Here is a 50466-nt window from a genome sequence, read left to right as displayed (position 1 = left end):
GGTAGTGTGGGGTTTCCCCATGTGAGAGTAGGTCATCGTCAAGATTAAATTCCGAAACCCCTATCTGCGTATGCAGGTAGGGGTTTTGTTTTGTCTGTAAAAAAGTACTCATCTGTTTGGCGCACAAATTGGCGCAGTTATTTTCGACTCATGCCTCTAGAATAGGCCCAACTTTCTCGGAGCCAGAGCCTCTATGCCAGATTCGGTTGACGCCCCAAGGCTGTCAGAATTACCGCTGGACGATTTGGTCGCATGCCATGAGTGCGACTTGCTGATGCGAAAACCCGAACTCGCCCATGGCGAGAAAGCGCTGTGCCCGCGCTGCGGTTATGAGCTCTATGCCCATCGGCACAACGTCGTGCAGCGCAGTCTCGCTTTGGTCATCGCCGCGTTATTGTTGTTTGTGCCGGCGAACTTTTTACCCATCATGGAGCTCAATCTACTCGGGCAATCGTCGAAGGACACTGTCTGGAGCGGCGTTGTCGCCTTGTTTGATACCGGCATGCAAAGCGTTGCGGTGATTGTGTTCCTGTGCAGCATGGGAATCCCTTTGCTCAAACTGCTCTGCCAATTGTTGGTCTTGTTGAGTATTCGTTTTGATATCGGACGCAGCTACGGTTTGCTGCTCTATCGCATCTATCACCATTTACGGGACTGGGGAATGCTTGAGGTTTACCTCATGGGTGTACTGGTCGCGTTTGTAAAACTGGCAGATATGGCAGCCATTAGCGTAGGTCTTGGTTTGGTGTGCTTTATCAGTTTGCTGTTGGTTCAGATCGGGTTGGAGGTCGTGATGTCGCCTCATCAGATCTGGCAGGCTTTATCAGGAGAGGATGCCCATGCGGGCGATTGATGCAGGCATTCTGGTTTGTGCTGAATGCCATGAGTTGAACAAGCAGGACGCTGACACTGACGAGCAAGTCTGCACCCGTTGTGGTGCGTTGGTTCATGCCCGTCGCCCGAACAGTCTGGTGCGCACCTGGGCACTGTTGATTACCGCTGCGATTCTCTACATCCCGGCCAACATGCTGCCGATCATGACCATAAATTCACTCGGCAAGGGCGCCCCCAGTACCATCATGTCCGGCGTGGTTGACTTGGTTCATTACGGCATGTTTCCCATCGCGGCAGTGGTGTTCATTGCCAGTATTCTAGTGCCGACGTTCAAACTGGTGGGAATCGGGTTGCTGCTGTTTTCGATACAGCGCCGCCAGCCACTCTCGGCTCGCCAACGTATCTGGATGTACCGCTTTATCGAGTTCATCGGCCGCTGGTCGATGCTGGATATATTTGTGATCGCCATCCTGGTGGCGGTCGTGAATTTCGGACGGCTTGCCAGCATCGAAGCCAATCTTGGCGCCATCGCTTTCGCCAGTGTGGTGATTTTGACGATGCTTGCCGCAGTTTCTTTCGATCCCCGACTGATTTGGGATAACACGGAGTCGGACGACGACCATGACTGATTTGCCTACAGCGAAAACCCGACCGGCCTCGAACTGGTCAGCCATCTGGATTCTGCCCTTGGTCGCTTTGATCATTGGCGGCTGGCTCGGCTGGCGTGCTTACAACGAGACCGGCATCGAGGTTCAGATACGTTTCGAAAGCGGCGAAGGCATCCAGGCCAACAAGACCGAAGTGGTCTACAAAGGCATGTCCGTCGGTAAGGTGAAAGCCCTCAAACTCGATGACGAAGGTGCTTCCAAAGGCGTGATCGCGACTGTCGAGATGAATAAGGATGTCGAGCAATACCTCAAGACGAGCACACGCTTCTGGCTGGTCAAACCGAGCGTGACCCTGGCCGGTATCACCGGTCTGGAAACGCTGGTCTCGGGTAATTACGTAGCGATCAGTCCCGGTGAAGGTGAGCCCACTCGAAAATTCAAAGCGCTGGCCGAAGAACCTCCTTTGTCCGACGCCAAACCGGGTTTGCACCTGACCATCAAGGCTGATCGCCTAGGCTCCCTCAACCGTGGCAGCCCAGTGTTCTACAAGCAGATCAAGGTCGGCGAAATCAAAAGCTATGTGCTCTCGCAAGACCAAAGCACCGTCGAACTCAAAGTTTTCATTGAACCTACCTACGCCAATCTGGTGCGCAAACACACGCGTTTCTGGAACGCCAGCGGCGTCAGCATTGATGCGAACCTGTCCGGTGTGAAAATTCGCAGTGAGTCGCTTGCCAGTATCGTCGCCGGTGGTATCGCGTTTGCCACACCGGAGAATCGCAAAGACAGTCCGCCTACCGATCCTAGCTTGCCGTTCCGTCTCTACGAAGACTTTGACGCTGCGGCTGCCGGCATTCGGGTCAAGGTCAAACTCACCGACTTCGAAGGCTTGCAAGCTGGCCGTACGCCGGTGATGTACAAAGGTATTCAGGTCGGCAACCTGAAAGCGCTGAAGATCGATCCGGACCTGTCCGGCGCCACGGCTGAATTGACCCTCGATCCATTGGCCGAAGATTACCTGGTCACCGGTACTCAGTTCTGGGTGGTCAAACCGTCGATTTCCCTCGCGGGCATCACCGGTCTGGAAGCGTTGGTAAAAGGTAACTACATTGCGGTGCGCCCTGGCGATAAAGGCTCAGCGCCGCAACGCGAATTCGTGGCACGGCCCAAGGCGCCGCCGCTGGATTTGCGTTCGCCGGGCCTGCACCTGGTGTTGTTCACCGAGAACCTGGGATCTCTGGAAGTCGGCAGTCCGATTCTCTACAAACAGGTCAAAGTCGGTTCCGTGCAGAGTTATCAGTTTTCCAAGAAAAGGAAGCAACTGGTCATCGGTGTTCACATCGAGAAGGAATATGAAGGACTGGTCAACGCCTCGACGCGATTCTGGAATGCTAGCGGCATCACGCTCACGGGCGGATTGACGGGCGGAATCCAGGTCAAAAGTGAATCCTTGCAAAGCCTGATGGCTGGCGGTATTGCTTTCGAAACACCGGAAGCCAAGGCGCCACTGCAAAGGAAAATTCCGCGTTTCCGTCTGTTCGCCAACCATGACGAAGCCAATCAGAAAGGCACCGTGGTCACCATTAAGGTTGAGCGCGCCGATGGCTTGCGTACCGGTACGCCTGTGCGATTCAAAGGCCTGGATGTCGGCAAGATTGAAGACGTCGACCTCACTGATGATCTGCAATCGGTACTGCTCACTGCGCGGATCACCGAGGTGCCTGAGCACATTGCCCGGGCAGGTACTCAGTTCTGGGTGGTTAAACCTGAACTGGGTCTGATCAAGACCACCAACCTCGAAACGTTGGTGACCGGCCAATACATCGAAGTGCAACCTGCTGCGAAGAACCTCGGCCCGCAGAAGAATTTCGTAGCGTTGGCCACCCCCCCGGAAAGCACCAAGCACGAAGCCGGCTTGAGCCTGGTGTTGAGTGCCGCCCGCCGTGGTTCGTTGAAAACCGGTGTGCCGGTGACCTACCGTGAAATCACCGTCGGCAAGGTCACAGGCTATGAACTCGGACAGACGGCGGATCGTGTGTTGATACACATTCTGATCGAGCCGAAATACGCGTCGCTGGTGCGCAGCGGTACGCGTTTCTGGAATAGCAGCGGTTTTGGTCTCGACTACGGCTTGTTCAAAGGTGCAACGGTGCGTACTGAATCGCTTGAGACACTGATTCAGGGCGGTGTCGCCTTTGCCACCCCGGACGGTGATCGCATGGGCAGCCCGGCACGGGCTGAACAAACCTTCCCGCTGTTCGACAAGTTCGAAGATGAATGGCTGACCTGGGCGCCGAAGATCGCAATCGGCAAATAGTCATCGGGGCCTGAGGTGCCGCCTTCGCGGGGAAGCCCGCTCCCACAGGGATTTGCAGTGAGCATAGAATTTGTGATCAACACTGAACCCTTGTGGGAGCGGGCTTGCCCGCGAAGAGGCCTTCAAATTCGCTGAAAGCCTGAAAGATGTACCTACAAATAAAAAGGCCGCGATCCATTGGAGCGCGGCCTTTTTCATGGCTTGCGATTAACGCCGATCAGACCGCATCCAGCTCCGGCTCATCAGCCTGCACAACAACGCTCGCCTTCACTTCATCATGACGACGGATGTACTTCCAGTCCGCCTCATCGATGTAGATTCCGTTCGGTCCGCTACCGCCTTCCAAATCAATCGCGACGCTGGCACAGACCTGCGGTTTCACACTCGCCAGGATCGGCACGAAGCCCAGTTGCAAACTGGTTTCCAGCAGCGCTGCCTGGTTCTTTTCGTCGATGTCCGCCGCTTCGTCGAGGTAGTACGGCAGGCGCACGCGACCGGCCTGGTCGCGGTCCATCAAGTGCAGCAACAAGTACATGTTGGTCAGCGCCTTAATGGTCATCGTGGTGCCGTTGGAGGCGGCGCCGTCGATGTCGGTGTGAATGACCGGTTGACCGTTGACCTTGGTAATCTCGAAGGCCAGTTCGAATAAGTCCTTGAGGCCGAGCTGGTTGTGGTTTGCCGCCACCAGCCGCGCCAGGTACTCCTTGGCTTCTTCGTTCTTGTTGTCCTGATCGGCACTTTGGCTCAGGTCGAACACGGAGAGGGTTTCGCCTTCTTCGTATTGGCCGGCGCTGTGGATGATCTGGTCGATGTGCTTGAGCGCTTCCTTGTTCGGCGCGAGCACGATGCGGAAGCTTTGCAGGTTGGACACCTGACGCTTGTTAATCTCGCGGTTGAACAGCGCCAGTTGATGCTCAAGGCTGTCGTAGTCACTGCGGATGTTGCGCAGGGTCCGGGCGATGTCGGTGACCGCCGCGCGGCGAGCCTTGCCCAGCGTCAGGGCTTCGTCGGTTCGGTGCGCGTACGCGTTGATCAGCAGTTGCAGGCGACGTTCCATATCGTCTTCGCTGTCGAATTTGGCCACGCCTTTAAGGCGAACCTGGGCGTACAACGCTTCGATTTGACCGTCACTGCGCAGCAAGCCCTGCCAGCTGTCTTGATAGTCGTTAAGCAGCGGCAGCAAGTTGTCCATGGAATCGTCGATCGGGTCCATGAACGGCGTGCCGAACGGCAGGTCTGCCGGCAACAGCTGACGGCGACGCAGGGCGTCGTCGAGGGTGCGTTGCTTGGCTTCCATGTCACCGATCTGCCGACCGACCAGTTGCAGCTTGGCCGACAGTTGCTGGACGCGCTCGGTGAAGGCATCGCTGGAACGCTTCAACTCGTCCTGCGCCGCTTCCATTTGCGCCAGTTGCTCAAGTTTGTCGCCTTCTTCGGCGCTCAGGGTTTGCGCGCGACGGAAATCTTCCAGGGCTTTCTGCGCATCCAGCACTTGCTGGTACAGCGCTTCGGTCTGGGTCTTGCTCGCCGCGCGGTCGGCGGCGACGGCCTGTTGGGTCTTGAGTTGCTTGAGTTCTTTGTCCAGACGCTCTTTCTGATCGCGCAACGCGGCACGGTCAGCCAGGGCTTGCAGCGCTGGCGGTTCGATATGCGAGATATCGATGGACAAACCGGGTACTTCGAAGCGCTCGCCTTTGAAACCGTCGAGGATCAGCTCCATGGATTTGACCCACTGACCGTCCTCGTCCAGCGTAATGCCGTGCTCACCCAGCGGCAGGCTGAACAGTGCGCTGTTGAACAGACGCATCAAACGCTCGACGTCCTGCTGCGAGAATTCTTCACGCAGACGGGCGTAGCTGTTGTTGTCAGCGTGATCGAGTTGCTGCTTGACCGACTTGAGGCGTTTTTCCAGATCGCGCAGACGTTCTTCCAAGTCTTCGGCGCTGAACTGACGTGACTGTGCCAGTGCACCGGCCAGTTCATCGTGCGCATCCTTGGCTGCAAGCAGTTGCTGCTCCAGCGCTTTGACGTCATCGACCAACGCGAAGCGATGCTTGAGCACCGACAACTCGCCGAGCCAGCGCTGGATGCCGGTGATTTCCCGTTCCAGGCGCATCAGCTCTTGCGTGCCGCCGCGCTGATCGTTTTGCAGCGCGTCTTGCTCGTTGCGGTAATGCTCGGCCTGAATCGTCAGTTCTTCCTTGCGTGCATTCGCATAGTCGGACCAGGTACCGAGCAGGGAATCGAGCAGTGGCGAGATACGGTGCAGTTTGCCGCGCAGGATATTGCGCTGGGTCACGCCAGCGGCCAGTGCTTCAACCAGCGGGCCGGCGATTACCAGCGAGTTGTAATCCTGCTCCATGCGTCGTACATCGCGGAATGCTTCTTCGCACGCGGCGATGTAATCGACGCTGCCGGAACGCAGGCTGTGCTCGAACGCATCGAGGAACAGTTGTTTGAGCTTGGCCGCGGTGATCTCGCGCATGTGCAACAGGTTGATGAACAGCGCACGGAACGTCTTCAGGCTCTGTTCGCTGGTTGAGCGCAGCGGGATCAGCGTCAGGTCCAGCGGAATCGAGGTATGACCGCCGACCAGCAAACGCCGCAGCTCATCAGGCTTCAACTCGTAGGCTTTGAGGCCTTCGCGCTCAAGGTTGGTGAACAGTTCTTTCTGGCGCAGGCAGGTGTCGTTTTTCTGGTAGTGCGCCAGATCCAGTTTGCCAGCATAGGCAAAGAACTGGTGACCGAAACCACCGCCCGGACCGCGACCGACCACGCCAATCACGTGCGGACCGTGCGGCAGCGAGACTTCAACGAGGATGTAACTGGTGTCCGAGGCGAAGTAGAAACGCCGGGATTGTTCCAGGCTGTACTTGCCGAAACTCATGTCCGACATGCGCGCCAGAATCGGGAACTGCAAGGCGTTGATCGAGGCGGATTTACCGAGGTTGTTCGCCCCGTACACCGACAGTGGTTCTTCCAGCGGAAACAGGCCGAGGCTGTAACCGGCAGTGTTCAAAAGGGCAAAGCGGCGAATGCCGTAGCGTTCCTTGCTCATGCGTCGGTCTCCAGTTCTTCAGCGATGGCGCGGGCCATGGCGTCTTCTTCGCTCTCTACTTCAAATTCGCTCAAATCCAGCGGGTCATCGGTTTCCAACAGTTTTTCGTCGCTGTCGTCATCGATCAGCACCGGGGCCGGCAATGGCAGCACGCTGTGCAGGCTGGCCGCCAGATCGCGGTCCTGCTGAACCGACAGACAGACATCGAGGAAGCGGTGCATCGGCGGCAGGAAACGGTAGATGCCGTTTTCTTCGCCGGCGAAGCCGAGCTGGGTCATGCGGCGCATGATTTTTTCTTCGAGCTCTTCGACGGTCTGCACTTCGGCCTGGATGAACAGGTCGCGGTACTTTTCCAGCAGGGAAGGCAATTCATCGCGACCGAGGCTGCCACCGTCGAGCACGGCGACCGGGTCACGGCCCTGATCCGCCAGGTGCTCGACGAGGATGAAGGTGAACAGCGCCAGACGTTGCGCGGTCTTGTTCACCGCGGCGGCAGCGAGGTCCGGGACGAAGTAGTAGAAACCACGGGTGTCGCACACCAGTTCAAACCCCAAGGCCTTGAACAGCGTGCGGTACTGGTCCTGAAAGTTCGTCAGTTGCGCGTACAGCTCCGGGTCGCGGCGGCTGACGTGGTAGCCCTTGAACAGCTCGCGAAAGATCGGCGCCAGCTGGGACAGTTCGTTTAGATCAAGATGCATTTGGGGTGCTCGCAGAATCCTCGGCGGCGGTGTCGCCGGCCGAGAGCAGGGCGAAGGAGCGCAGGCTGACCTGGTGCTCATGAGTGTGGTATTCGCGGCGTTCCAGACGCTCGCGCTTGAAGCGTTTCTCCCGCGACAGGCGCGAGAACCAGTACAGCAATTCGTCGGTGGCGCCGTCCGGCTCTTGCTCCAGCAGCCAGGTCATCAGGTCCGGCATCGGCAGGGCGTCTTCGCAGCGTTCGAGCATTTCGCGAACGGTACGTGGTGCGCGGGGTGCTTCGCCTTTCTGAGTCTTGTGGGCTTTGGGGAAACGAGCCGGTTTCGGTTCGAAACGGGCCAGCGCATACACGTAGGCTTCGACCTGACTGGCGCTGCCGAGGAACGTGCTTTGCGGTCGGGTGAACATCGGCATGGCGGCTTGCGGCACCGCATCGATGCCTTTGCGACGAATGGCCGACAAGGCCAGCGCCGCGCCACGGGTCACGGCGTTGTGGCGACGGGCTTCTTCACGCAGCGGCAGCAGCAATTCGCGGGCATGACGCAAGGTCAATTGGGCGCTGGTCTGCATTTCGAGGATGCGCGCGTGGGTACGCAGCAGCATGTCGTCGTCGACCAGATGGCCAAGGCGCTGCTGTTCGGTGAGCATCTTCAGCAGGACGTTTTCGACCTTGCGCACGCCTTGTTCGAAGGCGCCGTCGGCGTTCACCAATTGAATCATTGGCTCGACGTATTCGTCCCAGGTCGCCAGCACTTCGGCGTAGCGCTGACGCAACGGAATCTGCCGGTCACTGGTTTTGGCGCGTTCGGCGACGGCCACCAGCGCCTGTTCGTCGTTGGCGAGTTTCTTCAACACATCGCGTACGCGCATATCGAGCAAGCGCAATTGACGTGCCAGATCGTGGCCATCGCGAATATCGAACGCGTCCTGAATGTAACCGGCCAGGCGTTCGAGATGGCGCAAATAGGCTTCGATTTCCAGGCACAGGCCCAGACGGTGCTCGCGGCGCAGGTAAGCGAGGAAGTCGTGGATCTGCGCATTGAGTTCGAAACGGTTCGGGCTTTTCGCCACGGGCACCAGAATGTCGAGGCGGATCCACACGTCCAGCAGGCTGGTGATGTCCTGCGGCGTACTGTCGAGTTGCTGGGCGGCCAGTTGCGTACGCAGTTCGTTGAGGCTCAAGGTGCCTTGGTCGAAGTGCTCGCACAATGGCTCCAGAAGTGCCCAGTGTTCAGCGAGGGCGCGCAAGACGCGCTTGGGTTCGATCATCGGAATGGCCGGCTGGTTGGCGATTAAAAGCCGCGATTGTACTGCATCAGGGTCGATGCGATTCATTCGCGGGACAGGCTGTCGCTTTTTCTATCGATCAAGCGCGGGCGATCTTGAGCGAAGGGCGGTAGAATCACCGCACTATTAGTTATCCACAAGTGGCCGACCTTTGCTTATCGAGTCCCGTCGCCGCGCTTATTTGACCGCCATGCAGGTGGTCAACTGGCTGCCGCGCACCGAATTGCCCTTTGCCGCTCCCTCGCGCCCCGAGCTGCTGGAGACGCCTGAGCCGTTGGTCGTCGCGCCGATGGCCTCCGCTCCAGTGGCTCAGGCGCCCATGGAGCCTGTGGTCAAACCGGCCGAACGGGTGAAAATCGAGGTACAGCGCCCATCCTTGGCCAGCACGCGGACCAACGCCAAGGTCGAAGAAGAGACCGCGCCGGTCGTCGCCAAGGCTGTGCAAATACCGCCACCGCGCTTCGCCCTGCAATTGCTGCGCGCCGGTCGCTGCTTGCTGCTGGTGGAGTTACCCACAGGCGAAACGTTCCAGACCCGCGATCCCGCCTATCTGCTGCTCAAAGACATGCTGCGCGCGGCCGGTCTGCCGGACAGCCCGCAAATTGTCGGCGAACCGGTACGCTGGCCGCTGCTGGCTCGCGGCACCATGGATCAGGGCCCTGAAGCGGCGCGCGATTTTGTACAGGGTTTTCTCTCCGCTCGCATCGAAGACGCCCCGTGCGTCTGCGTGTGGCTGATCGGCCTGCCGGCGGTGCGTTTTGCCGGTGAGGCCAATGCCGAATCATTTAACCGTGAACTCCAGGTCGAAGGCCTGGGCTCGGTCTGGGCCCTGCCGGGTCTGGAATTATTAATGGAAGAGCCACAGCGTAAGGCTGATGTCTGGCAAGCCATGCGTCGGCTGATGGCGCGCTGGAAAGAATCGAATGAGTGACGCTGTATCGTTCCGCCCAATGATCGAGGCGGACCTGGACGCTGTACTGAAAATCGAATACGCGGCATACAGCCATCCCTGGACCCGCGGGATTTTTCTCGATGGGCTGGGCAAGTACCAGATCTGGCTGATGTTCGAAGGTCAACAGCAGGTCGGCCACGGTGTGGTGCAGATCATTCTGGATGAGGCGCACCTGCTGAACATCACCGTGAAACCGGAAAACCAGGGCCGTGGCCTGGGTTTGACACTGCTGGAGCACTTGATGTCGATCGCCTACAAGGCTGAGGCGCGGGAGTGCTTTCTGGAAGTTCGCGACAGCAACCGCTCGGCGTTTCGGCTGTATGAACGGTACGGGTTTAACGAGATTGGCCGGCGCCGGGATTATTATCCTGCGGTGGGTGGGCGCGAAGATGCAGTGGTCATGGCCTGTACCCTCGTCGACTGACTTTCCTTAAAAGCTTCGCGAGCAAGCCCGCTCCCACACTTGACCGAGTTCCATATCAAGAACGCGATTAAATGTGCGAGCGGGCTTGCTCGCGAAGGCGGCTTAACAGGCGCCACAGATCAACGTTTCCCATCCATCGGATCCCGATTCGCCATTTCCGCTTCATCCAATCCATTCCCCCCGCCAATGTCATCTTCATCGACAATGCTCAAATCCCAATCCGCCTGATCACCGTCACCCGCTTCATGAGCATCCCGCGACCCATCTTCATGGATCAAGGTTTCCGGGCTCATGTCATCATCGGTAGACTCGTGATCATCGGTCGAGGCGCCCGTCATGCCCGCTTCACGCAAGCGCTCATGGGGCATCAGCCGCTCACGTTCGGTTTGCGGCAGCTCGTCACCGATTTTGCCGCTGGGCTCTTCTTCGTCAAAGTCCAGCTCATGCACCGAGCCCATGCGGTCTTCGTTATCATCGATCGGCTCGGGTTGCGTCGCATCGAACGGTCGTCGTGATTCAGTCATGGCAATTCCTCATACTGTGGGTCTTACTACGGTGGACCCACTGGGCTCCCGAGAATTCCACCGGCCATACTTGCATCAAGCGCGTGACCCCGACGGGCGGTTGTCTGTCAAACCAGCGCATCATTCTTGAGGCTTTACAGCATGAACGAATTACAAGATCTGATTGATAACAACGAACGCTGGGCCGAAGCGATCAAACAGGAAGATCCGGACTTCTTCTCCAAGCTGGCCCGTCAACAGACGCCGGAATATTTGTGGATCGGCTGCTCCGACGCCCGCGTGCCGGCCAACGAGATCGTCGGCATGCTGCCCGGCGACCTGTTTGTCCACCGCAACGTGGCCAACGTGGTGCTGCACACCGACCTCAACTGCCTGTCGGTGATTCAGTACGCCGTTGACGTGCTCAAGGTCAAACACATCCTGGTCACCGGTCACTATGGCTGCGGCGGTGTACGCGCCTCGATGCAGGATCGCCAGCTGGGCCTGATCGACGGCTGGCTGCGCTCGATTCGCGATCTTTATTATGAAAAACGCGAAGAGCTGGCCAAGTTGCCGACCGAAGAAGAGCGGGTCGACCGTCTCTGCGAGCTGAATGTGATTCAGCAAGTAGCGAACGTCGGGCATACCAGCATTGTGCAAAACGCCTGGCATCGAGGGCAGAAACTGTCGATCCACGGCTGCATTTACGGCATCAAGGACGGGCGCTGGAAAAGCCTGAATGCGACCATCAGCGGGTTTGAGCAATTGCCTGCGCAATACCGTTTGCGTCCGGTCGAGAAGTTGTAAAGGTTCTCAACTCGGGACTGCGCCGACGTCAGTGAAATAACAGCTGAGCGTCGGCGTTGGGTGTTTCTTCGAAACCAGTGAAGCGTTACAACAATTTCAACGCCAGATGAGTACCAGCACGCAAGTACTCGACCTGTGCAAATACGGCATCCTTGACGATGGCCTCTCCGGTATCAGTCAGTTTGGCTTTTTTTGCATCAATGATGGCGGTTTGCGTTAATTGCATCACTACATCCATCGCTTTTTGAAGGGCGGTCAGATTGTTGTGCAGTCCGAACTCGCGGACGACTGCGTCCATACGGCGGTCGGCGTCATCACGCAGTTTTTTGTATTCAACGACTGAAACCCTACCGTCCTGGTAAATTTCATTAATCATATCTTCCAGCGTTTTCGATATTAAAGACATGTGCTTGTTCATCCTTGGTCAGTGCAGTTTTTTACTTTAATAAGCTTCGACCTGTCGGAGTTTACTCAGCGATTTACTGTTTGGAGATAGGATCTGACCGAGTTTCATGTCAGGCGCAATCGAGCCTATACGTAAGAAAAATCCTGGCATTTACTTGGCGCTCAAGCAGGGTAAATGATTGCACCTGCCCCGCAGGTGCAATCTTTGATGTGTTAAGGCATCACCGGCGGCGTATACGTCAACGTCGTCCCCAGCGCCCACAGTAGAAACAGCACCAGCGGCGTGTGCACCAGCAATTGCACGAACGAGAATCCGATCAAATCCCGTGCCTTCAGCCCGAGCACGCCCAGCAGCGGCAGCATGTAGAAGGGGTTGATCAGGTTCGGCAGGGCTTCGGCCGCGTTGTAGATCTGTACGGCCCAGCCCAGGTGGTAGTTCAGATCGGTGGCCACTTGCATGACGTACGGCGCTTCGATGATCCACTTGCCGCCGCCGGACGGGATGAAGAAGCCGAGAATCGCCGAGTACACGCCCATTAGCACCGCGTAGGTGTCGTGGGACGCGATGCTGACGAAGAACGTCGAGATGTGGTGCGCCAGGGTCTGGGCGTCAGTGCCTTTGACCGTGGTCATCAAGGCGGCGATCGAGCCGTACAACGGGAACTGAATCAGCACGCCGGTGGTGGTTGGCACAGCCCTGGACACGGCGTCGAGGAAGCTGCGCGGACGCCAGTGCAGCAGCGCGCCGAGCATCAAGAACAGGAAGTTATAGGTGTTCAGCCCGGAGATGGCACTGAGCAACGGTTTGGTCGAAAACTCGTGGAACAGCCAGCCAGCCGCCAGCAGCACCAGCAAAAGGGTCAACAGCGGACTGTATTCCAGCCATTCGCCGGGGCGAGTGCGTGGTTGCAGTGGCGGCAGGTTGAAACTCGGGTCGACGCCGCAGGCTTTGGCGTCTCGGGCCGTGTTGGGGCCCGGCGCGGTGGCGTAGGCAACGATCAGCGAGACCACGATCAGCGCCAGCAGCATGACACCGGACTGCCACAAAAAGATCGTTTGGGTGAAGGGAATGACTCCGGTGATCGCCAGGATCGACGGCGGCAGGCTGGCCGGGTTGGCCTGCAGTTGTGCAGCGGACGACGACAGGCCCAAGGCCCACACCGCGCCAAGACCCAGATAGACGGCCGCACCGGCGGCTCGGTAATCCATTTTCAGATCGGTACGGCGGGCGAGGGCACGAACCAGCAAGCCGCCAAACACCAGCGACAAGCCCCAGTTCAGCAGCGAAGCGACCATGGAAATCAACGCCACCCAGGCCACGGCCGAGCGGCCGTTTTTCGGAAGGCGTGCCAGACGGTCGATCAGTTTCACCGCTGGCGGCGAGCTGGCGACCACATAACCGCCAATCACCACGAACGCCATCTGCATGGTGAACGGAATCAGGCTCCAGAACCCGTCACCGAACGCCATGGCGGCATCAGTCGGTTTGGCGCCCATGAACAGGGTGGCCACGGCAACGATAATCACCGCCAGCGCGGCAAACACCCAGGAGTCGGGGAACCAGCGTTCGGCAAAATTTGAACAGCGCAGGGCAAAACGGGCGGAGCGGGTATCTTCGATATCAGCAGCCACGGGCGTACCTCGAATTTTTATGTTTATGGTGGTCTTCGGGCCGTAATGGCCGGTCTAGACAGATGCCAACAGTAAATCAACCGATCCTGCTGTGTGACAAAGTTTTACCAAAACGGGACTATGGTCTAACGGCTTGTCCGTGGACGCGTTTGCGTAGACCATGGGCGCCTTGGTTTTTTACCGGCTGCAGAGTTCTTTTTCATGACTGCCAACACCCCCTCGCGCCCGACGCCTTTTACCCGCTCGGACTACAAGACCCTCGGCCTTGCAGCCCTCGGCGGCGCGCTGGAAATCTATGATTTCATCATTTTCGTGTTTTTCGCCCTGACCCTCAGTCAACTGTTCTTCCCGCCGGAAATGCCTGAGTGGCTGCGCTTGCTGCAAAGTTTCGGAATCTTTGTCACCGGTTATCTGGCGCGTCCATTGGGCGGAATTCTGATGGCGCATTTCGCCGATCGGTTGGGGCGCAAGAAAGTCTTCAGCCTGAGTATCCTGATGATGGCGCTGCCGTGCCTGCTGATCGGCATCATGCCGACCTACGCGCAAATCGGCTATTGGGCACCACTGCTGCTGTTGGTGTTACGTGTCCTGCAAGGCGCGGCGGTGGGCGGGGAAGTGCCGAGTGCCTGGGTATTTGTCGCCGAGCACGCGCCAACCGGGCATCGCGGATATGCCCTCGGTTTCCTGCAAGCCGGATTGACGTTCGGTTACTTGATCGGCGCCCTGACAGCGACCTTTCTCGCACAGGCATTCACCCCGACGGAAATCCTCGATTTCGCCTGGCGTTACCCGTTCCTGCTGGGCGGTGTGTTCGGGGTGATCGGCGTCTGGCTGCGCCGCTGGCTCAGTGGAACCCCGGTGTTCATGGCCATGCAAGCCCAGCGCGATGCCGCTGTCGAACTGCCGCTGCGCACGGTCTTGCGTGAGCATCGTCTGGCGATGTTACCGTCGATGATCCTCACCTGTGTGCTGACCTCGGCCGTGGTGGTGTTCGTTGTCATCACCCCGACCATGATGCAGAAAAGCTTCGGCATGACCGCCAGCCATACCTTCGCTCTGAGCGCGTTGGGCATTGTTTTCCTGAACCTCGGCTGCGTGCTCGCCGGGTTGCTGGTCGATCGCATCGGCGCCTGGCGCACGGTCATGCTCTATAGCCTGCTGCTCCCGCTGGGGGTTGGCGTGCTGTACGGCTGCCTGATCAGTGGCGGCAACTGGACAGGCCTGGCGTATGCGATTGCAGGCCTGAGCTGCGGGGTAGTCGGCGCGGTGCCGTCGGTGATGATCAGCCTGTTCCCGGCACGGGTTCGTGTCTCGGGGATTTCCTTCACCTACAACATTGCCTACGCCGCGTGGGCGAGCATCACACCGCTGCTGCTTATCGGTCTGATGCCATGGAGCCCGTGGATCTGCGTGATCTTCTGTGCCGTGATGGGGGCGGTGGGCGTTGGCAGCGCGGCGTATTTTGGTACGCGCATGCCCAAGGTCAGTCATTGCGCGACGGCTGGCGCGGTGTAATTGCAGGCGTTGACGATGCAACTATTTTTGTAGGACAACCCTGAAGCACTCTTCAGAAAATATCCGTACCGCCGATGGCTAGGCAGCAGGCCGCTTTCCCTCCCAGTCCATCGGTGCTTCCCATGTTCAATAAACGCTTGAAGCAGGAGCTCTCGGCTCTTCGCGAAGAACTCTCCAGCCTTCAGCAAGTGAAGGACAGCCTGGAAAGCGAGATGCTGGTCCTGACACTTGATCCCGATGGGCGGATTCAATCGGCCAATCAGAATTTCATCGCTGAGATGTTCTACAAGAGCAACGATCTGGTCGGTCGTCACATCGACGACATTGTTCCCGCCCATGTGAAATCAGACGAATTTCACCGCCGCTTCAAAAACGCGCTGACCCGTGGCGAGCATTTCGCCGGTGCCGTGCGTTTGCTGCGGGGCAATGGCCAGGAAGCGTGGTTGCGCTCGATTTTGCAGCCGGTGCGCTCGGCCGATGGCCGGATCAAACATTTCTCGATTTATTCCAGCGACCTGACGCGCACCATCGAAGCGTCTCGTGAGCACGAGAACCTGATCGGCGCGCTGGTGCGCTCGACGGCGGTGATCGAGTTTGACCTCAATGGCAACGTGCTGACGGCCAACGATCGCTTCCTCGGCGGCATGGGATACAGCCTCGCGCAGATCAAGGGCAAACATCACCGCACGTTCTGTGAGCCGCAGGAGTACAACAGCGCCGAGTATCAGAACTTCTGGCGACGCTTGAACGCGGGTGAGTTTGTCGCCGGCCGTTTCAAGCGCTTCGACAGCCATGGTCGTATGGTCTGGCTGGAAGCGTCCTACAACCCGGTGGTCGATGCCAACAACAAGCTCTACAAAGTGGTGAAGTTCGCCACGGTGATTACTGATCAGGTCAGTCAGGAAAACGCCGTTGCCGAAGCCGCCAACATTGCCTACAGCACTTCTCAGCAAACCGACCAAAGTGCCCAGCGCGGCACGGCCGTAGTGACTCAGGCAGTGGACGTCATGCGTGACCTGGCCAGGCACATGCAAACCGCTGGCGATGGAATCGAAGCGTTGAATGAGCAATCGCTGGTCATTGGCACTATCGTCAAAACCATCAGCGGCATCGCTGAGCAGACCAATCTGCTGGCGCTCAACGCGGCGATTGAGGCGGCTCGGGCTGGCGAACAGGGCAGAGGGTTTGCCGTGGTCGCGGATGAGGTTCGGCAGCTGGCATCTCGTACCAGCCAGGCCACCGATGAAATTGTCGGTGTCGTGCGTCAGAACCAGGAAATGGCGCGCAATGCCGTGGCCCTGATGACCGACGGTAAGCTTCAGGCGGAACAAGGCCTGGCGCTGGCGGCGGAAGCGGGCACGGTGATCGTCGAGATTCAGGACGGTGCGCAGAAAGTGGTGAACGCGGTCGGGCAGTTTGCCAATCAGCTGGCGACTTGAAACCTGCCGTCGCGGTGGAAATCGCTACAATCGGCTCTTTTCCCAGGAGCAGATAACATGAACGATTCCCACCGTCGGCCGGTTCCTTTGTCCAAGGCGTACCGTCTGCTCAATCACGGCCCGACGGTACTGGTCAGCGCAGCCCATGATGGCCAGCGCAATATCATGGCCGCCGCCTGGGCCATGCCGCTGGATTTCGAACCGCCGAAAATTGCCGTGGTGCTGGACAAGTCCACCTGGACCCGGCAACTGCTGGAAGCCTCGGGAACGTTCGTGCTGAATGTCCCCTGCGCAGCGCAGGCCGATATCACCCAGACGGTTGGCTCGACATCAGGTTTGGAATTGACCCGGGGCCAAGGTCAGGACAAGTTCCAGGCCTATGGTTTGCAAACCTTCAGTGGCGAGCTGATTGATGCCCCAATGCTCGAAGGCTGTGTGGCGTGGCTGGAATGTCGACTGCTGCCAGAGCCCACTAATCATCAGCAATACGACCTGTTCCTGGCCGAGGTCATTGCCGCGCAGGCGGATGAGCGCGTTTTCAGCGAGGGCCGTTGGCACTTCGAAGGGCAGGATGCATTACGCACCTTGCACCATGTGGCGGGCGGGCATTTCCTGAAGATTGGCGACCCGGTGGACGGCAAGACCCTGCCGTAAATCAGCCACCAGGCCTGCGTCCTCACAAGCGAATGTGATTTTTCGGATGGCTGCGGGTCGGGCGCGTCATCAGAAAGTCATGCAGCAACGATACCGATGCCGAGAACACCAGGGTCATGAAGCAGAGCATGAGCGTGGTCAGCCAGTGGTTGAGTGAGATCGGTACGTCCTCAATGAAGGGGGCAATCATCAGGAAACCGACGATCGCCCCAAGGCCGGTACGCAGCAGGGTCAGGAAACTCGTCCCGACTTCCGCCGTGACCTTGTAGATCACCTCGAACCGTTCGCGCATGCGGTCGCTTTTCAGTCGGTGGATTTTCTTGTGAATGCACACCGCAATGTAGATCGTCAGCAGACAAAAGCCGTGGCTGACGATGGGCGCGCTGGCCATTAATGACTGGAGAATGGCTTGCAGTTCGGCCTGGCTCGTCGAGTGGATCAGTAGAGGGATGGCGCCAAGAATGAAGCCCACGATCAGTTCGGTTTTAAAGCGCTTGAGAAACGCACCAGACTCATTGCGCGAATTGCTCTTCCAACGGTTGCTCATCAAATGTAAACGCCTTGGTGGTTGTGAAAAGTAGCGGAGGCGCAGGGTTTGAACGGGGAAACCCGCCGGTCAAATCATGACGCCTGCGATTCGGGACACACTTTAAAACAACCGCTGAAACACTTATGTCTGACGCTTCCGAGGGTGTTGGAGGACGATTCCCACAGAGCTGTGGGGTTTGCGAGAAGTGCGGGATCTGACGCTGGAGAAGCGCACAACGCGACGGGCTTTGAAGATCACACCTAAGCTTCATGCGTCAGCTTGATACTGAAGTCCGGGATTGAAGCGTGGATGTAGGTGAGCGCAAAGTTGCGCAGTTATCCCGAATGACAGGTGGAGTTGTATACAAAATTTATCATTCAAGGAGACAACAGCGTGAAAGTCAGCGCGCGAAACGTATTCAAAGGCACTATCAGCCATCTGCAGCCGGGCGCGGTCAACGCCGAAGTCTCGCGGTCGGCAAGGAAGCGGTCGCTCTGGTAAAGGCGCCGTGGGTCATGCTGATGACCGACTCCAGCGACATTCGCCTCTCGGCGCGTAATTGCCTGGAAGGTAAAGTCACCAGCGTCACCGACGGTGCGGTGAACGCCGAAGTGGTTATCAAGCTTGATGTCGGCAGTGAAGTTTATTCGATTGTTACCCGCGAAGCGGTTGCGGAGCTGGGACTGGCGCCGGGTGTGAGTGCAACGGCGGTGATTAAGGCGTCGCACATTATTTTGGGTGTGCCGGCCTGATTTAGGAATGACGCCTGATCAAGATTGTTTTACTGGCTTGATCAGGCTCTCAGCCGGGATCCCGAACAACTCATGCAGTTTCCAGATCATTGGAAGCGTCAGGGCGCGTTTGCCATTGAGCACTTCATAAACCCGGTTTGTCCGGCCAATGGCGGGCGCAAGGTCCGAAGCGGAAAGGCCAGATTGCTCCATACGAAATTTGATGGCGTCGATCGGATTAGGCAGATCGATCGGAAATTTTTTTGATTCATAAGCTTCGATCAGCGTGATCATGATGTCGAAGTAATCACCCTCAGGGGTGCCTGGCTCTGGTTCGTTGTCAAACAGTGCTGACACGTTTTGCAGAGCCGCACGGTAGTCCTCGTCGGTGTGAATCGGGTGAATATTCATGGTTACTCCATCTCGACGGTGTCGGCGTCGATTGCGTCGTACTGCTTGTGAGTGCAGACAAATTTTATGTATATGGCGCCGAAGCGATAGGCCACAGCGACTACTAACCTGAAGTCGTTACCCTTGATGTTGAATACGACTCTGCGGCTTTTGAGAATACTGGCGGTAGCAAAGTGAGCCTTTATATCCAAAGGCGTTTTCCAGTTTGCATTTCTTGCCTCGTCAACCCAGGCCAGAAAGGATTGTTCCGAGTCTGGGTATTTCTCCCAAAACTTTTTCAACTGACTAATAGCGATGATTCTCATGGCACGAGCCTAGTCCCGTGCTGGGACTGATGCAAGTCTGTGGAGGGAAATTCGAAGGGTGGGGGAGCGAATTTGACTCTCATAGTCAGGTTCTGCGGACAGCTAATTCGATGGGACAAAGGCTGACGCGGAACTCTACCCAAGAAACAGTTTTTTGCGTGTAGGAAATGGCATCACGCGACAGCTGATCAGAATGTGATACCTGTAAAAAAGGGCCTACCTCCCGGTAAGCCCTTTTTCATTCCCATGTACGAATCAATCCCCCAATGCTTCCCCCTCGCGCCGAGGATCGGCCCCACCGGCCAGCGATGCGTTTCCATGCGCATCCCTGGCCCGAACAATCGCCTGGGTGCCACTGGTCATGTCGATCTCACTCACGTTATGCCCTTTGTCCTTCAGTGCCTGAATCAACTCGGCGCTGAACTCACCCCGTTCCAGCTCCGTCGGGCCGTTGCGGCTGCCGAAGTTGGGGAGGTTGATGGCGGCTTGTGGGTCGAGGTTCCAGTCGAGCAGGCCAATGGTGGATTTGGCCACGTACTCGATGATTTGCGAGCCGCCGGGGGAGCCAAGGGTGGCGAGGAATTCACCGCTCTGACGGTCGAAGATCAGTGTCGGCGCCATTGAGGAGCGTGGGCGTTTGCCGGGCTCGACGCGGTTGGCGACTTTTTGCCCGTTTTCTTCGGGGATAAATGAAAAGTCGGTCAGCTCGTTATTGAGCAGGAACCCTTGGACCATCACATGCGAGCCGAATCCGGATTCAATGGTGGTGGTCATCGACACGGCGCCGCCTTGGTCATCCACGGCCACAACCTGTGAGGTGGAGATGCGCAGCGGCGAACGGTCCGGCGCGTAGGCGACCTGAATGCCTGGCGGGGTGCCGGGTTTGGCCACGCCCATGCTGCGATCACCGATCAGGGCGGCGCGGCTGGCCAGATAAGCCGGGTCGACCAGCCCTTTGACAGGCACGGGCACGAAGTCGGCGTCGGCCACGTACAGCGCGCGGTCAGCATAAGCCAGGCGCTCGGCTTCTGCGATCAGGTGCACCGCTTCCGGAGCGGGCTCCGTGCCTGCGGGTTTGTCGGTCTTGATCGGTATAAGCGGTGCCAGGGCGAAACGCGGATCACGGGTTTCCAGGGCCTGCAGGGTGCCGAGGATTTGCGCCACGGCGATCCCGCCCGACGACGGCGGCGGCATGCCACACACCTGCCAGCGTTTGTAGTCGGTGCACAGCGGCGCGCGTTCCTTGGCCTGGTAGCCTTGGAGATCGCTCAGTGACAGGCTGCCGGGGTTGGCGTGGCCCTGAACCTTGGTGACGATCTCCTGCGCGATGGCGCCTTTGTACAGCGCGTCAGGGCCTTCGTTGGCGATGCGTTTCAGCACCGCAGCCAGTTCAGGATTCTTTAACAGTGTGCCGGCGGCTTTCGGGCTGCCATCAGTGTTCAGAAAGTAGGCCGCCATGTCCGGCGAGCTGTGCATGGACGAGTCCGAAGCGATCAACAGATGTAGGCGCGGCGAGATGGGGAAACCTTTCTCCGCGAGTTGGATGGCCGGTTCGAACAGCGTCACCCACGGAAGACGACCGTGTTTGCGATGGGCCAACTCAAGCGCTCGCAACACACCAGGCGTCCCCACCGAGCGACCGCCAATCTGCGCCTGGGTGAAGGCCATCGGTGTGCCGTCGGCCTGTAGGAAAAGTTTCTCGGTGGCGCCGGCGGGGGCGGTTTCGCGACCGTCGAAGGTGCGTACAGCCTGGCCATCCCAGAGCACGATCAATGCGCCGCCGCCAATGCCGGAGGATTGTGGTTCGACCAGCGTCAGCACCGCTTGCATCGCAATGGTGGCATCAATTGCCGAGCCCCCCTGACGCAGCATCTCCCGACCGGCCTGGGCCGCCAGAGGATTGGCCGCTGCCGCCATATGTCTGGACGCGTACCGGGTTTGCAGGTCGGTGCGATAGCCCGAGGCGCTTTCTGGCGCGACCGGCAACGTCGACGTCGGTGGCGCGTTACAGGCGGTGAGTATTAACGCAGTAGCGATCAGCGACACGGCCGAGCGGCGATAGCGGCTCAAGTGGAAGGCTGGGATCACGTTAGGGCACTCCGTCCGTGGGAAAGTTACCGGGACTGTATCGGTCGCCTCGGGATGGCGCAAACCAAGGCCTACAGTAAAGCTGCTTTTATCCTTCATGAGTCGACGGATTTTCTGTAGGGTCGAGTGCAACCGACGGGCCAGAAGATCAACAAGAGGCAGACATGCACACCGAGTTCCCCACCCAGCCGAGTTACCGTACTCAGCGAGAACAGTTCCTCGCGGCAGCCAACGAAGCCGGTGCAACGTTGACCGAGTACCCGCATCCACTCAAAGGGCCTTTCGGGGAGTCGTTGAGCACTGACGTGGCGGTGCTGGGTGATCCAGGCGCCAAGCGCTTACTCATCGCGCTGAGCGGTACACATGGCGTCGAAGGCTTTTATGGTTCAGGTTGCCAGATCAAATGGATGCAGGACTTGGGCAAGCGCACACTGCCGGCCGATGTCGCCGTGGTGTTCGTTCACTTGATCAATCCCTGGGGCACCGCCTGGCTGCGGCGGGTGAACGAAGACAACATTGACCTGAACCGCAATCACCTGAACTTCGAGCGCCCGCTGCCGGACAATCAGGCATACGCAACGCTGCATGACATCTACGCCTGCTCCGAGCTGCAAGGTCCCGAGCGTGAACGCGCCGATGCCTTGCTCGACGCGCAAATTCGCACCCATGGCTGGCCGGCGGTGATGTCGATTGTCGAGGGCGGCCAGCACAGCCACCCCGACGGTCTGTTTTACGGCGGGCTGGCACCAAGCTGGTCGAACCGCACGCTGCACGCGATCCTGCAAAAGCACATTGCCCACGCCGACGTGGTCATGTGTTTCGACTTGCACACGGGCGCCGGCGAGTACGGTCATCCGATGTTGCTGACAATCACCGAGGCGGCTTATCCCGCGCTTCCGGAGGCGCAGGCCATTTACGGCCCATGGCTCTACACGCTGCTGACCGGTGCCGACACCTTGAGCGAAACCGGTGTGGCGGCGACGGCTACCGGCTACACCTCCCAAGCGTTAATCGACGCGTTGCCGCAGGTACGGTTGATGCCTTTTGTGATTGAGTGCGGAACGTATCCGGGGGCGGACGTGCATCGTCATTTGCGCGATGACCACTGGCTGCATCTGCATGGCAACCCGAATGATGCGGTAGGGCGCGGGATCAAGTTGAATCTGCTGGAGCAGTTCTATCCGGCCGACAGCGATTGGCAGGCGATGGTCTGGCTGCGCACCTGGCAAATTTGGGAGCGTGCGTTGTCCGCGTTGCCGACGATTCGCCTCTGAAGCGGATCACCCTGAACCCATGGGGTTCAGGGTACTTTTTTCGAGGCATAAAAAAACGGCCTACCTTTCGGTAAGCCGTTTTTAGTACTTGGTGGCTACACAGGGACTTGAACCCCGGACCCCAGCATTATGAATGCTATGCTCTAACCAACTGAGCTATGTAGCCAAGTGGCGCGCATTATTGGCTTGGAACGATGATGTGTCAAGCGTAAATCTAAAATATTTCTCTACGCTTTCAACTGCTTATCCTCCTGACCCGAAAAATCGGGCCGGAGGAGGGCGTCAACTGAGCTGAAATCTCCCGGTATTCGCGCTCAGGGCCTTGCTGCCTTGGCTCAAGGTGTCCGCCGCCAGGTTCACCGCCCGCGCGCCTTCCAGCAACCTTACTGCCGCCTGATCGACTTGCTGAATGTTGCCGCTGACTTCATCGGCGGTACTGGCCTGTTCTTCCACCGCGGTCGCGATGTGCGCCAGGGTGTCGGTCACGCCTTGCACCGCGAGGGCGATTTCCCCGAGGCGTTCGCCCAGGCCTGTGACGGATTGGGCATCATTTTGTGCCTGGTTACAGGCCGCTTCCATCAGGCTGACCGCCTCATTCACGGTGCTGCGCAAGCTGTCGACCGTGCCGGCAATTTGCGCGGTGGAAGACTGGGTGCGTTGCGAAAGGCTGCGCACTTCATCGGCCACCACGGCGAAGCCGCGGCCTTGTTCTCCTGCACGAGCCGCCTCGATCGCGGCATTGAGCGCCAACAGGTTGGTTTGCTCGGCGACCCCGCGAATGGTATCGACCACCAGTTGAATCTGTTGCCCTTGCTCACTGACCCGACCCAGTGCCGCGGCGGTGTCGTTCAAGCGCTGATTGAGCTGCTGAATGCTGGCGGTGGTGCGCTGGCTGTCTCGGCTGCTGTCGGCGGCAATGCGCTGGGTGTGCTGAGCGCTGCCTGACGCCTGTTCGCAGCTCTGGGCGACCCCTTGAGAGGTGGCCGCCAGTTGCGTGGCCGCTGTGGCGATCTGGCTGATTTGCAACTGTTGCGCTTCGACTTCGCCGAGTGCGCCACTGGAGTGATGGTTGAGCGTGCGCACCGCGTTGCTCACCTGCAAGGTTTCGTGATCGACCCCCTGCAGACTGTTGCGCAATTGCACCACGGCGACGTTCAGGGCCGTGCTGATAGCCGCCAGTTCATCGCGGCCCTGCACGGGGGCTTGCAGGCTCAGATTGCCGTCACGCAAGGCTTCGGCCAGCAGCGTAATTCCGCTGGCGCTGCGACGGATCGAGGCTTGCAGGCAGATAAACAGGTACAGCGCAGCCAGTAGCAGGCAGCCAAAGATCGTCGCCACCACAATGAACTGGCGAATCGCCGAGCCGTGGTAGTAATCCAGGCGCTGATCCAATGACATCAACGATTGCTGGCGCAGGGAAGCAAGGTCGGTGAGCAGGGTGTCGAGGTTGCGTTCAAACTCTTCTGGCTTGAGATTGATGCTGCCGCCGAATACACCGTCATCCAGCACCTTCAGACTCACGTCGAGCTGTTTGAGGCTGCCTTGGTACTGCCCGGCCCAGTGTTGCAATTCGATGGGCAGGCGGGCTTCCAGAAGCGTGGCAGTTTTCACCAGCTGCTCGCGGGCATCGCCGATACGGCTGCGCAGGTCCCGCAGTTGCAGACGGCTTTGCAGGGTGAACTGCCCAGAGACAACCGACGCCTGACCGACGCTGGCCAGGCGCCCGACCCGTTCGATCAGGTCCGGCGCGTGCTGGATGGAGATCTGCGTCAGCAGATAGGTTTCCAGCCACGGCGCCAGTGTCAGGCGATTGTCCATGGCGATCTGTTCGCGCAGGGCTTGCAGTGAGCTCAAGGCGTTGGTGAAACGATCGTAACCGTCCGGCCACCAACCGACGCTGCTCAGGCTTTTCGAGTCCAGGCCATTGAGGGCGGTTTGCAGGGCTTGATAACGGGTCAGCGTTTCGTCCTTGGCGTCTTCCGCTTCCAGCGCGTTGCCGAGGTCTGAGGTGGCCTGAGCAACAGCAGGTTGAACCGCTTCAAACGCAGCCATCGCGGCGAGGGTGGCGGGCGTCGGTTGGCGATTGGTTTCCGTGGCACGCCAGCGAGCAGCGCGATCACGCTGGGCCGCGAGCAGGTTGTCGAGCGCATCCAGCGCGAGCAGCTGACGCACACCGGCTCGTTCGCCGGAGATCAGGCTGAGTTTGGCGCGGTAATCCTGACCGATCATCAGCAGGCTGCCGGCCAGCGGCAGGATGAACAGGAGAAACAACAGCTGAAATTTGCGTGCGAAGCCAAAACGCCCCAGCAACCCGATCCCCGGTGATAAAAACGACATGCCCCATGACTCCTGTGGACACCACGCACCATCGGCGTGCGTCGAGGTCATTGCGACCGCGACCTGTGCCCTTGTAAAAGGCCTCGAAAGTTCACCCTCGCCAGCTCTGTAGGCCGACTCTGTAGCGAAACTTCCCATTCTCGGCCCCCTTTGTAAGGGGCCCGCGTTGAAGGGGTAAAACAACGCAAGATTTAGACCATGGCGTTGCGCTATCACCCCTGGGGCGTTGAATATTTAGTTCGTTAGCTGGCTAAGGGGATGGCGCTGTCGCAGCTAAAAATGGCACATTGACGCACCTGCCCGCGTGCACCCATCCGCTGTACGGAAATACTCATGGCTATCAGCAACGTTCAGACCGGCGCGACGTCGGCACCCGCGACTTCACAAAGCAGCCCTTTGGTCATGCGCATCATCGGCGCGGTAGCGCTGGCGCACCTTATCAACGACCTGATCCAGTCGGTGCTGCCGTCGATTTATCCAATGCTCAAGGCCAACTATGGCCTGACCTTTACCCAGGTCGGATTGATCACACTGACCTTCCAGCTCACGGCTTCGCTTTTGCAGCCGTGGGTCGGTTATTACACCGACAGGCATCCCAAACCCTGGCTGCTTCCCGCCGGGACAGTGTGCACACTGATCGGCATTGTGATGATGTCGATGGTCGGCACCTTTCCATTGATTCTGTTGGCGGCGGGGTTGATCGGGATCGGTTCGTCGACCTTTCACCCGGAAGCCTCTCGCGTGGCGCGACTGGCCTCGGGCGGGCGCTTTGGTCTGGCGCAATCGACCTTTCAGGTAGGCGGCAATGCCGGGTCGGCGTTCGGTCCATTGCTGGCGGCAGCGATCATCATTCCCTACGGTCAGGGGCATGTGGCCTGGTTCGGGCTATTCGCTGTGTTCGCGTTATTCGTGCTGTACCGGATCAGCCGCTGGTACGCCAACCACTTGAATCTGTTCAAGCTCAAGCAAGGCCAGGCGGCGACGCATGGTTTGTCGAAGGGGAGGGTGATCAGTGCGCTCGTAGTGCTCGGTTTGTTGGTGTTCTCCAAGTACTTCTACATGTCCAGCCTCACCAGCTACTTCACGTTCTACCTGATCGAGAAATTCGACCTGTCGGTGGCCAGTTCGCAGCTGCACCTGTTCCTGTTTTTGGGCGCGGTCGCGGCGGGGACGTTCTTTGGTGGGCCGATCGGCGACAAGATCGGACGTAAGGCGGTGATCTGGTTCTCGATCCTCGGCGTTGCACCCTTCACGCTGCTCCTGCCACACGTCGACCTGTTCTGGACCAGCGTCCTGAGCGTGATCATCGGCTTCATCCTCGCCTCAGCGTTCTCGGCCATCGTGGTGTATGCCCAGGAATTGGTGCCGGGCAATGTCGGGATGATCGCCGGCGTATTCTTCGGCTTGATGTTCGGTTTCGGCGGGATTGGCGCGGCGTTGCTCGGGCATCTGGCGGACGTGCACGGCATCGAATACGTGTATTTCCTGTGTTCGTTCTTGCCGTTGTTGGGTGTGTTGGCGATCTTCCTGCCTCGGACCAAAAAGCCCTGATCCCACATTGGTTCTATGTTGTAAGTCGAATTATTCCAGGCACAAAAAAGCCGCGTATCAAACGCGGCTTTTTCTTTGGCTGTGTATTACACGTTGAAACGGAAGTGCATCACGTCGCCGTCTTTTACGATGTAGTCCTTGCCTTCCAGACGCCATTTGCCAGCTTCTTTGGTGCCGGCTTCGCCCTTGTACTGGATGAAGTCGTCATACGCGATCACTTCGGCGCGGATGAAGCCTTTTTCGAAGTCGGTGTGGATCACGCCAGCGGCTTGAGGTGCGGTGGCACCGACGCGGACGGTCCAGGCGCGGACTTCTTCGACACCGGCGGTGAAGTAGGTCTGCAGGTGCAGCATCTCGTAGCCAGCGCGGATCACGCGGTTCAGGCCAGGCTCTTCGAGGCCCAGGGCTTCGAGGAACATGTCTTTCTCTTCGCCGTCTTCCAGTTCGGCGATTTCGGCTTCGATCTTGTTGCAGACCGGAACCACCATGGCGCCTTCTTCTTCGGCGATGGCCTTGACGATGTCCAGCAGCGGGTTGTTCTCGAAACCGTCTTCAGCGACGTTGGCGATGTACATGACCGGCTTGGTGGTCAGCAGGTGGAAGCCACGAATCACGGCCTTGTCGTCGGCGCCCATGTTCTTCATCAGCGTGCGCGCTGGCTTGCCGAGGGTGAAGTGAGCGATCAACTGCTCCAGCAGACCTTTCTGGACCACCGCGTCCTTGTCGCCACCCTTGGCGTTGCGAGCGACTTTCTGCAGTTGCTTCTCGCAGCTGTCGAGGTCGGCGAAGATCAGTTCCAGGTCGATGATCTCGATGTCGCGTTTCGGGTCGACGCTGTTGGAGACGTGAATCACGTTCTCGTCTTCGAAGCAGCGGACCACGTGGGCGATGGCATCGGTTTCACGAATGTTGGCGAGGAACTTGTTGCCCAGGCCTTCACCTTTCGAAGCGCCGGCAACGAGGCCCGCGATGTCGACGAATTCCATGGTGGTCGGCAGGATGCGCTTTGGATTGACGATGGCCGCCAGGGCATCCAGGCGTGGATCCGGCATCGGCACGATACCGGTGTTCGGCTCGATGGTGCAGAAGGGGAAGTTCTCGGCCGCGATCCCGGATTTGGTCAGGGCGTTGAACAGGGTGGACTTGCCGACGTTAGGCAGGCCGACGATGCCGCAATTGAATCCCATGGTGTTTCCCCTCGGAGTAGAGTCAGGCCTTCTGGCTGTGCAGGTTTTTCATCGCGCGGTTCCATTCACCGGCGAGGATATCCGGCAGCACGCCGAGGGCAAAGTCGATGCTGGCATCGAGTTTTTCCTGTTCGGCGCGTGGCGCACGACCCAGGACGAAATTTGAAACCATACTGGCAACGCCCGGGTGGCCAATGCCAAGCCGCAAGCGGTGAAAGGTATTCTGATTGCCCAGTTGCGCAATGATGTCGCGCAACCCGTTGTGACCGCCATGGCCGCCGCCCTGCTTGAGCTTGGCAACGCCCGGAGGCAAATCGAGTTCGTCGTGCGCCACGAGGATTTCTTCAGGCTTGATGCGAAAGAAACCCGCCAGAGCCGCTACGGCCTGGCCGCTACGGTTCATGTACGTGGTGGGAATCAGCAGACGAACATCCTGACCCTGATGCGAATAGCGCCCGGTCAGGCCAAAATATTTGCGATCGGCGACAAGGTTGACCCCTTGTGCGTGCGCGATGCGCTCAACAAAAAGGGCCCCTGCGTTATGCCGGGTCTGTTCGTATTCAGCGCCTGGATTTCCCAGGCCAACGATCAGTTTGATGGCAGTCACGATAGGGGCCCTTCCTTGGAGTGGTGGATAACATCGCCGCAATCAGTGTGTGCGGCGAAAGTGGACGAAAATTGCTCATTTACCATTATGTAAACTCCGCGTTCCCGCCCGCTTTCTCGCTACGTTCCAGTCCGCGATGTTTCCGGTCACTCCGGCGTACAGAGTAAAAATTACTCTGCAGCGCCTTCTGCAGCTTCTGGAGCAACACGTGGAGCGTGAACGTTGGCAACAGCCAGGTCGTTACCGTGAGCCAGAGCAACAAATTCAACGCCTTTAGGGGCGGTGATGTCGGACAGGTGAATGATCGAGCCGACTTCGGCGTTAGCCAGGTCAACTTCGATGAATTCAGGCAGGTCTTTTGGCAGGCAAGTCACTTCGATTTCAGCAACAACGTGCGAGATCTCGCCGCCTTTCTTCACTGGAGCAGCTTCGTTGATGAAGTGCACAGGAACGATAGCGGTCAGCTTCTGGCCGGCAACTACGCGTACGAAGTCAGCGTGCAGCACGTGGCCTTTGGCCGGGTGACGTTGCAGAGCCTTGATGATTACGTTTTGCTTGGTGCCACCAACGTTCAGCTCGATGATGTGGCTGTAAGCCGCTTCGTTTTCGAGCAGTTTGGCAACTTCTTTAGCCAGCATGCTGATGGATTCAGGGGCTTTTTCGCCACCGTAAACTACAGCTGGTACCAGGCTTGCGAGACGACGCAGGCGGCGGCTCGCACCTTTCCCCAGGTCGGAACGCACTTCAGCATTCAGGGTAAAATCGTTCATGTTGTATCTCCAAAATAACCACATTCGCCCCAGCGTTTGCGACCAGCGCTAAAGGCGATATGGGCAAAAAAGCCCCGCCCCGACAGGAATGCCGGGGCGGGGCGCTTTTCGTCAACGTGATGAGTGAGAAGGGCAGGGCCCTTAACGGAACATCGCGCTGATCGATTCTTCATTGCTGATGCGGCGGACCGCCTCGGCAACTACCGGCGCGATATCCAATTGACGGATACGCGAGCAGGCTTGAGCAGCAGCGGACAACGGGATGGTGTTAGTCACCACCAGTTCGTCCAGCATGGAATTTTCGATGTTTTCGATCGCCCGACCGGACAGCACAGGGTGTGTGCAGTAGGCGAAAACCTTGGCAGCGCCATGCTCTTTCAAGGCCTTTGCCGCGTGGCACAGAGTGCCGGCGGTATCGACCATGTCATCGACCAGAATACAGGTACGCCCTTCGACATCACCGATGATATGCATCACTTCAGAGTGATTGGCTTTCTCACGGCGTTTGTCGATGATCCCGAGATCCACGCCCAGGGATTTGGCAACAGCCCGTGCACGCACGACGCCACCAATGTCCGGGGACACGATCATCAGGTTTTCGAAGCGCTGATCTTCAATGTCATCCACCAATACCGGGGAGCCGTAGATGTTATCTACCGGAATATCGAAGAAACCCTGGATTTGGTCAGCATGCAGATCAACCGTGAGAACACGGTCGATGCCGACTACGGTAAGCATGTCAGCAACGACTTTCGCGCTGATAGCCACACGTGCGGAACGCGGACGGCGATCCTGACGGGCATAACCAAAGTAAGGAATAACAGCAGTGATACGAGTAGCCGAGGAGCGGCGGAAGGCGTCAGCCATCACTACCAGTTCCATCAGGTTATCGTTGGTCGGAGCGCAAGTCGGCTGAATAATGAAGACATCTTTACCGCGGACGTTTTCATTGATCTCGGCTGTAATTTCGCCGTCGGAAAACTTGCCGACAGAGATGTCACCGAGAGGGATATGCAGCTGACGTACGACACGTCGAGCCAGATCGGGGTTGGCGTTCCCCGTAAAGACCATCATCTTGGACACGCGCAGTACCTGAAGGCTGAGGGTAACCTGGATGAGTATAGGAAAATGGCAGGGGCGGCTGGATTCGAACCAACGCATGGCAGGATCAAAACCTGCTGCCTTACCGCTTGGCGACGCCCCTGTATCTGTTGCAACGATTACCCAGTAATCGATTCCTTTAGAGCAGACCTTGCAGCTTGCGATGCAACATCGAAATGTTGCTTCCCTTTGCTGCAAACCCTGTAAGGGTCTCTGTAAGAAGGGCCGAGACTTTATCAGCTTCAGCTTTGCTTGGGAAGCCCCCAAACACACAACTTCCAGTTCCGGTGAGTTTTGCTTCGGTAAATTTACCTAGCAAATTCAAAGCGTTACGTACCTCTGGATAACGCCTTGTTACCACCGGCAAGCAGTCATTACGACTGTTTCCCTTGGGAACGGGGCGCACTTTAATGGGAGGAGAGTTACGTGTCAACAGCGGATCTGAAAAAATTTCTGCTGTACTTACAGATACTTGCGGGACCAGCACGACATACCACGGTTCTTCGGGGTCTACAGGGGTCAGTTTCTCCCCTACGCCTTCGGCAAAAGCGGCGTGGCCGCGCACGAAAACCGGGACGTCAGCGCCCAGTCCCAGGCCCAGCGCAGCCAGTCGATCCTCGTCCCAGCCCAATTGCCAGAGATGGTTCAGGCCCAGCAATGTCGTCGCGGCATTGGAGCTGCCACCGCCAATTCCACCGCCCATGGGCAGGATTTTCTCGATCCAGATATCCATGCCGAGCGCACAACCGGATTGCTCCTGCAGTTGTTTCGCGGCCTTGACGATCAAATTGCTGTCGTGGGGAACGCCATTGAATTCGGTATGTAGCCGGATCACGCCGTCGTCACGAACGGCGAAGGTTATTTCATCGCCGTAATCGAGGAACTGAAAAATCGTCTGCAACTCGTGATAGCCGTCTTCACGGCGACCGAGGATGTGCAGCATCAGATTGAGTTTGGCCGGGGAGGGCAGCGTCAAGCGCGGAGTCGTCATGTTCACGACCCCAGCTTGCGTGGTTGCCATTCCTTGATCACCAGCGTGACATCAAGGTCGGTACCGTGCAGCTTGATCTTTTCGGGCAGCCAGAAACCGTTTTGTTGCGTGTAAGAGGTGTATTCGACCTGCCAGCCATCCTGTTCGAGGTTTGCCAGGCGGCTGTCGGTATCCAGCGTCAATTTGCTTTTGCTGTCGGGCGCCGGGAGCCCGCGGACCCACCAGGCCAGATTCGACACCGGTAATTTCCAGCCCATTTGTTCTTCCAGCAGAACTTCCGGGTTCGGTGCGTCATACCGGCCCTGATTGGCAACTTCCAGCGAGACCTTGCCAGGTCGGCCGGTCAGGCGTGCGGCGCCGCGACCCAACGGGCCGGACAGGCGGATGTCGTAGTAATCCTGGCGCTGCAGCCAGAACAAAGTGCCGCTGCCGGAGTCTTTGGGTGCGCGGATGCCGATCTTGCCGTTGATCTGCCAGCCGTCGAGGCTGGTCAGTGTCTGCTTGTGTTCGCGCCATTGGGCCGTGTTGCCGTGACCTTCGACTGACTCGCGGGCACCGAAGCCTGCGCAACCGGTGAGCAGGGCGATAAAGCTGAAAACGATAATGTGGCGCAAAAACATAATCTTAAAGAGTCTCTGATCCGGTCAGGCGCTTGATGGTGCCGCGCAGGGTAGGGCTGTCGGGTTGTTCCTTGAGGAATTTGCCCCAGATTTGCTTGGCTTCCCGCTGTTTGCCATTGGCCCACAGGACTTCCCCCAGGTGGGCAGCGACTTCCTGATCGGGGAAACGATCCAGCGCCTGGCGCAGGTAACGCTCGGCTTCATCGAGATTGCCCATGCGATAGTTCACCCAGCCGAGGCTGTCGAGCACTGCCGGGTCTTCCGGATTGATCTGGTGCGCCTGTTCGATCAGGGCCTTGGCTTCGGCGTAGCGTGTGGTGCGATCAGACAGGGTGTAGCCGAGTGCATTCAATGCCATCGCATTATCCGGGTCGCGCTTGATGATCAGGCGCAGGTCTTTTTCCATCTGCGCCAGGTCATTGCGTTTTTCCGCCTGCATGGCGCGGGTGTACAGCAGGTTCAGATCGTCCGGGTACTGTTGCAAGGCTTTCTGCAAGACAGCCCAGGCCTTGTCCCCCTGTTTATTGGCGGACAGGGTTTCGGCTTCGATCAAATACAACTGAATGGCGTAATCCGGCTGCTCATCGCGCTCGGCCGCCAGGCGGCGTTGCGCTTCGGCGGTCTTGCCGTTGTCCATCAGGATATCGGCCTGACGCAATTGTGCTGGCAGGTATTCGTTACCCGGCCCGACTTTGCCGTACTCGACCAGCGCGCCTTGAGGGTCGTTGAGTTCTTCTGCGATACGGCCGAGATTCAGGTGGGCCGAATCAACGTGGGCGTCGCGGGCGATCAGGTCTTCAAGCAAACCCTTGGCCTGGCTCCAGTCCTTGTCTTCCAGACAGACCAATGCCAGGGAGTAACGCAGTTCGTCATCTTCCGGGTACTGCTGAACCAGGCTTGCAAACTCGGCTTTGGCGTCGTCCATGCGGTCCTGTTCAACCAGCATGCGCGCGTAAGTCAGGCGCAGGCGCTTGTCGTCCGGGTATTTCTTGATGCTTTTTTGCAGCAGCGGCAAGGCTTCGTCACCACGGTTGAGCACTTGCAGCAGGCGCGCGCGCAGCAGAATCGGGGCGATTTCGCCTTCGTCCGGTGGATTGTTTTCCAGCAGGGTCAGTGCGCCTTGGGCATCGCCATCCTGTTGCATCAGCAGGGCTTTGCCGAAGATCAACTGGCTGTTTTTCGGGTGACGCTGCAACAGGCTGTCGAAACTTTTCATCAGGCCGTTGCGCGTGCCCTGGTCAGTGTCGGCTGCGGCCAGGGCAAGAAAGTCGAAGTGCGTGTCGCCTTTGCCCAGCAGGACTTTCTCCATATAGACCATGGAGTCGTCGTAACGACCGGCGCGGGCCAGTTGCACGGCGGCCGCACGCTGTGCCTCAAGGTCGTTCGGGGCGTTTTTTGCCCAGATCAGTGCGGTGTCCAGGGCGGCCTGATCGGCGCCCAAGTATTCAGCAATGCGAAACGCTCGCTCGGAGATGCCCGGATCCTGTGTGTTGATGGCCTGGGTGACGTAGTTGTCCAAAGCAAGGTCGTATCGATTGCGCTGGCCAGCCAGTTCGGCGCTCAACAGGCTGAAGACAGTTTCTTCACTGAATGAGCTGTAAACCTTGGGCTTTTCAGGGGCCTGGCTGCTGTCTTCAACCGGCGGAGTACCCTCCGACGACACGGGAGCCATGGCCTGGCAGCCGCTTAGGAAGACAAAAGCGAGGAGCAACGCGGAAGATCTATTCATATGGGAAAAGGACGACTAACCTGCGGTCGGATCATCATGACACAAGCCTTCGGCCAAACATAACCGAGTCTCAATCGTTGCCTTTATAGAGGCGAGACATTGGGACAATAGTCAGCGGTAGTTGTTCTGTCTGTGGCGAAGTAGGACAATTGCCGGCTTCACGTCACCATCAGCGACCTTGAATGGCCTTCCTTGCACTCGGTATCAACCACAAGACTGCGTCAGTAGACGTCCGCGAGCGCGTGGCCTTTACCCCTGAGCAGCTGGTGGAGGCCTTGCAGCAGCTCTGCCGACTCACCGACAGCCGCGAAGCTGCGATCCTCTCCACCTGCAATCGCAGTGAACTCTATATAGAACAGGATCACCTTTCGGCTGACATTGTGCTGCGCTGGCTGGCCGACTATCACCATTTGAGCCTCGAAGAGCTGCGTGCGAGCAGTTATGTGCACGAAGATGATGCGGCAGTTCGTCACATGATGCGGGTCGCCTCCGGGCTCGATTCGCTGGTGTTGGGCGAGCCGCAGATTCTCGGTCAGATGAAATCGGCCTACGCCGTCGCGCGCGAGGCCGGCACCATCGGTCCATTGCTCGGGCGGTTGTTTCAGGCCACGTTCAACGCGGCCAAGCAGGTGCGTACCGATACCGCCATCGGCGAGAACCCGGTGTCCGTGGCGTTTGCTGCGGTCAGCCTGGCCAAACAGATTTTCAGTGACCTGCAACGCAGTCAGGCCTTGTTGATCGGTGCCGGCGAAACCATCACCCTGGTCGCTCGCCATCTGCACGAGCTGGGCGTAAAACGCATTGTCGTCGCCAACCGCACCCTGGAACGCGCGAGCATTCTGGCCGAGCAGTTCGGCGCCCACGCCGTCCTGCTCTCGGACATCCCGGCCGAACTGGTGCGCAGCGATATCGTTATCAGTTCCACCGCCAGCCAGTTGCCGATTCTTGGCAAGGGTGCGGTGGAAAGCGCCCTGAAGCTGCGCAAGCACAAACCGATCTTCATGGTGGACATCGCCGTCCCGCGCGATATCGAGCCGGAAGTCGGCGAGCTGGACGACGTTTACCTGTATAGCGTCGACGATCTCCACGAAGTGGTCGCCGAGAACCTCAAGAGCCGTCAGGGCGCCGCCCAGGCGGCAGAAGAAATGGTCTCGGTCGGCGCCGAAGATTTCATGGTCCGCCTGCGCGAACTGGCGGCAGTGGATGTGCTCAAGGCTTATCGTCAACAAAGCGAGCGCCTGCGCGACGAAGAATTACAAAAGGCCCAGCGCATGCTGGCCAACGGTAGCAGCGCCGAGGACGTGCTGGTGCAGTTGGCGCGTGGCTTGACCAACAAACTGTTGCACGCACCGAGTGTGCAATTGAAAAAGCTCTCAGCCGAAGGCCGCCTCGATGCGCTGGCCATGGCCCAGGAACTCTTTGCCCTGAATGAGGGCTCATCGGATAGCTTTTCGGATAAAAAACCGCAATGAAAGCGTCACTGCTCAATAAGCTGGACATCCTCCAGGACCGTTTCGAGGAATTGACCGCCTTGCTTGGCGATGGCGAAGTCATTTCCGATCAGGCCAAATTCCGCACCTATTCCAAGGAATACGCGGAAGTCGAGCCGATTGTCGGCACTTATCAACAGCTGCTCAAAGTGCAGAGTGACCTTGAAGGCGCCCAGGCATTGCTCAAGGACAGCGACCCGGACATGCGCGAAATGGCCGTGGAAGAAGTCCGCGAAGCCAAAGAGCAGTTGATCGAACTCGAAGCCAGCCTGCAACGCATGCTGCTGCCAAAAGATCCGAACGACGGCCGTAACGTGTTCCTCGAAATCCGTGCCGGCACTGGCGGTGACGAGGCGGCAATCTTCTCCGGCGACCTGTTCCGCATGTATTCGCGTTATGCCGAGCGACGGGGCTGGCGAGTGGAAATTCTCTCGGAGAACGAAGGCGAACACGGTGGCTATAAAGAAGTCATCGCCCGGGTCGAAGGCGACAACGTTTACGGCAAGCTGAAATTCGAATCCGGCGCACACCGTGTGCAACGGGTTCCGGCCACTGAATCCCAGGGCCGCATCCATACCTCGGCCTGCACCGTGGCGGTGTTGCCCGAGCCGGACGAGCAGGAAGCGATCGAGATCAGCCCGGCGGATTTGCGGGTCGATACCTATCGCTCCTCGGGTGCCGGTGGTCAGCACGTCAACAAGACCGACTCGGCGATCCGCATCACGCACTTGCCGTCCGGTATTGTCGTGGAGTGCCAGGAAGAACGTTCCCAGCACAAAAACCGCGCCCGGGCGATGTCCTGGCTGTCGGCCAAACTGAATGATCAGCAAACCAGCGCCGCAGCGAATGCCATCGCCAGCGAGCGTAAATTGCTGGTCGGTTCCGGTGATCGCTCCGAGCGGATCCGTACCTACAACTTTGCCCAGGGTCGGGTTACCGACCACCGGGTCAACCTGACGCTGTATTCGCTCGACGAAATTCTCGCGGGTGGGGTCGATGCGGTGATCGAGCCATTGCTGGCCGAGTACCAGGCCGATCAATTGGCGGCGATAGGTGAATAAATGACGATCATTGCCAGCTTGTTGCGTGCCGCCGATTTGCCCGATTCGCCCACCGCGCGTCTGGATGCCGAGTTGTTGCTGGCTGCCGCATTGGGCAAGCCCCGCAGTTTTTTGCACACCTGGCCGGAGCGCATTGTGCCCAGTGAAGCGGCGCTGACCTTTGCCAGTTACTTGCAGCGTCGGCGTGGCGGCGAGCCAGTGGCTTACATTCTGGGGCAGCAAGGGTTTTGGAAGCTGGACCTTGAAGTGGCTCCGCATACGCTGATCCCGCGCCCGGACACTGAACTGTTGGTGGAAGCCGCGCTTGAGTTGTTGCCGGTCACACCTGCCAAGGTCCTCGACCTGGGCACCGGCAGTGGCGCCATCGCCCTGGCCCTGGCCAGCGAGCGCCCGGCCTGGAAGGTCACGGCGGTGGATCGCGTGCTTGAAGCCGTGGCGCTGGCCGACCGTAATCGTCAGCGCCTGCACCTCAATAACGTCACGGTGCTGAGCAGTCATTGGTTCAGCGCCTTGGCAGGTCAGCGTTTTCAATTGATTATCAGCAACCCGCCTTACATCCCGTCCTCCGATCCGCATCTGGTGGAAGGCGACGTGCGCTTCGAGCCGGCCAGTGCGCTGGTGGCCGGTGTGGACGGGCTCGACGATCTGCGTTTGATCGTCGCCCAGGCGCCGGATCACCTCGAAGCCGGTGGCTGGCTGATGCTCGAACACGGCTACGATCAAGCCGATGCGGTACGCGATTTGCTGCTGACCCATGGCTTTGAAGACGTCCATAGCCGTATCGATCTGGGTGGTCACGAACGAATCAGCCTGGGGCGCCTGCCGTGCTGAATGATCAGGAATTGTTGCGCTACAGTCGGCAGATTCTGTTGCAACACGTCGACATCGACGGCCAGTTGCGCTTGAAAGAAAGCCGCGTGTTGATCGTCGGCCTCGGTGGTCTCGGCTCACCGGTTGCGCTTTACCTGGCCGCGGCTGGGGTGGGTGAACTTCACCTCGCCGACTTCGACACGGTTGACCTGACCAACCTGCAACGCCAGATCGTTCACGACACCGATAGCGTCGGCCTGAGCAAGGTTGATTCGGCAATTCGTCGTTTGACCGCCATCAATCCCGAGATCCAGTTGATCGCCCATCGTACCGCGCTGGACGAAGACTCCCTGGCAGCGGCGGTTGCCGCTGTGGATCTGGTGCTGGACTGCTCCGACAACTTCTCCACCCGCGAAGCAGTCAATGCTGCCTGTGTCGCCGCCCGCAAACCACTGGTCAGTGGCGCGGCGATTCGCCTCGAAGGGCAACTGTCAGTGTTCGACCCGCGCCGCCCGGAGAGCCCGTGTTACCACTGTTTATACGGGCATGGCAGTGAAGCCGAACTGACGTGTAGCGAGGCCGGTGTCGTCGGGCCGTTGGTGGGGTTGGTGGGGAGTCTGCAAGCACTGGAAGCCATGAAACTGCTGGTCGGTTTCGGCGAGCCACTGGTGGGGCGTTTGTTGTTGATTGATGCGCTGGGTTCGCGCTTTCGCGAATTGCGGGTCAAGCGTGATCCGGGCTGTAGTGTCTGCGGTTCGACACATGCGTGAAGCGCCGATTGGCGTGTTCGACTCCGGCGTCGGTGGGCTCTCGGTGCTGGCCGAGATCCAGCGTTTGCTGCCCAACGAATCACTGCTGTACGTCGCCGATTGCGGGAATGTTCCCTACGGCGAGAAAACCCCGGAATTCATTCGCCAGCGCTGCAGCGTCATGGCCGGGTTTTTCCAGCAACAGGGGGCGAAGGCCTTGGTGCTGGCGTGCAATACCGCGACCGTCGCGGGCGTTGCCGACTTGCGGCGTGATTATCCCCAGTGGCCCATCGTCGGCATGGAGCCCGCGGTCAAACCCGCCGCCGCCGCGACCCGTAGCGGAGTGGTGGGTGTACTCGCCACCACGGGTACCCTACAGAGTGCCAAATTCGCAGCTTTGCTCGACCGATTCGCCACCGATGTGCGCGTCATCACTCAGCCATGTCCCGGCCTGGTCGAGCTGATTGAAAACGGCGATTTGCACAGCCCCGCGCTGCGCCAGTTGCTGGCCAGGTATGTCGAACCGCTGCTCGGTGCCGGATGCGACACCCTGATTCTTGGGTGTACGCATTATCCCTTCCTGAAGCCTTTGCTTAAGCAGATGATCCCCGATGACATCAGTCTGATCGACACGGGGGCTGCTGTTGCAAGGCAACTTCAGCGTCTGTTGGCCGAGCGTGAACTGCTCGCCGACGGGCCTGTTCGTGCCGCCCAATTCTGGACCAGTGCCGATCCGGTTCATTTCAGAAATATCTTGCCGATACTGTGGAATACGTCCGGTGTTGTGAGAAGCTTCGAGAGGTAAGAAATGAGTTGGGGGCGAAAGAGCAATTGGTATGAACTTTTGATCAAACGTCGACTTCTATAGCGTTAAGCAACAAAAACCATACTAAATCGTTCGGAAAAGGATGTTTCTTGTGAAGCGACTATTCTGCTTGGCCGCGATTGCGGCCGCTTTAATGGGGCACAGTTTCACCGCTCAGGCTGCAGGCGTGGAGTTCGGAATTGGCCAGACCCCCGACTCAACCATGACCTATCGCCTGGGTATGCAATTCGATTGGGACAAGAGCTGGTGGCAAAGCGACGTGGGACGTCTGACGGGTTTCTGGAGCGGTGCCTACACCTATTGGGACGGTGACAGTACTTCCAGCAACAACAGCCTGTCGTTCTCTCCGGTGTTTGTTTACGAGTTTGCCGGTCAGTCGGTCAAACCCTATATCGAGGCGGGTATTGGGGTGGCTTTTTTCTCCCATACCGAACTTGAAAACAACGATATCGGCCAGTCCTTCCAGTTCGAAGACCGTCTCGGTTTTGGTGCGCGTTTTGCCGGCGGTCATGAAGTCGGGATTCGTGCGACGCACTATTCCAATGGCGGTATGGCCAAACACAACGATGGCGTAGAAAGTTACGCGCTGCACTACACCATGCCGTTGTAAACATGCTCAATGTGGGAGCGAGCCTGCTCGCGATAGCGGTGTATCAGTCGCATGTGTATTGACTGACAGGCCGCTATCGCGAGCAGGCTCGCTCCCACATTAGTTCTGCACCTGTTTGATTTTCAGCGATACGCCGTGCTGATCCCCTGGCGCTCTTCAATGCACTCCGGTGCGCCCATCTCGAATTCCCGGCAGATCAGCGGACGCTTTTCGTAGATCGTGCACATCATGCTGTTGCGATCCAGCGCGGCGCACCAGCCGTCGTCCAGACGCAGCATGACTTCGCCGCCCCAATCATCGGTATCGATAAAGCGTTCGGGCACGCCCGTGTCGGTGATCAGCATCACTTCGAGCTGACAGCAACAAGCCGCGCAGGTCGAGCACGTGACGGCCGGCTCCGCGATTTGCGTGTGGGGAATGGTTTTCATGGCGCGCAGTGTAAGGCAGTGGGCCGGTGCTGTGTGAAAGGCCTGACGGACGCTCAGTGGTGTGTGTCTGAGGCGTACCGTTGGGCCGCAAGTAACGGGCGGGAAACAGCTGCCGATGGGGGCGATGTTTAGAGCAGATCCCGGATCGGCGGACTACTGCGCACCATGCGTTTGCCAATGGCCAGTTGCACGGCATTGGGCATTTTCGCCAACGGCCACAGCGCCGCCATGAACAGGCCCGCAAAGGCGATCTCCAATGGCCGGCTCTTGAGTTTGGCGAAGAGCTGCCGGGCCACTTTACCTACCGGCCAACTGAGCGGTATCGGGAAGTCATTCTTGGCCGTCAGCGGTGTCTGGCCAAACCCGGGGCTGATCATGGTGACTTCGATGCATTCCGGTGCCAGGTCCATGCGCAGCGATTCGAACAGGTAACGCAGCCCGACTTTCGACGGGCCATAGGCTTCAGCGCGCGGCAGCGGCAAATACGTCACGGGACTGGCGATGCCCACCATGTGTGGTGCGATGCCTTTGCGCAGCAGGGGGATCGCGGCCTCGATGCAATAGGCGCTGGCGAGCAAATTAGTGCGCACCACGTGCTCGACAATCGACGAATCAAATTGCTGAACGTCGACATACTCGCAGGTGCCGGCGTTGAGAATCACGGTGTCCAGCGAACCCCAGTCTTGCGCAATTTGTTCACCGATTTCACGCACCCGCTGGCTGTTGGTCAAGTCTCCAGGCAGGACCAACACTTGTCCTGGATAGCGCTGCGACAAGACTCTCAGCACAGCTGCCGAGCGTGAACTGACAGCCACGTGAGCGCCGGTTTTCAGTATTTCTTCGGCCAGTGCGGCGCCAATGCCGCTACCTGCGCCGGTCAACCAGTAGCGCCGTGGGGGAGGAAAACTCATCCCATTCTCCTTTTCAGCCAGGCAATCGCCCGACCCAATATGGGTATATGTTCGTCACTCAGAGCCCCGGATCGAAGTCATCCCGGTGGCGATAAATCTTTTCGTGCTGGCAGGTTTTTGAACGCGGCCAGCGCCCGTTGTCGGGACGTGCTCAGATTGACGATCGGCGACGGATAGTCCGCCACGCCGAACAGGCCACCGAGGTTGGCCGGGTTGTGCACGTCTTTTTTGTTGAGCCCGGCCAGTTCTGGCAGCCAGTGCTTGATGAACACACCTTGAGCGTCGAATTTCTCCGACTGGCTCAGCGGGTTGAAAATCCGGAACCAGGGCGCCGCATCGGTTCCGGTGGACGAGCTCCACTGCCAGCCACCGTTGTTCGCCGCCAGATCGCCGTCGATCAAATGGCGCATGAAAAAGCGCTCGCCTTCTCGCCAGTCGATCAACAGGTTCTTGGTCAGGAACATCGCCACGACCATGCGCAGCCGGTTGTGCATCCAGCCGGTTTCAAGCAGTTGGCGCATCGCCGCATCGATGATCGGCAGGCCGGTGCGGGCTTCTTGCCACGCCCGCAGTTCTTGCGGTGCATCGCGCCAAGCCAGCGCCTCGGTTTCCGGGCGGAAGGCACGATGGCGGGAGACCCGCGGGTAGCCCACCAGAATATGTTTGTAGAACTCGCGCCACAGCAGTTCGTTGATCCAGGTGACAGCGCCCACATTGCCGCTTTCGAACTCGCCCTGATTGCTTTGCAGGGCAGCGTGCAAACACTGGCGGGGAGAGATCACCCCGGCGGCAAGATAGGCCGAGAGCTGGCTGGTGCCGGGTTTGGCCGGGAAGTCGCGCTCGTCTTTGTAGTAGTCGATCTGGGCGTCGGCGAAGGTATCGAGACGGCGTCGGGCTTCGGTCTCGCCGGCGGGCCAGAGCTTGCGCAAGCTGTCGCTGGGCGTGGCGAAACCTTCAACGCTTGATGGAAGGGTGTCGCTACTGATCGCCAATGGCGCCTGGACACCGGGGGCGCAGACCCGCTCTGGCGTTGACCTGTGCAGGCGCTCGTAACAGACCTTGCGAAACTGACTGAAGACCTGGAAGTAAGTGCCGGTCCTGGTCAGCACGGTGCCCGGTTTGAATAGCAGTTGATCGAGGTAGCTACAGAAGTCGATGCCATTGGCCTTCAGCGCTTGGGCCACCGCCGCATCACGACGGCTTTCGTGAATGCCGTACTCCTCGTTGACGTGGACGGCGTCGATCTTCAACTGCTGACACAGGTCGAGCAGTACTGTCGGCGCTTCGTCCCAACGTGATGCCTTGCGGATCAACAAGGGGATGTTCAGTTCGCCCAACGCGCGGCTCAACTCGCTCAGGTTGCGCAGCCAGAAATCCACTTTGCACGGTGCATCATCGTGTTCCATCCACTGCTCCGGGCTCAGCAGATACACCGCCACCGCCTGGCCGCGCGCTGCGCCAGCCGAGAGGGCGGTGTTGTCGTTCAGGCGCAAATCGCTGCGCAGCCAGATCAATTGCATGGTGGTGTCCGGACGATTCATTAAATTAGCCCGCGCAGGACAAGTTCCTGATGCGCCGATAACGGATCTTCGGCGAAGGACAAATCATCAATCCCGGCAGTTCTTGCGGACAACTCTGCGTGGTGGATACGTACCGTGGGGCCGGCAATCATTTTTGGGCAACTGACTCCATTCAACAGTCTTGGCAGCTGCGAAAGGTTTATGGCTTTGCTGGAATACAGCAGCACGCCGCGGGCTTGCAGGTGATCAACCGCCAGCGCGAGTTCGCCAGCGGGCAAGGGCCAGTCGAACACCTCTACCGGGCAATCGACGCTGCTGAACAGCCAGGCGGTGAGCCACAGGTGAGGTTCAAGTGGCACATCCGAGTGATTGATCAACAGCAGTGGCGCGGCGCGTAACTGGCGGTTGTTATGGTAGATGCGTGCGCCGAATTTGCTGCGTAACCAGGAATAAAAGAACGCCCGCTCCATCTGCGCACCAAACTGGCCCTGCCAACGCTGTTCCAGTTCCGCCAGCAACGGCAGCAACAGGTGTTCGCACAAGGTTCGCGGTGGATACAGCGCCATGGCCTGATTGACGGTGTCATCGAGAATGCGTTCGTTCAGGTGTGACACCGCTTGCAGCAACGTCTGGCGCAGCACTTGCCAATCGTTTTCGACGGGCTCGGTAAACGCTTGCGGTGTGTCCAGCAGTTGCTTGACCTGACTGACGGCCACGCCACGGTTGAGCCAGGTAAGGATCGTCAGGATGCGTTGAACGTGCTCGGGTGAGAACAGTCGATGGCCCTTGGGTGTGCGTTGCGGAACGATCAGGCCATAGCGCCGTTCCCAGGCGCGCAGCGTCACGGCGTTGACGCCAGTCTGGCGCGCCACTTCACGGATGGGTAGCCAGCCTTCGACGAGGGCCTTTTCAAAATCATCGCCGAGGTCTTCGCAGGCGCTGGTGTCGATTTCGGTTTTCATTAAATCGCGTTTCGCAGACTGAGATTTTCCGGATGCGGTTGCAGGTAAACCTGTTGCGCGATGTAAGTATCCGGGTGTTGGCGAAAGTGGTGCTTGAGTAGGGTCAAGGGCACCACCAATGGCACGACGCCTTGGCGGTATTGGCCGATGACGTGCTGCACTTCCTGTTTGTCTTCAGCGCTGATGACTTGCTTGAGGTAGCCACTGATGTGTTGCAGGACGTTGGTGTGGGTGCGCCGTGTGGCGCACTTTTTCAATGCCGCCATCAATTCACTGAAGTAGCGCGGACCCAGCTCGTCGGGGGTGGTCTGGCTCATGTTGCCCAGCAATTTCCCAAGGGTTTTGTATTGCACCGGGTTGTGCGCCATCAACAGGTATTTGTAGCGTGAGTGGAATTCGGTGAGGGCACGACGGGTCAGGCCTTTTTGCAGCAATTGCTGCCAGGCGCTGTAAGCGAACACGCGGGTGAGGAAGTTTTCCCGCAGCACCGGGTCGTTAAGGCGGCCGTCTTCTTCTACCGGCAAGTCCGGGTGCAGTGCACAGAAAGCCTGGGCATAAACGCCTCGGCCACCGCCCTCCACTGGCGCGCCGTTGACGTGATAGACCTTGACCCGTTCCAGGCCGCAGGACGGTGATTTCTGCATGAAGATGTAACCGCAGATATCGCTCAACTGACTGGCCATTGTCTGGCCGTACTCGGTGAGCGGCCGGGTGACATTCAGCTCGGCGTGAACGCTGCCCAACGCTTCAGGATGTTGCGGGTCGCCCACCAGGCGGATTGGCTCACGGGGGATGCCGAGTCCGATGGCGACTTCCGGGCATACCGCGATGAAATCGAAATACTCAGTGAGGGTGTGACTGCACAGGCGTGATGCCTTGTGTCCGCCGTTGTAGCGAACTTCGGCCCCCATCAAGCAGGCGCTGATGGCGATTTTCGGTTTCGCGGGGGCGTGGGTCATCAGAACACCTCGAATCTAAATTTGTACAGAGTGGTGATTCTGTACAGCATGGCTTCATCATAGATTCAAAGGTGTACAAGTCAAACTTTCTGTATAAGTTTTTTGGTGGTCACTGATCGTTCCCACGCTCTGCGTGGGAATGTAGCCCATGACGCTCTGCGTCACTGGACGCGGAGCGTCCCTTTAGGCGTTACCACGCAGAGCGTGGGAACGATCAGTTACTGACGTATTAATGTTGGATAAGCCGTCGCCATCGTCGGAACGCCGCCCGGAGCAGACTCGCACAGGTCTAGTATTTTTCGCGGTTTTGCGGAGCGGCTGCTGTCCAGTTCGACAGCAGCAATTGATGCGGGATGATGCGGTTTACTGCATATGTTCATGCAAGCGGCGAGCAGCTTCCTGACCGCTCAGCCAGGCGCCTTCGACACGCCCGGACAGGCACCAGTCGCCGCACACATACAGCCCCAGGTCGGCATCGGCGAGCGCGCCCCATTCATGGCTGTTGGCGGGGCGGGCATAGAGCCAGCGATGGGCGAGACTGAAAGTCGGGGCGGGCATGGAGTCATGCAACAGTTCGGCGAATGCACCGTGCAGTTGCTCGATCACGGCTTCCTTGGACAGATCGATATGTTGCCGGCTCCAGGCGCTGGTCGCGTGCAATACCCAAGTGTCCAGAGTGTTGTCGCGCCCTGGTTTGCTGCGGTTGCGGGCCAGCCAGTCAAGGGGGCTGTCTTGCACGAAGCAGCCTTCCATCGGTGTTTCCAGCGGTGTTTCGAAGGCCAGGGCTACGGCCCAGGTCGGGTCCATCTTTACCCCGGCAGCGACCCCGGCCAGCTTCGATGCAGCCGCCAGCAGCGCGGTGGCTTGAGGCGCGGGTGTAGCGATCACCACATGACTGAACGGACCGTGGGTGAAGCCTTCGGCGTCCTGCAAATGCCAGTGTTCTTCGCCGCGATAGACCTCGGTGATCCGGCAAGCGAACTGTACTTCCAGGTCGCCGAGCAGGCCGCGGGTAATGGCGCTCATGTGTGGCGTGCCGACCCAGCGTGTCTGTTCGTCCGGCGACAGGCTGAGTTGGCCGCCGTGGTAGGTGTAGAGCTGTGGTGTCCACTCGGCGGCCCAGCCGTTGGTTTGCCAACGCTGGGCTTCGGTGACGAAGCGGCGGTCGCGGGCCGTGAAATATTGCGCGCCCAAGTCCAGAGCTCCCGCATCGCTGCGCTTGCTCGACATGCGTCCGCCACTGCCGCGGCTTTTATCGAAAAGCTGGACGACATGCCCTGTGTCAGTCAGGGCTTGAGCGGCTGAAAGCCCGGCGATGCCGGTGCCGATGATTGCGATAGGTACAGTCATAGGGGCCTCGTTTACCTTTCTGTACAGACTACGCCGTGGGTCAAACCTGTACAATATTGTTTTTTGGTATAACTTTTAGCGTTCTCGATCTGACAGCTTGGCCTATTGTTAAACTCAGACACTGCCCGATACCAAAGATCCCTGCTTATAAAAATAGACTAGTGATCAGGGTTAAACGCCACGCGAGGAAGAAGTCATGCACATATTGCTGACAGGCGGTACTGGTTTGATAGGACGTCAACTCTGCCGGCAATGGTTGAGTCAGGGGCATCGTCTGACTGTCTGGAGTCGTAAGCCTGAAAAAGTCGCGAGTATCTGCGGCACGCAAGTGCGTGGGATTGCCCGGTTGGAGGACCTTGATCAGACGCCGCTGGACGCCATTATCAATCTGGCTGGCGCACCGATTGCCGATCGCCTCTGGACTCACAAGCGCAAAGCATTGCTCTGGAGCAGCCGCATCACCCTGACGGAAACGTTGCTGGCCTGGCTCGAAAAACACGAGCAAAAGCCTTCGTTGTTGATTTCAGGTTCCGCAGCGGGCTGGTATGGCGATGGGGGGGAGCGTGAGTTGACCGAAGCTTCACCCCCCGTCATCGATGATTTCGCCAGCCAATTGTGCATCGCCTGGGAAGAAACCGCTCAGCGTGCCGAGGCCTTGGGCGTTCGGGTTGTGCTCGTTCGTACCGGGTTGGTACTGTCGGCCGAGGGCGGCTTTTTGTCGCGGCTGTTGCTGCCGTTCAAACTGGGGCTGGGAGGCCCGATCAGCAATGGTCGGCAGTGGATGCCGTGGATTCATATCAACGACCAAATCGCTCTGATTGATTTTCTTCTGCATCAGAAAGACGCCAGCGGTCCTTATAATGCGTGCGCTCCCAATCCGGTGCGCAATCGCGAGTTTGCCAAGACGCTGGGCAGCGTGCTGCATCGCCCGGCGTTCATGCCAATGCCGGCCCTGGCTTTGAAAGTGGGGTTGGGCGAGTTGTCATTGTTGTTGCTGGGTGGCCAGAAGGCTCTGCCGGTTCGCTTGCTGGAGGCGGGTTTCACTTTCCAGTTCACTGATTTGCGCGCGGCCCTGGACGATCTGTCCAGCCGCCTCTGATATAGGACGTTGCATGACCGATCACGCATTGCTTCTGGTTAACCTGGGTTCACCTGCTTCCACGTCGGTGGCGGATGTACGCAGCTACCTCAATCAATTTCTGATGGACCCATATGTGATCGACTTGCCATGGCCGGTGCGCCGCTTGCTGGTGTCGCTGATACTGATCAAACGTCCGGAGCAGTCGGCCCACGCCTACGCGTCGATCTGGTGGGAGGAGGGTTCGCCCCTGGTGGTGCTCAGCCGTCGTCTGCAGCAGGCCATGACGACGCAGTGGACTCACGGTCCGGTTGAGTTGGCGATGCGCTACGGCGAGCCGTCGATCGAATCGAAACTGGTGCAGCTGGCCGCCCAGGGGCATAAAAGAGTCACCCTTGCGCCGCTTTATCCACAGTTCGCCGACAGCACAACCACGACAGTGATCGAAGAAGCCAAGCGTGTGCTGCGCGAGAAAGGACTCGATATCCAGCTGTCGATTCTCCAGCCGTTTTACGATCAGCCGGAATACCTCGATGCGCTGGTGGCCACAGCCAAGCCCTATCTGCAGCAGGATTACGATCACTTGCTGCTGAGTTTCCACGGTTTGCCGGAGCGGCACCTGAAGAAACTTAATCCCGGTCACCGTTTCGAAGGCGGTGGAGACTGTTGTGCCGGTGCTCCGCCGGAAGTGGTCGCGACCTGCTATCGCGGCCAGTGCCTGCGTACGGCGGCGGAGTTTGCCAAGCGCATGGGCCTACCGGACGGCAAATGGTCGGTGTCATTCCAGTCGCGTCTGGGCCGGGCCAAGTGGATCGAACCCTACACCGAAGCGCGCCTCGATGAATTGGCCAAAAGCGGAGTGAAGAAAATTCTGGTGATGTGCCCGGCGTTCGTGGCCGATTGCATCGAGACGCTGGAAGAGATTGGTGATCGTGGGCTGGAGCAGTTCCGCGAAGCGGGAGGGGAGGAGTTGGTGCTGGTGCCGTGCCTCAACGATGACCCGCAGTGGGCGCGGGCGTTGAGTGCGCTGTGTGAAAGAGCACCGTTGGCCCTTTGATGATCGTTCCCACGCAGAGCGTGGGAACGATCAAGAATGCAAATATCTCCGCTGTTACAGAAGTGGCTCATCCGCCTTCTTGTGCTTCCAGCTGTCATTGCCCGGCAGCAACAGGTTTAGCGCAATCGCCACCACCGCGCACAGCGCGATGCCTTTGAGGCCGAAGTCATCCTGGCCGGTCCCGGTGCCGACCAACATGCCGCCAATCCCGAACACCAGGGTCACCGACACAATCACCAGGTTGCGCGCTTCGCCCAAATCGATCTTGTGGCGAATCAGCGTGTTCATGCCCACCGCTGCAATCGAGCCGAACAACAGGCACAGAATCCCGCCCATTACTGGCACCGGAATGCTTTGCAGCAGCGCCCCGAACTTGCCGATGAACGCCAGGCTGATGGCGAAGATCGCCGCCCAGGTCATGATTTTCGGGTTGTAGTTCTTAGTCAGCATCACCGCGCCCGTCACCTCGGCGTAGGTGGTGTTGGGTGGGCCACCAAACAGGCCCGCTGCGGTGGTGGCGATGCCATCGCCGAGCAGCGTGCGGTGCAGGCCAGGTTTCTTCAGGTAATCACGACCCGTCACGCTACCGACGGCAATCACGCCGCCGATGTGTTCGATGGCCGGGGCCAACGCTACCGGAACGATGAACAGAATCGCCTGCCAGTTGAACTCCGGTGCAGTGAAGTTTGGAATCGCAAACCACGGAGCGGCTGCAATCTTTGCGGTATCAACCACGCCGAAGTAGAAGGCCATGGCAAAACCGACCAATACGCCGGAGATGATCGGCACCAGGCGGAAAATGCCTTTGCCGAACACCGCAACGATCAGGGTGGTCAGCAACGCTGGCATGGAGATGAGCATTGCCGTCTGGTAAGGAATCAGCTCAGTGCCATCGCCGGCCTTGCCCATTGCCATGTTGGCGGCAATCGGCGCCATGGCCAGGCCGATGGAAATGATCACCGGACCAATCACCACCGGTGGCAGCAGACGGTCGATGAAGCCGGTGCCTTTGATCTTCACGGCCAGGCCGAGGAAGGTGTAGACGAAACCTGCCGCCATCACGCCGCCCATGGTTGCTGCAAGGCCGAACTGGCCCTTGGCAAGGATGATCGGAGTGATAAAGGCAAAACTCGACGCCAGGAACACCGGCACCTGACGTCCAGTGACGATCTGAAACAAGATCGTCCCCAAGCCTGCGGTAAACAGCGCCACGTTCGGGTCGAGACCGGTAATCAGCGGCATCAACACCAGCGCGCCGAAGGCCACGAACAGCATCTGTGCACCCGACAGTACCGTGCGCCAGAGCGGATCGTTGAACTCTTGCTGCATGCTCAAGCGTCCTTCTGCTTGGTGCCGAAGATCTTGTCACCCGCATCACCCAGGCCCGGGATGATGTAACCGTGTTCGTTCAGCTTTTCATCAATGGAGGCGGTGTAGATGATCACGTCCGGGTGAGCCTTCTCCACAGCGGCGATGCCTTCGGGCGCGGCTACCAGCACCATGGCGCGGATCTCGCGGCAACCGGCCTTCTTCAGCAAGTCGATGGTGGCAACCATGGAGTTGCCGGTGGCGAGCATCGGGTCGATGATCATCGCCAGGCGCTCGTCGATTTCCGGGACCAGTTTTTCCAGGTAGGTATGGGCTTGCAGGGTCTCTTCGTTGCGGGCCACGCCCACGGCGCTGACTTTGGCGCCCGGGATCAGGCTCAGCACGCCTTCGAGCATGCCGATACCGGCGCGCAGAATCGGTACTACAGTAATCTTCTTGCCGGCGATTTTCTCGACCGACACTGTGCCGCACCAGCCTTCGATATCGTAGGTTTCCAGCGGCAGGTCTTTAGTGGCTTCATAGGTCAGCAGGGCGCCGACTTCCTGAGCGAGCTCACGGAAATTCTTGGTGCTGATGTCTGCACGGCGCATAAGGCCGAGTTTATGACGGATCAGCGGGTGGCGGATCTCGAGGATGGGCATGGGAAAGGCTCCGGCGGCGGGCAAAAAAACCGGCCTAGGTTAATCTATCCGAGGGTGTTGTCCTATAGACATACAGTACGTTAGTCCACAAACGCTTGATCTGGCTTCGCTTGATGCGTACCTTTGCCCGCTTTTCCCAAACCGTCCCTCCCTTTACCCCCTCCCTGGAGAGCGCCATGTCCGCTGATCTCGAGCATATCCGTCAAATCATGCGAGAGGCTGACTGCCTGTACACCGAAGCTGAAGTCGAGGCGGCCATCGCCCGCGTCGGTGCGCAAATCAACGATCAACTGGCGGACTCCAACCCGGTGGTATTTTGTGTGATGAACGGCGGCCTTATTTTCTCGGGCAAGCTGTTGACGCATCTGCACTTCCCGCTGGAAGCGTCCTACCTGCATGCCACCCGTTATCGCAACGAAACCAGCGGCGGCGACCTGTTCTGGAAAGCCAAGCCGGAAGTGTCGTTCATCGACCGTGACGTGCTGATCATCGACGATATCCTCGACGAAGGTCACACTCTGGGTGCAATCATCGATTTCTGCAAACACGCTGGCGCGCGCAAAGTGCACACCGCCGTGCTGATCGACAAGGACCACGACCGCAAGGCTCGTCCGGACCTGAAAGCCGATTTCGTCGGCCTGCCGTGCATCGACCGTTACATCTTTGGTTACGGCATGGACTACAAAGGCTACTGGCGCAACGCTAACGGGATCTACGCAGTTAAAGGAATGTAATCCATGGCTACGCCACGCTTTCTGGATCAACCGCTGTTCACTGAATTGGCCGGGAAAGCTGAGGCTAATCCTCGTGGACGGCAGCATCACAACTTTCATCAGATGGAAGACGCTTGCCATCGCATGGCGGTGGGTTTGCAGCCAAACACCTATATCCCGCCCCACCGGCACTTGGGCGATAACAAGGACGAAACCTTGTTGGTCCTGAAAGGGCGCCTTGGCTTGCTGATCTTCGACGAGGCCGGCGCGGTGGTGAAAAAGCAAGTCCTGCAGGCCGGTGGCGATTGTGTTGGCGTGGACCTGCCCACTGGCGTTTTCCACGGATTGGTGGTGCTGGAAGCCGACAGCCTGATGTTTGAGTGCAAAGCCGGCCCTTACCGCCCTGTGGGTCAAGGCGAACTGGCGGATTGGGCGCCTCGTGAAGGTGAGCCTGGTGTCGCCGAGTATCATGCGTGGATGCGCGCGCAATTCGATTGATCCTGCCCACTGTGGGAGCGAGCAGGCTCGCTCCCACATCTATGGTTACCCCCTTTTCTGCAATACTGTTTTTGATGCCGTGTTTGGCTTGCTTTCATCTATCCGGCGTCTG

47 protein-coding genes, 2 tRNA genes and 3 pseudogenes are annotated in these 50466 nt (G+C 58.7%); 23 read left to right on the top strand and 29 right to left on the bottom strand.

Annotation, left to right across the window (positions count from 1 at the left end; all coding sequences use genetic code 11):
• Positions 1-193: 193 nt before the first annotated feature.
• Genes J2Y56_RS26150 through J2Y56_RS26140 form a run of 3 tightly spaced genes read left to right on the top strand, consistent with a single transcriptional unit; the run spans position 194 to position 3759 of the window.
• The gene (locus J2Y56_RS26150; RefSeq protein WP_007942624.1) at positions 194-853 is read left to right on the top strand and encodes a paraquat-inducible protein A; all 660 of its coding nucleotides are present in this window, start codon (positions 194-196) and stop codon (positions 851-853) included.
• Entirely contained in the window at positions 840-1463 is a 624-nt protein-coding gene (locus tag J2Y56_RS26145; protein ID WP_007942625.1) for a paraquat-inducible protein A, read from the top strand. The genes J2Y56_RS26150 and J2Y56_RS26145 overlap by 14 nt, the downstream gene beginning before the upstream one ends.
• Entirely contained in the window at positions 1456-3759 is a 2304-nt protein-coding gene (locus J2Y56_RS26140; RefSeq protein ID WP_007942626.1) for an intermembrane transport protein PqiB, read from the top strand. The genes J2Y56_RS26145 and J2Y56_RS26140 overlap by 8 nt, the downstream gene beginning before the upstream one ends.
• Positions 3760-3976: 217 nt before the next feature.
• Here J2Y56_RS26140 and mksF read toward each other — a convergent pair whose 3' ends face one another.
• Genes mksF through mksB form a run of 3 tightly spaced genes read right to left on the bottom strand, consistent with a single transcriptional unit; the run spans position 3977 to position 8782 of the window.
• The gene (mksF, locus tag J2Y56_RS26135; RefSeq protein ID WP_310353576.1) at positions 3977-6817 is read right to left on the bottom strand and encodes an Mks condensin complex protein MksF; all 2841 of its coding nucleotides are present in this window, start codon (positions 6815-6817) and stop codon (positions 3977-3979) included.
• On the bottom strand, positions 6814-7515 hold the full coding sequence (gene mksE, locus J2Y56_RS26130; protein ID WP_310353574.1) for an Mks condensin complex protein MksE: 702 nt from the start codon (positions 7513-7515) through the stop codon (positions 6814-6816). The genes mksF and mksE overlap by 4 nt, the downstream gene beginning before the upstream one ends.
• The gene (gene mksB, locus J2Y56_RS26125; RefSeq protein ID WP_033048659.1) at positions 7505-8782 is read right to left on the bottom strand and encodes an Mks condensin complex protein MksB; all 1278 of its coding nucleotides are present in this window, start codon (positions 8780-8782) and stop codon (positions 7505-7507) included. Before mksB ends, mksE begins: the two co-directional genes overlap by 11 nt.
• Positions 8783-8990: 208 nt before the next feature.
• On the opposite strand from mksB, the gene J2Y56_RS26120 reads away from it, so the two are divergent.
• Positions 8991-9731, top strand: coding sequence for an energy transducer TonB (locus J2Y56_RS26120; RefSeq protein WP_310353579.1), 741 nt, complete (start codon positions 8991-8993; stop codon positions 9729-9731).
• A complete protein-coding gene (rimI, locus tag J2Y56_RS26115; RefSeq protein WP_007942632.1) occupies positions 9724-10176 on the top strand; it encodes a ribosomal protein S18-alanine N-acetyltransferase in 453 nt (150 codons plus the stop codon). Before J2Y56_RS26120 ends, rimI begins: the two co-directional genes overlap by 8 nt.
• A gap of 119 nt (positions 10177-10295) precedes the next feature.
• On the opposite strand, the gene J2Y56_RS26110 is transcribed toward rimI, so the two are convergent.
• Positions 10296-10700 carry a hypothetical protein gene (locus tag J2Y56_RS26110; protein WP_007942634.1) on the bottom strand — a complete coding sequence of 135 codons (405 nt, stop codon included), beginning with the start codon at positions 10698-10700 and terminating at the stop codon, positions 10296-10298.
• A gap of 141 nt (positions 10701-10841) precedes the next feature.
• On the opposite strand from J2Y56_RS26110, the gene can reads away from it, so the two are divergent.
• Positions 10842-11486 (top strand): carbonate dehydratase, encoded by a 645-nt coding sequence (gene can, locus J2Y56_RS26105; RefSeq protein WP_007942635.1) that lies wholly within the window; start codon positions 10842-10844, stop codon positions 11484-11486.
• Positions 11487-11571: 85 nt separating this feature from the next.
• On the opposite strand, the gene J2Y56_RS26100 is transcribed toward can, so the two are convergent.
• Together J2Y56_RS26100 and J2Y56_RS26095 are read right to left on the bottom strand one after the other, a co-directional pair.
• On the bottom strand, positions 11572-11892 hold the full coding sequence (locus J2Y56_RS26100) for a hypothetical protein (RefSeq protein WP_007942636.1): 321 nt from the start codon (positions 11890-11892) through the stop codon (positions 11572-11574).
• A 212-nt stretch (positions 11893-12104) separates the two neighbouring features.
• On the bottom strand, positions 12105-13523 hold the full coding sequence (locus tag J2Y56_RS26095) for a short-chain fatty acid transporter (protein ID WP_007942637.1): 1419 nt from the start codon (positions 13521-13523) through the stop codon (positions 12105-12107).
• A gap of 201 nt (positions 13524-13724) precedes the next feature.
• Between J2Y56_RS26095 and J2Y56_RS26090 the strand changes: the two genes are divergently transcribed.
• The 4 genes and pseudogenes from J2Y56_RS26090 (at position 13725) to J2Y56_RS26080 (ending at position 17131) form a co-directional block, all read left to right on the top strand.
• Positions 13725-15038 carry an MFS transporter gene (locus tag J2Y56_RS26090; protein ID WP_310353571.1) on the top strand — a complete coding sequence of 438 codons (1314 nt, stop codon included), beginning with the start codon at positions 13725-13727 and terminating at the stop codon, positions 15036-15038.
• Positions 15039-15112: 74 nt separating this feature from the next.
• Positions 15113-15937: pseudogene (locus J2Y56_RS28590) on the top strand (PAS domain-containing protein); the annotation flags it as partial.
• A complete protein-coding gene (locus tag J2Y56_RS28585; protein ID WP_405046886.1) occupies positions 15917-16477 on the top strand; it encodes a methyl-accepting chemotaxis protein in 561 nt (186 codons plus the stop codon). The pseudogene J2Y56_RS28590 and the gene J2Y56_RS28585, both read left to right, overlap by 21 nt.
• A gap of 57 nt (positions 16478-16534) precedes the next feature.
• Positions 16535-17131, top strand: coding sequence for a flavin reductase family protein (locus tag J2Y56_RS26080; RefSeq protein WP_310353567.1), 597 nt, complete (start codon positions 16535-16537; stop codon positions 17129-17131).
• A 22-nt stretch (positions 17132-17153) separates the two neighbouring features.
• Here the strand turns inward: J2Y56_RS26080 and J2Y56_RS26075 are convergent, their stop codons facing one another.
• Positions 17154-17678, bottom strand: coding sequence for a hypothetical protein (locus tag J2Y56_RS26075; protein ID WP_007942641.1), 525 nt, complete (start codon positions 17676-17678; stop codon positions 17154-17156).
• Between the two features lie 375 nt (positions 17679-18053).
• Between J2Y56_RS26075 and J2Y56_RS26070 the strand changes: the two are divergent.
• Positions 18054-18412, top strand: a pseudogene (locus J2Y56_RS26070) (molybdopterin-binding protein).
• 18 nt (positions 18413-18430) lie between these two features.
• Here J2Y56_RS26070 and J2Y56_RS26065 read toward each other — a convergent pair.
• The 3 genes from J2Y56_RS26065 to ggt form a co-directional block, all read right to left on the bottom strand.
• Positions 18431-18802 (bottom strand): type II toxin-antitoxin system HigA family antitoxin, encoded by a 372-nt coding sequence (locus J2Y56_RS26065; RefSeq protein WP_007942644.1) that lies wholly within the window; start codon positions 18800-18802, stop codon positions 18431-18433.
• 2 nt (positions 18803-18804) lie between these two features.
• Positions 18805-19107, bottom strand: coding sequence for a type II toxin-antitoxin system HigB family toxin (locus tag J2Y56_RS26060; RefSeq protein ID WP_310353564.1), 303 nt, complete (start codon positions 19105-19107; stop codon positions 18805-18807).
• A 255-nt stretch (positions 19108-19362) separates the two neighbouring features.
• A complete protein-coding gene (ggt, locus tag J2Y56_RS26055; protein WP_310353562.1) occupies positions 19363-21195 on the bottom strand; it encodes a gamma-glutamyltransferase in 1833 nt (610 codons plus the stop codon).
• A gap of 164 nt (positions 21196-21359) precedes the next feature.
• Here ggt and J2Y56_RS26050 point away from each other — a divergent pair, with 164 nt between their 5' ends.
• Positions 21360-22469 (top strand): DUF2817 domain-containing protein, encoded by a 1110-nt coding sequence (locus tag J2Y56_RS26050; RefSeq protein ID WP_310353560.1) that lies wholly within the window; start codon positions 21360-21362, stop codon positions 22467-22469.
• Positions 22470-22558: 89 nt separating this feature from the next.
• On the opposite strand, the gene J2Y56_RS26045 is transcribed toward J2Y56_RS26050, so the two are convergent.
• A tRNA-Met gene (locus J2Y56_RS26045) sits at positions 22559-22635 on the bottom strand.
• A 116-nt stretch (positions 22636-22751) separates the two neighbouring features.
• Positions 22752-23867, bottom strand: a complete 1116-nt coding sequence (locus J2Y56_RS28580; protein WP_405046885.1) for a methyl-accepting chemotaxis protein — start codon at positions 23865-23867, stop codon at positions 22752-22754.
• Positions 23868-25139: 1272 nt separating this feature from the next.
• Between J2Y56_RS28580 and J2Y56_RS26035 the strand changes: the two genes are divergently transcribed.
• Positions 25140-26357 carry an MFS transporter gene (locus J2Y56_RS26035; RefSeq protein ID WP_007942649.1) on the top strand — a complete coding sequence of 406 codons (1218 nt, stop codon included), beginning with the start codon at positions 25140-25142 and terminating at the stop codon, positions 26355-26357.
• An 86-nt stretch (positions 26358-26443) separates the two neighbouring features.
• Here J2Y56_RS26035 and ychF read toward each other — a convergent pair whose 3' ends face one another.
• The 8 genes from ychF to J2Y56_RS25995 form a co-directional block, all read right to left on the bottom strand.
• Positions 26444-27544: a redox-regulated ATPase YchF gene (gene ychF / locus J2Y56_RS26030; protein ID WP_007942650.1), complete on the bottom strand. Its 1101-nt coding sequence runs from the start codon at positions 27542-27544 to the stop codon at positions 26444-26446.
• A 22-nt stretch (positions 27545-27566) separates the two neighbouring features.
• On the bottom strand, positions 27567-28151 hold the full coding sequence (gene pth / locus J2Y56_RS26025) for an aminoacyl-tRNA hydrolase (RefSeq protein ID WP_007905795.1): 585 nt from the start codon (positions 28149-28151) through the stop codon (positions 27567-27569).
• A 170-nt stretch (positions 28152-28321) separates the two neighbouring features.
• Entirely contained in the window at positions 28322-28921 is a 600-nt protein-coding gene (locus J2Y56_RS26020; protein WP_007942651.1) for a 50S ribosomal protein L25/general stress protein Ctc, read from the bottom strand.
• A 141-nt stretch (positions 28922-29062) separates the two neighbouring features.
• Entirely contained in the window at positions 29063-30004 is a 942-nt protein-coding gene (locus J2Y56_RS26015; RefSeq protein WP_003208392.1) for a ribose-phosphate pyrophosphokinase, read from the bottom strand.
• Between the two features lie 46 nt (positions 30005-30050).
• Positions 30051-30125: transfer RNA gene (locus J2Y56_RS26010), tRNA-Gln, on the bottom strand.
• A 36-nt stretch (positions 30126-30161) separates the two neighbouring features.
• Positions 30162-31013: a 4-(cytidine 5'-diphospho)-2-C-methyl-D-erythritol kinase gene (gene ispE, locus J2Y56_RS26005; protein ID WP_310353578.1), complete on the bottom strand. Its 852-nt coding sequence runs from the start codon at positions 31011-31013 to the stop codon at positions 30162-30164.
• Between the two features lie 2 nt (positions 31014-31015).
• On the bottom strand, positions 31016-31633 hold the full coding sequence (gene lolB / locus J2Y56_RS26000) for a lipoprotein insertase outer membrane protein LolB (protein WP_150781835.1): 618 nt from the start codon (positions 31631-31633) through the stop codon (positions 31016-31018).
• Positions 31634-31637: 4 nt separating this feature from the next.
• The gene (locus tag J2Y56_RS25995; RefSeq protein WP_310353552.1) at positions 31638-33362 is read right to left on the bottom strand and encodes a tetratricopeptide repeat protein; all 1725 of its coding nucleotides are present in this window, start codon (positions 33360-33362) and stop codon (positions 31638-31640) included.
• Between the two features lie 182 nt (positions 33363-33544).
• On the opposite strand from J2Y56_RS25995, the gene hemA reads away from it, so the two are divergent.
• From hemA to J2Y56_RS25965, 6 genes are all read left to right on the top strand, one after another.
• Complete coding sequence (gene hemA, locus J2Y56_RS25990; RefSeq protein WP_150781833.1) at positions 33545-34834, top strand: glutamyl-tRNA reductase; 1290 nt, start codon at positions 33545-33547, stop codon at positions 34832-34834.
• Entirely contained in the window at positions 34831-35913 is a 1083-nt protein-coding gene (prfA, locus tag J2Y56_RS25985; RefSeq protein ID WP_310353550.1) for a peptide chain release factor 1, read from the top strand. The genes hemA and prfA overlap by 4 nt, the downstream gene beginning before the upstream one ends.
• On the top strand, positions 35914-36744 hold the full coding sequence (gene prmC, locus J2Y56_RS25980) for a peptide chain release factor N(5)-glutamine methyltransferase (RefSeq protein ID WP_310353546.1): 831 nt from the start codon (positions 35914-35916) through the stop codon (positions 36742-36744).
• Entirely contained in the window at positions 36738-37493 is a 756-nt protein-coding gene (locus tag J2Y56_RS25975) for a molybdopterin-synthase adenylyltransferase MoeB (RefSeq protein ID WP_007942660.1), read from the top strand. The genes prmC and J2Y56_RS25975 overlap by 7 nt, the downstream gene beginning before the upstream one ends.
• Complete coding sequence (gene murI, locus J2Y56_RS25970) at positions 37486-38277, top strand: glutamate racemase (RefSeq protein WP_007942661.1); 792 nt, start codon at positions 37486-37488, stop codon at positions 38275-38277. The genes J2Y56_RS25975 and murI overlap by 8 nt, the downstream gene beginning before the upstream one ends.
• A gap of 112 nt (positions 38278-38389) precedes the next feature.
• On the top strand, positions 38390-38908 hold the full coding sequence (locus J2Y56_RS25965) for an acyloxyacyl hydrolase (RefSeq protein ID WP_033048657.1): 519 nt from the start codon (positions 38390-38392) through the stop codon (positions 38906-38908).
• Positions 38909-39030: 122 nt separating this feature from the next.
• Here J2Y56_RS25965 and J2Y56_RS25960 read toward each other — a convergent pair whose 3' ends face one another.
• The 7 genes and pseudogenes from J2Y56_RS25960 to J2Y56_RS25930 all read right to left on the bottom strand — a co-directional run bounded on the left by J2Y56_RS25960 (position 39031) and on the right by J2Y56_RS25930 (position 45038).
• Positions 39031-39336 carry a YkgJ family cysteine cluster protein gene (locus tag J2Y56_RS25960; RefSeq protein ID WP_007942663.1) on the bottom strand — a complete coding sequence of 102 codons (306 nt, stop codon included), beginning with the start codon at positions 39334-39336 and terminating at the stop codon, positions 39031-39033.
• Between the two features lie 128 nt (positions 39337-39464).
• The gene (locus J2Y56_RS25955) at positions 39465-40247 is read right to left on the bottom strand and encodes an SDR family oxidoreductase (protein WP_007942664.1); all 783 of its coding nucleotides are present in this window, start codon (positions 40245-40247) and stop codon (positions 39465-39467) included.
• Positions 40244-40347, bottom strand: a pseudogene (locus J2Y56_RS25950) (nuclear transport factor 2 family protein); the annotation flags it as partial. The pseudogene J2Y56_RS25950 and the gene J2Y56_RS25955, both read right to left, overlap by 4 nt.
• Positions 40325-41767: a deoxyribodipyrimidine photo-lyase gene (phrB, locus tag J2Y56_RS25945; protein WP_310353543.1), complete on the bottom strand. Its 1443-nt coding sequence runs from the start codon at positions 41765-41767 to the stop codon at positions 40325-40327. The pseudogene J2Y56_RS25950 and the gene phrB, both read right to left, overlap by 23 nt.
• 20 nt (positions 41768-41787) lie before the next feature.
• Positions 41788-42729, bottom strand: a complete 942-nt coding sequence (locus J2Y56_RS25940) for a MerR family transcriptional regulator (protein WP_310353540.1) — start codon at positions 42727-42729, stop codon at positions 41788-41790.
• Positions 42729-43688: a DUF523 and DUF1722 domain-containing protein gene (locus tag J2Y56_RS25935; RefSeq protein ID WP_007942668.1), complete on the bottom strand. Its 960-nt coding sequence runs from the start codon at positions 43686-43688 to the stop codon at positions 42729-42731. The genes J2Y56_RS25940 and J2Y56_RS25935 overlap by 1 nt, the downstream gene beginning before the upstream one ends.
• A 363-nt stretch (positions 43689-44051) precedes the next feature.
• Complete coding sequence (locus J2Y56_RS25930) at positions 44052-45038, bottom strand: FAD-dependent oxidoreductase (RefSeq protein ID WP_310353538.1); 987 nt, start codon at positions 45036-45038, stop codon at positions 44052-44054.
• A gap of 196 nt (positions 45039-45234) precedes the next feature.
• On the opposite strand from J2Y56_RS25930, the gene J2Y56_RS25925 reads away from it, so the two are divergent.
• Complete coding sequence (locus J2Y56_RS25925) at positions 45235-46137, top strand: TIGR01777 family oxidoreductase (protein WP_310353536.1); 903 nt, start codon at positions 45235-45237, stop codon at positions 46135-46137.
• Between the two features lie 13 nt (positions 46138-46150).
• Positions 46151-47173 (top strand): ferrochelatase, encoded by a 1023-nt coding sequence (hemH, locus tag J2Y56_RS25920; protein ID WP_007942671.1) that lies wholly within the window; start codon positions 46151-46153, stop codon positions 47171-47173.
• A gap of 54 nt (positions 47174-47227) precedes the next feature.
• On the opposite strand, the gene J2Y56_RS25915 is transcribed toward hemH, so the two are convergent.
• Positions 47228-48502 carry a uracil-xanthine permease family protein gene (locus tag J2Y56_RS25915; protein ID WP_310336555.1) on the bottom strand — a complete coding sequence of 425 codons (1275 nt, stop codon included), beginning with the start codon at positions 48500-48502 and terminating at the stop codon, positions 47228-47230.
• Positions 48503-48504: 2 nt separating this feature from the next.
• On the bottom strand, positions 48505-49143 hold the full coding sequence (gene upp, locus J2Y56_RS25910; protein WP_007942673.1) for a uracil phosphoribosyltransferase: 639 nt from the start codon (positions 49141-49143) through the stop codon (positions 48505-48507).
• A gap of 176 nt (positions 49144-49319) precedes the next feature.
• Here upp and J2Y56_RS25905 point away from each other — a divergent pair, with 176 nt between their 5' ends.
• The gene (locus tag J2Y56_RS25905; protein ID WP_007942675.1) at positions 49320-49877 is read left to right on the top strand and encodes a hypoxanthine-guanine phosphoribosyltransferase; all 558 of its coding nucleotides are present in this window, start codon (positions 49320-49322) and stop codon (positions 49875-49877) included.
• A gap of 3 nt (positions 49878-49880) precedes the next feature.
• On the top strand, positions 49881-50354 hold the full coding sequence (locus J2Y56_RS25900; protein WP_007942676.1) for a WbuC family cupin fold metalloprotein: 474 nt from the start codon (positions 49881-49883) through the stop codon (positions 50352-50354).
• Positions 50355-50466: the final 112 nt, after the last annotated feature.

The sequence above is a fragment of the Pseudomonas sp. BE134 genome, assembly GCF_031456105.1.
In the GTDB taxonomy this organism is placed as follows: Bacteria; Pseudomonadota; Gammaproteobacteria; order Pseudomonadales; family Pseudomonadaceae; genus Aquipseudomonas.
This window is presented reverse-complemented; position numbering and strand designations above follow the sequence as displayed.

What these genes read in the sequence shown, in the direction of transcription:
- J2Y56_RS26150 (WP_007942624.1), top strand. Translation starts at nt 194, where the DNA reads ATGCCAGATTCGGTTGACGCCCCAAGGCTGTCAGAATTACCGCTGGAC.
- J2Y56_RS26145 (WP_007942625.1), top strand. Translation starts at nt 840, where the DNA reads ATGCGGGCGATTGATGCAGGCATTCTGGTTTGTGCTGAATGCCATGAG.
- J2Y56_RS26140 (WP_007942626.1), top strand. Translation starts at nt 1,456, where the DNA reads ATGACTGATTTGCCTACAGCGAAAACCCGACCGGCCTCGAACTGGTCA.
- mksF (WP_310353576.1), bottom strand. Translation starts at nt 6,817, where the DNA reads ATGAGCAAGGAACGCTACGGCATTCGCCGCTTTGCCCTTTTGAACACT.
- mksE (WP_310353574.1), bottom strand. Translation starts at nt 7,515, where the DNA reads ATGCATCTTGATCTAAACGAACTGTCCCAGCTGGCGCCGATCTTTCGC.
- mksB (WP_033048659.1), bottom strand. Translation starts at nt 8,782, where the DNA reads ATGATCGAACCCAAGCGCGTCTTGCGCGCCCTCGCTGAACACTGGGCA.
- J2Y56_RS26120 (WP_310353579.1), top strand. Translation starts at nt 8,991, where the DNA reads ATGCAGGTGGTCAACTGGCTGCCGCGCACCGAATTGCCCTTTGCCGCT.
- rimI (WP_007942632.1), top strand. Translation starts at nt 9,724, where the DNA reads ATGAGTGACGCTGTATCGTTCCGCCCAATGATCGAGGCGGACCTGGAC.
- J2Y56_RS26110 (WP_007942634.1), bottom strand. Translation starts at nt 10,700, where the DNA reads ATGACTGAATCACGACGACCGTTCGATGCGACGCAACCCGAGCCGATC.
- can (WP_007942635.1), top strand. Translation starts at nt 10,842, where the DNA reads ATGAACGAATTACAAGATCTGATTGATAACAACGAACGCTGGGCCGAA.
- J2Y56_RS26100 (WP_007942636.1), bottom strand. Translation starts at nt 11,892, where the DNA reads ATGTCTTTAATATCGAAAACGCTGGAAGATATGATTAATGAAATTTAC.
- J2Y56_RS26090 (WP_310353571.1), top strand. Translation starts at nt 13,725, where the DNA reads ATGACTGCCAACACCCCCTCGCGCCCGACGCCTTTTACCCGCTCGGAC.
- J2Y56_RS26080 (WP_310353567.1), top strand. Translation starts at nt 16,535, where the DNA reads ATGAACGATTCCCACCGTCGGCCGGTTCCTTTGTCCAAGGCGTACCGT.
- J2Y56_RS26075 (WP_007942641.1), bottom strand. Translation starts at nt 17,678, where the DNA reads ATGAGCAACCGTTGGAAGAGCAATTCGCGCAATGAGTCTGGTGCGTTT.
- J2Y56_RS26065 (WP_007942644.1), bottom strand. Translation starts at nt 18,802, where the DNA reads ATGAATATTCACCCGATTCACACCGACGAGGACTACCGTGCGGCTCTG.
- J2Y56_RS26060 (WP_310353564.1), bottom strand. Translation starts at nt 19,107, where the DNA reads ATGAGAATCATCGCTATTAGTCAGTTGAAAAAGTTTTGGGAGAAATAC.
- J2Y56_RS26050 (WP_310353560.1), top strand. Translation starts at nt 21,360, where the DNA reads ATGCACACCGAGTTCCCCACCCAGCCGAGTTACCGTACTCAGCGAGAA.
- J2Y56_RS28580 (WP_405046885.1), bottom strand. Translation starts at nt 23,867, where the DNA reads ATGTCATTGGATCAGCGCCTGGATTACTACCACGGCTCGGCGATTCGC.
- J2Y56_RS26035 (WP_007942649.1), top strand. Translation starts at nt 25,140, where the DNA reads ATGGCTATCAGCAACGTTCAGACCGGCGCGACGTCGGCACCCGCGACT.
- ychF (WP_007942650.1), bottom strand. Translation starts at nt 27,544, where the DNA reads ATGGGATTCAATTGCGGCATCGTCGGCCTGCCTAACGTCGGCAAGTCC.
- J2Y56_RS26020 (WP_007942651.1), bottom strand. Translation starts at nt 28,921, where the DNA reads ATGAACGATTTTACCCTGAATGCTGAAGTGCGTTCCGACCTGGGGAAA.
- ispE (WP_310353578.1), bottom strand. Translation starts at nt 31,013, where the DNA reads ATGACGACTCCGCGCTTGACGCTGCCCTCCCCGGCCAAACTCAATCTG.
- lolB (WP_150781835.1), bottom strand. Translation starts at nt 31,633, where the DNA reads ATGTTTTTGCGCCACATTATCGTTTTCAGCTTTATCGCCCTGCTCACC.
- J2Y56_RS25995 (WP_310353552.1), bottom strand. Translation starts at nt 33,362, where the DNA reads ATGAATAGATCTTCCGCGTTGCTCCTCGCTTTTGTCTTCCTAAGCGGC.
- hemA (WP_150781833.1), top strand. Translation starts at nt 33,545, where the DNA reads ATGGCCTTCCTTGCACTCGGTATCAACCACAAGACTGCGTCAGTAGAC.
- prfA (WP_310353550.1), top strand. Translation starts at nt 34,831, where the DNA reads ATGAAAGCGTCACTGCTCAATAAGCTGGACATCCTCCAGGACCGTTTC.
- prmC (WP_310353546.1), top strand. Translation starts at nt 35,914, where the DNA reads ATGACGATCATTGCCAGCTTGTTGCGTGCCGCCGATTTGCCCGATTCG.
- murI (WP_007942661.1), top strand. Translation starts at nt 37,486, where the DNA reads ATGCGTGAAGCGCCGATTGGCGTGTTCGACTCCGGCGTCGGTGGGCTC.
- J2Y56_RS25960 (WP_007942663.1), bottom strand. Translation starts at nt 39,336, where the DNA reads ATGAAAACCATTCCCCACACGCAAATCGCGGAGCCGGCCGTCACGTGC.
- J2Y56_RS25955 (WP_007942664.1), bottom strand. Translation starts at nt 40,247, where the DNA reads ATGAGTTTTCCTCCCCCACGGCGCTACTGGTTGACCGGCGCAGGTAGC.
- phrB (WP_310353543.1), bottom strand. Translation starts at nt 41,767, where the DNA reads ATGCAATTGATCTGGCTGCGCAGCGATTTGCGCCTGAACGACAACACC.
- J2Y56_RS25940 (WP_310353540.1), bottom strand. Translation starts at nt 42,729, where the DNA reads ATGAAAACCGAAATCGACACCAGCGCCTGCGAAGACCTCGGCGATGAT.
- J2Y56_RS25935 (WP_007942668.1), bottom strand. Translation starts at nt 43,688, where the DNA reads ATGACCCACGCCCCCGCGAAACCGAAAATCGCCATCAGCGCCTGCTTG.
- J2Y56_RS25930 (WP_310353538.1), bottom strand. Translation starts at nt 45,038, where the DNA reads ATGACTGTACCTATCGCAATCATCGGCACCGGCATCGCCGGGCTTTCA.
- J2Y56_RS25925 (WP_310353536.1), top strand. Translation starts at nt 45,235, where the DNA reads ATGCACATATTGCTGACAGGCGGTACTGGTTTGATAGGACGTCAACTC.
- hemH (WP_007942671.1), top strand. Translation starts at nt 46,151, where the DNA reads ATGACCGATCACGCATTGCTTCTGGTTAACCTGGGTTCACCTGCTTCC.
- J2Y56_RS25915 (WP_310336555.1), bottom strand. Translation starts at nt 48,502, where the DNA reads ATGCAGCAAGAGTTCAACGATCCGCTCTGGCGCACGGTACTGTCGGGT.
- upp (WP_007942673.1), bottom strand. Translation starts at nt 49,143, where the DNA reads ATGCCCATCCTCGAGATCCGCCACCCGCTGATCCGTCATAAACTCGGC.
- J2Y56_RS25905 (WP_007942675.1), top strand. Translation starts at nt 49,320, where the DNA reads ATGTCCGCTGATCTCGAGCATATCCGTCAAATCATGCGAGAGGCTGAC.
- J2Y56_RS25900 (WP_007942676.1), top strand. Translation starts at nt 49,881, where the DNA reads ATGGCTACGCCACGCTTTCTGGATCAACCGCTGTTCACTGAATTGGCC.